The organism is Halomicrococcus pelagicus (genome assembly GCF_051917725.1).
Classification (GTDB): domain Archaea; phylum Halobacteriota; class Halobacteria; order Halobacteriales; family Haladaptataceae; genus Halomicrococcus.
Genome location: NZ_JBQBLX010000005.1, coordinates 219,283 through 273,480 on the forward strand (window position 1 = coordinate 219,283; position 54,198 = coordinate 273,480).

At 67.7% G+C, this 54,198-nt stretch carries 54 protein-coding genes and 2 tRNA genes (2 of these 56 cut by a window edge); 30 read left to right on the plus strand and 26 right to left on the minus strand.

The window, feature by feature from the left end; all coding sequences use genetic code 11:
• A protein-coding gene (locus ACTF4R_RS15090; RefSeq protein WP_440008716.1) for a J domain-containing protein crosses the window boundary here: on the minus strand, nt 1-223 show its 5' end (the start). Its footprint begins 344 nt before the window's first position; only the first 223 of its 567 coding nucleotides appear in the window; its start codon is at nt 221-223; the stop codon falls past the left edge of the window.
• 176 nt (nt 224-399) lie between these two features.
• On the opposite strand from ACTF4R_RS15090, the gene ACTF4R_RS15095 reads away from it, so the two are divergent.
• The 4 genes from ACTF4R_RS15095 (at nt 400) to ACTF4R_RS15110 (ending at nt 4,365) form a co-directional block, all read left to right on the plus strand.
• Nucleotides 400-1,290, plus strand: a complete 891-nt coding sequence (locus ACTF4R_RS15095) for a cytochrome c oxidase subunit 3 (protein ID WP_440008717.1) — start codon at nt 400-402, stop codon at nt 1,288-1,290.
• 157 nt (nt 1,291-1,447) lie between these two features.
• The gene (gene coxB, locus ACTF4R_RS15100) at nt 1,448-2,209 is read left to right on the plus strand and encodes a cytochrome c oxidase subunit II (RefSeq protein ID WP_440008718.1); all 762 of its coding nucleotides are present in this window, start codon (nt 1,448-1,450) and stop codon (nt 2,207-2,209) included.
• A 90-nt stretch (nt 2,210-2,299) separates the two neighbouring features.
• Nucleotides 2,300-3,700 (plus strand): heme o synthase, encoded by a 1,401-nt coding sequence (gene cyoE / locus ACTF4R_RS15105; protein WP_440008719.1) that lies wholly within the window; start codon nt 2,300-2,302, stop codon nt 3,698-3,700.
• 2 nt (nt 3,701-3,702) lie between these two features.
• Nucleotides 3,703-4,365: a DUF7546 family protein gene (locus ACTF4R_RS15110; RefSeq protein ID WP_440008720.1), complete on the plus strand. Its 663-nt coding sequence runs from the start codon at nt 3,703-3,705 to the stop codon at nt 4,363-4,365.
• A gap of 24 nt (nt 4,366-4,389) precedes the next feature.
• Here ACTF4R_RS15110 and ACTF4R_RS15115 read toward each other — a convergent pair whose 3' ends face one another.
• Complete coding sequence (locus ACTF4R_RS15115) at nt 4,390-5,544, minus strand: phosphotransferase (protein WP_440008721.1); 1,155 nt, start codon at nt 5,542-5,544, stop codon at nt 4,390-4,392.
• 235 nt (nt 5,545-5,779) lie between these two features.
• Between ACTF4R_RS15115 and ACTF4R_RS15120 the strand changes: the two genes are divergently transcribed.
• Together ACTF4R_RS15120 and ACTF4R_RS15125 are read left to right on the plus strand one after the other, a co-directional pair.
• A complete protein-coding gene (locus tag ACTF4R_RS15120) occupies nt 5,780-6,718 on the plus strand; it encodes an ABC transporter ATP-binding protein (protein WP_440008722.1) in 939 nt (312 codons plus the stop codon).
• Nucleotides 6,715-7,467: an ABC transporter permease gene (locus tag ACTF4R_RS15125; RefSeq protein WP_440008723.1), complete on the plus strand. Its 753-nt coding sequence runs from the start codon at nt 6,715-6,717 to the stop codon at nt 7,465-7,467. Before ACTF4R_RS15120 ends, ACTF4R_RS15125 begins: the two co-directional genes overlap by 4 nt.
• A gap of 117 nt (nt 7,468-7,584) precedes the next feature.
• On the opposite strand, the gene ACTF4R_RS15130 is transcribed toward ACTF4R_RS15125, so the two are convergent.
• The 5 genes from ACTF4R_RS15130 to ACTF4R_RS15150 form a co-directional block, all read right to left on the minus strand.
• Nucleotides 7,585-8,634, minus strand: coding sequence for an ABC transporter permease (locus tag ACTF4R_RS15130; protein ID WP_440008724.1), 1,050 nt, complete (start codon nt 8,632-8,634; stop codon nt 7,585-7,587).
• Nucleotides 8,627-9,799, minus strand: coding sequence for an ABC transporter permease (locus ACTF4R_RS15135; RefSeq protein ID WP_440008725.1), 1,173 nt, complete (start codon nt 9,797-9,799; stop codon nt 8,627-8,629). The genes ACTF4R_RS15130 and ACTF4R_RS15135 overlap by 8 nt, the downstream gene beginning before the upstream one ends.
• Nucleotides 9,796-11,379 carry an ABC transporter ATP-binding protein gene (locus ACTF4R_RS15140; RefSeq protein ID WP_440008726.1) on the minus strand — a complete coding sequence of 528 codons (1,584 nt, stop codon included), beginning with the start codon at nt 11,377-11,379 and terminating at the stop codon, nt 9,796-9,798. Before ACTF4R_RS15140 ends, ACTF4R_RS15135 begins: the two co-directional genes overlap by 4 nt.
• A 145-nt stretch (nt 11,380-11,524) precedes the next feature.
• Nucleotides 11,525-12,613 carry a BMP family lipoprotein gene (locus ACTF4R_RS15145; protein WP_440008727.1) on the minus strand — a complete coding sequence of 363 codons (1,089 nt, stop codon included), beginning with the start codon at nt 12,611-12,613 and terminating at the stop codon, nt 11,525-11,527.
• A 92-nt stretch (nt 12,614-12,705) separates the two neighbouring features.
• On the minus strand, nt 12,706-14,064 hold the full coding sequence (locus ACTF4R_RS15150) for a phosphohexomutase domain-containing protein (protein WP_440008728.1): 1,359 nt from the start codon (nt 14,062-14,064) through the stop codon (nt 12,706-12,708).
• Nucleotides 14,065-14,156: 92 nt separating this feature from the next.
• On the opposite strand from ACTF4R_RS15150, the gene ACTF4R_RS15155 reads away from it, so the two are divergent.
• On the plus strand, nt 14,157-14,288 hold the full coding sequence (locus ACTF4R_RS15155; RefSeq protein WP_440008729.1) for a hypothetical protein: 132 nt from the start codon (nt 14,157-14,159) through the stop codon (nt 14,286-14,288).
• A gap of 153 nt (nt 14,289-14,441) precedes the next feature.
• On the opposite strand, the gene ACTF4R_RS15160 is transcribed toward ACTF4R_RS15155, so the two are convergent.
• Complete coding sequence (locus ACTF4R_RS15160) at nt 14,442-14,915, minus strand: DUF5793 family protein (RefSeq protein ID WP_113277417.1); 474 nt, start codon at nt 14,913-14,915, stop codon at nt 14,442-14,444.
• 272 nt (nt 14,916-15,187) lie between these two features.
• On the opposite strand from ACTF4R_RS15160, the gene hisF reads away from it, so the two are divergent.
• Nucleotides 15,188-16,003: an imidazole glycerol phosphate synthase subunit HisF gene (hisF, locus tag ACTF4R_RS15165; protein WP_440008730.1), complete on the plus strand. Its 816-nt coding sequence runs from the start codon at nt 15,188-15,190 to the stop codon at nt 16,001-16,003.
• Between the two features lie 103 nt (nt 16,004-16,106).
• On the opposite strand, the gene ACTF4R_RS15170 is transcribed toward hisF, so the two are convergent.
• The 4 genes from ACTF4R_RS15170 to ACTF4R_RS15185 all read right to left on the minus strand — a co-directional run bounded on the left by ACTF4R_RS15170 (nt 16,107) and on the right by ACTF4R_RS15185 (nt 21,410).
• Nucleotides 16,107-17,144 (minus strand): lysylphosphatidylglycerol synthase transmembrane domain-containing protein, encoded by a 1,038-nt coding sequence (locus tag ACTF4R_RS15170; protein WP_440008731.1) that lies wholly within the window; start codon nt 17,142-17,144, stop codon nt 16,107-16,109.
• A 156-nt stretch (nt 17,145-17,300) separates the two neighbouring features.
• Entirely contained in the window at nt 17,301-17,582 is a 282-nt protein-coding gene (locus tag ACTF4R_RS15175) for a DNA-directed RNA polymerase subunit L (RefSeq protein ID WP_113277420.1), read from the minus strand.
• Between the two features lie 67 nt (nt 17,583-17,649).
• Nucleotides 17,650-19,764, minus strand: a complete 2,115-nt coding sequence (locus ACTF4R_RS15180; RefSeq protein WP_440008732.1) for a type II secretion system F family protein — start codon at nt 19,762-19,764, stop codon at nt 17,650-17,652.
• Nucleotides 19,764-21,410 (minus strand): type II/IV secretion system ATPase subunit, encoded by a 1,647-nt coding sequence (locus ACTF4R_RS15185; RefSeq protein WP_440008733.1) that lies wholly within the window; start codon nt 21,408-21,410, stop codon nt 19,764-19,766. Before ACTF4R_RS15185 ends, ACTF4R_RS15180 begins: the two co-directional genes overlap by 1 nt.
• A 176-nt stretch (nt 21,411-21,586) precedes the next feature.
• On the opposite strand from ACTF4R_RS15185, the gene ACTF4R_RS15190 reads away from it, so the two are divergent.
• Entirely contained in the window at nt 21,587-22,846 is a 1,260-nt protein-coding gene (locus ACTF4R_RS15190; RefSeq protein ID WP_440008734.1) for an arylsulfotransferase family protein, read from the plus strand.
• A gap of 56 nt (nt 22,847-22,902) precedes the next feature.
• Nucleotides 22,903-23,502 (plus strand): hypothetical protein, encoded by a 600-nt coding sequence (locus ACTF4R_RS15195; protein WP_440008735.1) that lies wholly within the window; start codon nt 22,903-22,905, stop codon nt 23,500-23,502.
• Between the two features lie 27 nt (nt 23,503-23,529).
• On the opposite strand, the gene ACTF4R_RS15200 is transcribed toward ACTF4R_RS15195, so the two are convergent.
• The 5 genes from ACTF4R_RS15200 to ACTF4R_RS15220 all read right to left on the minus strand — a co-directional run bounded on the left by ACTF4R_RS15200 (nt 23,530) and on the right by ACTF4R_RS15220 (nt 30,074).
• Entirely contained in the window at nt 23,530-24,585 is a 1,056-nt protein-coding gene (locus tag ACTF4R_RS15200) for an ArsA family ATPase (protein WP_440008736.1), read from the minus strand.
• A 115-nt stretch (nt 24,586-24,700) separates the two neighbouring features.
• Entirely contained in the window at nt 24,701-26,065 is a 1,365-nt protein-coding gene (thiD, locus tag ACTF4R_RS15205; RefSeq protein WP_440008737.1) for a bifunctional hydroxymethylpyrimidine kinase/phosphomethylpyrimidine kinase, read from the minus strand.
• Nucleotides 26,062-27,117 (minus strand): AIR synthase family protein, encoded by a 1,056-nt coding sequence (locus ACTF4R_RS15210; RefSeq protein WP_440008738.1) that lies wholly within the window; start codon nt 27,115-27,117, stop codon nt 26,062-26,064. The genes thiD and ACTF4R_RS15210 overlap by 4 nt, the downstream gene beginning before the upstream one ends.
• Before the next feature lie 150 nt (nt 27,118-27,267).
• The gene (locus ACTF4R_RS15215) at nt 27,268-28,662 is read right to left on the minus strand and encodes a GntP family permease (protein ID WP_440008739.1); all 1,395 of its coding nucleotides are present in this window, start codon (nt 28,660-28,662) and stop codon (nt 27,268-27,270) included.
• 311 nt (nt 28,663-28,973) lie between these two features.
• A complete protein-coding gene (locus tag ACTF4R_RS15220) occupies nt 28,974-30,074 on the minus strand; it encodes an AIR synthase family protein (protein ID WP_440008740.1) in 1,101 nt (366 codons plus the stop codon).
• A 122-nt stretch (nt 30,075-30,196) separates the two neighbouring features.
• On the opposite strand from ACTF4R_RS15220, the gene ACTF4R_RS15225 reads away from it, so the two are divergent.
• The 9 genes from ACTF4R_RS15225 to ACTF4R_RS15265 all read left to right on the plus strand — a co-directional run bounded on the left by ACTF4R_RS15225 (nt 30,197) and on the right by ACTF4R_RS15265 (nt 38,250).
• The gene (locus tag ACTF4R_RS15225; RefSeq protein WP_440008741.1) at nt 30,197-30,970 is read left to right on the plus strand and encodes an NAD-dependent epimerase/dehydratase family protein; all 774 of its coding nucleotides are present in this window, start codon (nt 30,197-30,199) and stop codon (nt 30,968-30,970) included.
• A gap of 57 nt (nt 30,971-31,027) precedes the next feature.
• Nucleotides 31,028-31,534 carry an LUD domain-containing protein gene (locus ACTF4R_RS15230; RefSeq protein WP_440008742.1) on the plus strand — a complete coding sequence of 169 codons (507 nt, stop codon included), beginning with the start codon at nt 31,028-31,030 and terminating at the stop codon, nt 31,532-31,534.
• Entirely contained in the window at nt 31,531-33,747 is a 2,217-nt protein-coding gene (locus tag ACTF4R_RS15235; protein ID WP_440008743.1) for an LUD domain-containing protein, read from the plus strand. Before ACTF4R_RS15230 ends, ACTF4R_RS15235 begins: the two co-directional genes overlap by 4 nt.
• A gap of 154 nt (nt 33,748-33,901) precedes the next feature.
• Nucleotides 33,902-34,645 carry a hypothetical protein gene (locus ACTF4R_RS15240; protein WP_440008744.1) on the plus strand — a complete coding sequence of 248 codons (744 nt, stop codon included), beginning with the start codon at nt 33,902-33,904 and terminating at the stop codon, nt 34,643-34,645.
• A 32-nt stretch (nt 34,646-34,677) separates the two neighbouring features.
• Nucleotides 34,678-34,863 carry a DUF7333 family protein gene (locus tag ACTF4R_RS15245; RefSeq protein ID WP_113277432.1) on the plus strand — a complete coding sequence of 62 codons (186 nt, stop codon included), beginning with the start codon at nt 34,678-34,680 and terminating at the stop codon, nt 34,861-34,863.
• 87 nt (nt 34,864-34,950) lie between these two features.
• Entirely contained in the window at nt 34,951-35,604 is a 654-nt protein-coding gene (locus tag ACTF4R_RS15250) for a class I SAM-dependent methyltransferase (RefSeq protein ID WP_440008745.1), read from the plus strand.
• A 61-nt stretch (nt 35,605-35,665) separates the two neighbouring features.
• Nucleotides 35,666-35,736, plus strand: a tRNA-Gly gene (locus tag ACTF4R_RS15255).
• A 275-nt stretch (nt 35,737-36,011) separates the two neighbouring features.
• Nucleotides 36,012-37,262 carry an MgtC/SapB family protein gene (locus ACTF4R_RS15260; protein ID WP_440008746.1) on the plus strand — a complete coding sequence of 417 codons (1,251 nt, stop codon included), beginning with the start codon at nt 36,012-36,014 and terminating at the stop codon, nt 37,260-37,262.
• A 124-nt stretch (nt 37,263-37,386) separates the two neighbouring features.
• Nucleotides 37,387-38,250, plus strand: a complete 864-nt coding sequence (locus ACTF4R_RS15265; RefSeq protein WP_440008747.1) for a mechanosensitive ion channel family protein — start codon at nt 37,387-37,389, stop codon at nt 38,248-38,250.
• Nucleotides 38,251-38,260: 10 nt separating this feature from the next.
• Here ACTF4R_RS15265 and ACTF4R_RS15270 read toward each other — a convergent pair whose 3' ends face one another.
• Entirely contained in the window at nt 38,261-40,510 is a 2,250-nt protein-coding gene (locus ACTF4R_RS15270; protein ID WP_440008748.1) for a DUF2298 domain-containing protein, read from the minus strand.
• A 142-nt stretch (nt 40,511-40,652) separates the two neighbouring features.
• On the opposite strand from ACTF4R_RS15270, the gene ACTF4R_RS15275 reads away from it, so the two are divergent.
• From ACTF4R_RS15275 to ACTF4R_RS15325, 11 genes are all read left to right on the plus strand, one after another.
• A tRNA-Met gene (locus tag ACTF4R_RS15275) sits at nt 40,653-40,727 on the plus strand.
• Nucleotides 40,728-40,897: 170 nt separating this feature from the next.
• Nucleotides 40,898-41,590, plus strand: a complete 693-nt coding sequence (locus ACTF4R_RS15280; RefSeq protein ID WP_440008749.1) for a type 1 glutamine amidotransferase domain-containing protein — start codon at nt 40,898-40,900, stop codon at nt 41,588-41,590.
• Between the two features lie 112 nt (nt 41,591-41,702).
• Nucleotides 41,703-41,978 (plus strand): hypothetical protein, encoded by a 276-nt coding sequence (locus ACTF4R_RS15285; protein ID WP_440008750.1) that lies wholly within the window; start codon nt 41,703-41,705, stop codon nt 41,976-41,978.
• 139 nt (nt 41,979-42,117) lie between these two features.
• Entirely contained in the window at nt 42,118-44,175 is a 2,058-nt protein-coding gene (locus tag ACTF4R_RS15290) for an ABC transporter substrate-binding protein (RefSeq protein WP_440008751.1), read from the plus strand.
• Nucleotides 44,176-44,338: 163 nt separating this feature from the next.
• Nucleotides 44,339-45,328: an ABC transporter permease gene (locus tag ACTF4R_RS15295; RefSeq protein WP_433628148.1), complete on the plus strand. Its 990-nt coding sequence runs from the start codon at nt 44,339-44,341 to the stop codon at nt 45,326-45,328.
• Nucleotides 45,329-46,276 (plus strand): ABC transporter permease, encoded by a 948-nt coding sequence (locus tag ACTF4R_RS15300; protein ID WP_440008752.1) that lies wholly within the window; start codon nt 45,329-45,331, stop codon nt 46,274-46,276.
• 2 nt (nt 46,277-46,278) lie between these two features.
• Nucleotides 46,279-47,427, plus strand: coding sequence for an ABC transporter ATP-binding protein (locus tag ACTF4R_RS15305; protein ID WP_440008753.1), 1,149 nt, complete (start codon nt 46,279-46,281; stop codon nt 47,425-47,427).
• Nucleotides 47,400-48,773 carry an ABC transporter ATP-binding protein gene (locus ACTF4R_RS15310; RefSeq protein ID WP_440008754.1) on the plus strand — a complete coding sequence of 458 codons (1,374 nt, stop codon included), beginning with the start codon at nt 47,400-47,402 and terminating at the stop codon, nt 48,771-48,773. Before ACTF4R_RS15305 ends, ACTF4R_RS15310 begins: the two co-directional genes overlap by 28 nt.
• Nucleotides 48,774-48,985: 212 nt before the next feature.
• The gene (locus ACTF4R_RS15315; RefSeq protein WP_440008755.1) at nt 48,986-49,480 is read left to right on the plus strand and encodes a hypothetical protein; all 495 of its coding nucleotides are present in this window, start codon (nt 48,986-48,988) and stop codon (nt 49,478-49,480) included.
• Nucleotides 49,477-49,920, plus strand: a complete 444-nt coding sequence (locus ACTF4R_RS15320; protein ID WP_440008756.1) for a hypothetical protein — start codon at nt 49,477-49,479, stop codon at nt 49,918-49,920. Before ACTF4R_RS15315 ends, ACTF4R_RS15320 begins: the two co-directional genes overlap by 4 nt.
• 40 nt (nt 49,921-49,960) lie before the next feature.
• A complete protein-coding gene (locus ACTF4R_RS15325; RefSeq protein WP_433628134.1) occupies nt 49,961-50,218 on the plus strand; it encodes a hypothetical protein in 258 nt (85 codons plus the stop codon).
• On the opposite strand, the gene ACTF4R_RS15330 is transcribed toward ACTF4R_RS15325, so the two are convergent.
• From ACTF4R_RS15330 to rpsB, 8 genes are all read right to left on the minus strand, one after another.
• Nucleotides 50,215-50,427, minus strand: a complete 213-nt coding sequence (locus tag ACTF4R_RS15330; RefSeq protein WP_440008757.1) for a hypothetical protein — start codon at nt 50,425-50,427, stop codon at nt 50,215-50,217. The two genes, ACTF4R_RS15325 and ACTF4R_RS15330, sit on opposite strands and share 4 nt — an antisense overlap.
• Before the next feature lie 8 nt (nt 50,428-50,435).
• Entirely contained in the window at nt 50,436-50,963 is a 528-nt protein-coding gene (locus ACTF4R_RS15335; protein ID WP_440008758.1) for a hypothetical protein, read from the minus strand.
• A gap of 1 nt (nt 50,964) precedes the next feature.
• Nucleotides 50,965-51,216, minus strand: coding sequence for a hypothetical protein (locus tag ACTF4R_RS15340; protein WP_440008759.1), 252 nt, complete (start codon nt 51,214-51,216; stop codon nt 50,965-50,967).
• An 82-nt stretch (nt 51,217-51,298) separates the two neighbouring features.
• Nucleotides 51,299-51,616 carry a hypothetical protein gene (locus tag ACTF4R_RS15345; RefSeq protein WP_440008760.1) on the minus strand — a complete coding sequence of 106 codons (318 nt, stop codon included), beginning with the start codon at nt 51,614-51,616 and terminating at the stop codon, nt 51,299-51,301.
• A gap of 3 nt (nt 51,617-51,619) precedes the next feature.
• Entirely contained in the window at nt 51,620-52,186 is a 567-nt protein-coding gene (hpt, locus tag ACTF4R_RS15350) for a hypoxanthine/guanine phosphoribosyltransferase (protein ID WP_433628121.1), read from the minus strand.
• Nucleotides 52,187-52,267: 81 nt separating this feature from the next.
• Entirely contained in the window at nt 52,268-53,002 is a 735-nt protein-coding gene (locus ACTF4R_RS15355) for an isopentenyl phosphate kinase (RefSeq protein ID WP_440008761.1), read from the minus strand.
• Nucleotides 52,999-53,988: a mevalonate kinase gene (mvk, locus tag ACTF4R_RS15360; protein WP_440008762.1), complete on the minus strand. Its 990-nt coding sequence runs from the start codon at nt 53,986-53,988 to the stop codon at nt 52,999-53,001. The genes ACTF4R_RS15355 and mvk overlap by 4 nt, the downstream gene beginning before the upstream one ends.
• Before the next feature lie 103 nt (nt 53,989-54,091).
• On the minus strand, nt 54,092-54,198 hold the end of the coding sequence (rpsB, locus tag ACTF4R_RS15365; RefSeq protein WP_433628113.1) for a 30S ribosomal protein S2. It continues 682 nt past the right edge of the window; only the last 107 of its 789 coding nucleotides appear in the window; the start codon falls outside the window, past its right edge; its stop codon occupies nt 54,092-54,094.

The following is a 54,198-nucleotide window of genomic DNA, read 5'->3' on the forward strand; positions in this document are numbered from 1 at the left end:
AGGCGACGTGTTGCCCCTCGACGAAGTGGTCCTCTGCGAACTCCTCGCCGATGCTCCGGAGGTACTGGCGAATCTCGACGCGCCGCTTGCTCTCGCCGAGGACGTAGGACGCCTTGCTCGCCTCCGGGGTCGGAAACAGGCGAGCGCCGACGAGGAAGATGCCGGCGATGACGACCGCCGTCGCGACGGACAGCAAGAGGCCGAGGACCAGCCAGTCGGCCATGATGTGCCGTAAGTGTCCCACGATTATCAAACTCCCGCCGGGACGACGAACGGGCACTGAGCGCCCGTTCGCCCACGACGGACGCCGTCCACAGGGTCGGTGCGCCGACGGGGTCCCGGGGGCGGCCCCGGAGGCTTTTGGGTGCATTTTTAGTGGTCGGACAGTAACGTCCGGGTATGACAGTAGCGGACGACTCGAACGAGGAGCACGGCCATCACCTGCCGGCCGTCGAAGATTGGCCGAGGGGTTTCGGCGAGGCGTCGTGGTGGCCGTTCATCACCGCGTTCGGCGCAGCCGGATTCTACGTCGGTGCCGCGCTGTACGTGCTCGCCCAGGGCGACCAGCCGCTCGTCGGACCGATGATCGGGCCGTCGGTGTTCATCGCCAGCGCCCTCGTCTTCCTCGTCGGGCTGTACGGCTGGGTGTACCACGCCTTCGTCAAACACTTCTGGTCGCGCGACCCTAACGAGAGTAGCGCGAACGCGCTCCGGTGGGGGATGGTCACGTTCCTCGGGTCCGAGATAGCGACGTTCGGTGCGGGGTTCGTCTACTACTTCTTCATCCGGACGAACACGTGGCCCCCGGCGGGCGACGAACTGCCCGAACTGCTGCCGATGGGCGGTATCTCGGAGATGCTGGGGTCGCTCGTGCTCATCAACACCACCATCCTGGTCATCAGCAGTGGGACGCTCCACTGGGCGCACGTCGAACTCCGGAAGAACAACCACCAGCGCTTCATCGCCGGGGTCGCAGCGACGCTCCTGCTCGGCCTGATATTCATCGGCGGGCAGGTGCTAGAGTACTACGAGTTCATCGTCCACCACGGCTTCACGTTCACCGGCGGCGTGTACAACAGCGCCTTCTTCGGGCTGACCGGCCTGCACGGTCTGCACGTCAGTCTCGGCGCGGTGCTCATCGGCATCGTCTTCATCCGTGCGCTGTACGGGCAGTACTCCGCCGATCGGCACGTCTCCGTGACGACCGTCTCGATGTACTGGCACTTCGTGGACGCCGTCTGGATATTCCTCGTCGTCGTGCTGTACGCCGGCGCGGAACTGCACGCCTGATTCGCCGTCACCTTTCTCGCGCTCTCGCCGTCGACCAGCCTCGCGCTCGCCCACCTCTCCGATAGCGGTCCGTTCGACGCCGTTTTCGGCTTCCGAGACGGAGGTCGCGGGACAAGACAGCACATATTTATGGGCTACTTCCTAACGGCTAGGTAGCATGGATTCCAAGCGGCCAGCGTTCGTCGCGCTACTGGGTGCAGCGCTGCTCGCGCTCGCCGTCGACCCCGCGCTCGCGCAGGGGTACGACTCGGCGACCGAGGACCTGATTCGGACGCTGAACACCCAGCTTCTGTACGCGGCGATCCCCATCACGGTGCTCGTCGAGGGTATCCTCATCTACACGGTGTGGAAGTACCGGAACAACGAGGATCCGCTCCCGACGAAGGAGAACCGGCGGCTCGAGATCACCTGGACCGTGGCCACGGCCATCGTCCTGCTGTTCGTCGGCTACGCGTCGTACGGCGTGATGGCAGACCCGTACGTCACGACGACGCAGCAGGACGTGGAGAGCATGTCCGACGACGCCGTCGAAATCGAGGTCATCGGCCAGCGCTACAACTGGAAGTACACCTACTCCGATCAGAACATCACGAACCGCACCACGAACGTCGTCGTGCCGGCGAACACGAACATATACTTCAAAGTCACGTCGACCGACTGGATACACGCGTTCCACGTCCCCGAACTCGGGCTGAAACAGGACGCCCTCCCGAACCAGCACAACACCATCAAGACGAAGATAAACGAGCAGGGGACCTACCAGGTCTACTGTGCGGAGTACTGCGGCTCCGGCCACTCCGCGATGCTGAGCGAGATCAAGGTCGTCTCACAGCAGGAGTACCAGCAGTTCCTGAAGGAGAACGGCGGCGGTAGCGCCGGCGGCAACAGTAGTTCGAACAACTCGACGGCGTCTGCCTGACGCGGTCGCTTCCTCTCGACTCCCTTTTCGGACCGACGCTCGCCCGGAAGCGGTTGGTCTAAGTGCCGCGGGTCGAAAGTACCGATAACGGTGTCATTCGACAGTTCATCGACCGGTTTCGAGCGCGCGCTCGCGGCGACAGCGGTCGGCGTCTACCTGCTGGTGGTCGTCGGTGCGACCACGGCGCTGACGAACGCCGCGACCGCGTGTCCGACGTGGCCGGCGTGCAACGGAAGGTGGGTCGTCCCCTTGGACGACCCGCAACTGGCGGTCGCGTGGGGTCACCGCGTCGTCGCGCTCGCGGTGGGGCTGTTGCTCACCGGGACCGCGGTTCTCTCGCTGCGGCGCGACGTCCGGCGTCGCGTGCGCGAGGCGCTCGCGTTCGCCGCGGTCCTCTACCCGGCGCAGGTCGTCCTCGGCGCGCTCGCGGCGACGACGACGACGCCCGCGTGGTTCGCCGGCGTCCACCTCGCTGCGGGGATGGCCATCTTCGTCGGCGTCGTGCTCGCGCTCGCGTGGACGCTCGAACCGGAGACCAAGGACGGTCCGGTCGAGATGGGCGTCGTCGGCCCGGACGGGCCGACCGACTCGCCGCCCGTCCGCTCCGCGCCCGACGGCCTCGCCGAGCGCGCGAAACGGACCGGCTTCGCCTACTTCCGTCTGATGAAACCGCGGCTGATGTGGCTACTCTGTCTCGTCGCCTCCGCCGGTATGGCGCTGGCGGCGGGGCCGAACCTGCGCGTCGGGACGGTCGTCGCCACGCTGACCGGCGGCGTCCTCTCCATCGGGGCGAGCGGGACGTTCAACCACGTCCTCGAACGCGACAAGGACAAGAAGATGAACCGGACCGCCGACCGCCCCGCCGCCACCGACCAGATTCCGATTCGGAACGCGGTGGCGTTCGGTCTGCTGCTGGCCGCGCTCTCGCTCGCGGTCTTCCTCTCGGTGAACCTGCTCGTCGCCGCGCTCGGACTGACCGCCATCGTCTTCTACAGCGTGGTCTACACGCTGCTGCTGAAGCCGAACACGGTCCAGAACACGGTCATCGGCGGGTTCGCCGGGTCGCTGCCCGCACTCATCGGTTGGGCCGCGGTCACGGACGGCGTGGGACTGCCGGCGCTGGTGCTCGCCGGCGTCATCTTCCTCTGGACGCCCGCCCACTTCTACAACCTCGCGCTGGCGTACAAGGACGACTACGCCCGCGGGGGCTTCCCGATGATGCCCGTCGTGCGGGGCGAGGCCGAAACCCGGAAGCACGTCCTGCTGTACCTGGGTGCGACGCTGCTGGCGTCTAGCGTGCTCGTCGCCGTGACGAACCTCGGCTGGCTGTACGCGGCGACGAGCGTCGCGTTCGGCGCGGTCTTCCTCTGGACGGTCGTCCGCCTCCACCGCGAACGGGACCGGGCGGCGGCGTTCCGCTCGTTCCACGCCTCCAACGCCTATCTCGGTGCGGTCCTGATCGCCGTCGTCGTCGACGCCATCGCACTGTGACCATGAGCACGAAGATAGCTCGCTTCAGACCGAACGGCACGTCGCTTGCGGTGGGAGTAGCGGTGTTGAACGCCGAGTTCCTGTTGCTCGCGCTCTACCTGGTCATGTCGAACCGCACCGGGGGCGAGATACGCTACCTGCTCTACCCGTTCGTCTGGATGAACGTCGCCGGCTACGCCGTCCTGAAGACGAAGCCGGTCGCCGAGACCGACCGCCAGCGCTACCTCGCGGCGGCGGTCGGCGTCGCCTACTTCCTCGTCCTCGGGTACTTCGGCGGGCTGTACGGCCCCGGCATGGACATGGCCGGGATACCGGCCGGCGGTGCGAGCGTCGCGTGGCTGCCTCCGGGCTGGGGGCCGGCGCTGCTGTACCACGGCGAGTGGCTCCGCCTCTCGCTGCTCCCGTTCAAGGTCGTCGGCTACCTCGGGCTGGCGTATCTCGTCTACGCGACCGTGCTCGACGCCGCGAGTTCGGCCCTCTCGGGCGTCCTCGGGCTGTTCTCCTGCGTGAGCTGTGCGTGGCCGGTCGTCGCCACCCTGATGACCGGCGTCGCCGGCGCGGGGTCGGGACTGGCGGCGACCGTCGCGTCCGGGTCCTACGACATCTCGACCGCCGTGTTCGTCGTCACCGTCGCCCTCCTGTACTGGCGGCCGACGGTGCGGTGACGCCAGCGGGACGACCGACGCCGACTACGTCACGCCGACGTCGTCCAGGAAGGACCGGTGCTCGTCGGCGCGTGCGTCCACCGCTCTCTCGGGCCGACCGGCCATCTCCTCGCGGAGGTTCCGCATCAACCGCACCCGGGCGAGTACGCGGTACGTCCGGCGTCGCTCCTCGAACCCCTCGTCGCGAGCGAGCGCGTTCGTCGTCTCGTAGCCGGCGTACAGCCGTTCGCGACATCTCGCCCGCTCGTCGGCGTCCAGTTCGGGCCAGTCGACGAGGAGGGCCTCGGTGACCGCGAGTTCGTACCGGGCGGTGGTCGCCACCGGCGACTCCCAGTCGAGGACGGCGGCAGTCACGTCCCCGCCCTCGCTCACCGTCGCGTCTCCACTCTCACCCACCGTCGCGTCTCCGTCCCCGTTCGCGTCCGTCGTCGCGTCCAGTCGGTCGTCCCGCTCCTCGCCCTCGGTCACTGCGGGGTCCAGCAGGAGGTTCCCGAGCCGGTAGTCGTTGTGCGTGACGACCGGTTCGAAGGAGTGGGGTGACGCGGCGAGGCGGTCGGCGGCGTCCTCGAAGTACGACGTCAACGCCGGAACCAGGTCCGCGAACCGGCCGTCTTCGAGCCGCTCGACCTGCATCGCCGCCCACTCGCCGAACATCGACGGCCAGTCCTCGAACGCGCGGGCGACCGCCAGTCCGCCGTCGCCGGACCGGAGCGCCCCGAACTCCTCGACCGCTACCGCTCCGTGGAGGTCGCCGAGGTTCCGACCGGCCTCGAAGCAGACGCGCTCGAACGCGCCCGGAGCGAGGCGGGTGGGCGACGCCTCGACGTTGCGGCCGTCGACGCCCTCGGTGACGAAGAAGGGGTCGCCGACCGTCTCGCCCGGGTCGCTGCCGAGCACGGCCGGGACCGGAATCTCCGTCCGCTCGGCGACCAGCGAGAGCAGGTGCGACTCCGCGCGGAAGCCGTCGTCGCCGAACCGCGTGCCGACCTTCAGCACGACCGTTCGCGTCTCCCCTCCCGGCTCCGCGACGGTGACGAACCGGACCGCGTTCTTGCCGTGGTCGGCCGGTTCGACGGCACGAACCGTCGCCTCCGGGAGTACCGTCTCGACCGCGCGTCGAGCGTCGTCCTCCGACAGCGAGTCGTCCGTGGCGTCGTCGGCGCGGGATTCGTCGGTCACGTGCTCGTCGTGGACGGCCGCCGTGAAAGGCGTTCGGCGAACCGGAGTTCTGTTAGATGTCCAACCGTTCCCTCCGCCGACGGGGAGCGACGAGCGGAGTCCCGCTGGAGACCCGTCGCGCCGCACCGTCCGTCCGACCGGCGAGGGAGGCGTCGGCGGTCCGACCGCCGGGCGTCCTCGACCGGCCCCTCGCCGAATCGAACCCCTTACCTGCCGACGACGGCAACCGTCCGGTATGGCAGACGCACTCGTCGCCGAGGAGGTCCGCAAGTCCTACGGCGACGTCACGGCGCTCGACGGCGTCTCCCTCTCGGTCGGCACGGGCGAGGTGTTCTCGCTCATCGGGCCGAACGGCGCGGGAAAGACCACGCTCGTCCGGGCGCTCACGGGGACGACGACGCCCGACGACGGCCGCGTCCGGATTCACGGCGACGCGCCCGCCGAGGCGGACCGCTCGCGGGTCGGCCTGCTCCCGCAGTCGTTCGACCCGCCGGGCAGGCTGACGGCGCGCGAACTGCTCTCCTACTACGCCGGACTGTACGACGACGCCCGCGACGTGGACGCCGTGCTGGGGGAGGTCGGCCTCGCCGCCGCCGCCGGCACGTGGTACGAGAAGCTCTCCGGCGGCCAGCAGCGCCGGGTCTGCGTCGGCGCGACGCTCGTCAACGACCCCGACGTGCTCTTCCTCGACGAACCGACGACCGGCATCGACCCGGCCGGGCGACGCTCGCTCTGGTCGCTCGTCGACGAACTGGCCGAGAGCGGGACGACAGTCTTCCTGACCACCCACTCCATGGCGGAGGCCGAACGCCTCGCCGACCGCGTGGGCCTGCTCGCCGACGGCGACCTCGTGGCCGTCGGCTCCCCCGAGGCGCTGGTCGCCGAACACGGCGGTCGGAGCCGCCTCGTCGTCGAGACCGACGCCGCCCCGTCCGCGGTCGACGACCGGTTCGCCGTCGAGGCGACCGACGCCGGCCTCGTCTTCGACGGCGTCGGCCCCGCCGAGATCGGCGACGTGGTCGGACTGCTGAACGACCGCGGGGTGACCTACGAGGCGCTGACGTGGACCGAACCGGACCTCGAAGACGTCTACCTGCGACTGACGGGCGAGTCGCTGGGGGCGGACGCGACGCCGACGGCCGGTCGACCGGTTCCGGCGGGAGGTGACCGATGACGACCGTCGGGCGCGTCGTCGCCGAGGGCGGCGCGGCGTGGCGGTCGTTCGTCCGTCGCCGGACGGCCGTCTTCTTCACGTTCTTCTTCCCCGTCATCCTCATCCTCATCTTCGGCGTGCTCGTCCGGACGGGCGGCGGGGGCGGCGGCCTCTTCTCGAAGCCGGCGGGCTACTACGTCCCGGGTTATCTCGCCGTCGTCGTGTTGTTCACGCCGCTGTCGCGCGTCGGCCACACCGTCGCCCGTCACCGCGAGTCGAACCGGTTCGAGAAGTTGGCGACGACGCCGCTGAGCCGCGCGGAGTGGCTGCTGGCGCACGCGCTCGTCAACGTGGTCATCATCGGTCTCGCGGGACTCATCATCCTCGGACTGGTCGCGGTGCTCACCCCCGCGGACGTCGCCCTCGCCGCGCTCCCGACGGTCGCCGTCTTCGTCGCGGTGGCCGTGGCGCTGTTCTGCGGCTTCGGCGCGCTACTCGGCAGTCTCGCCGACTCGCAGGACGGCGTCGTCGCCGCGAGCAACGGCGTCGCGCTCCCGCTGCTCTTCCTCTCGGAGACGTTCGTCCCGCCGTCGATGCTGCCGGCGTGGTTCCGGCCCGCGATGAACCTCTCGCCGCTGACCTACTTCGCGCGCGGCGTCCGGGACGTGACGTACGCCGGCGCGGGAGCGGGCGCGGACCTGCTCGTGCTCGCGGTGCTCGCGGTGGCCTTCTTCGTCGCCGGCGCGTACGCCATCCCCCGCACGGACTAGTCGTCTGTACTCCGTCGCCCGTCCTCCACCGGTCGGAGGAACCTGGGACGACAGGAGTTCGACCGGGCAAACGTCGAAGACAGAAGCGGTGACGTCGGCGCTCGGTCGCTACCTCGATTACTCCTCGCCGGACTCGTAGTGGTCGCCGGCCGCGTCCGGAGTGCGGGTGCGGCCGACCAGCGCGAGGACGACGATGACGATGACGTACGGCACGAGGCGAATCAGGGTCTGGGAGATGGAGAACCCGAGCGTCTGGAGCCGTATCTCCAGCGCCGAGAGCGCCGCAAAGAGCAGCGACGCGCCGAACGCGCCCACCGGGTTGTAGTTCCCGAACAGGTACGCGGTGATGCCGATCCACCCGCGTCCGTCGACCATCGTCGCGCCGCTACCGATGAACTGGCCGAGCGACAGCGACAGTCCGGCCCCGCCGATGCCGGCTAGGACGCCCGACAGCAGGACGCTCGCGTAGCGCACCTTGCGCACGTCCACGCCGGCGGTGTCGAGCGCCCGCGGGTTCTCGCCGCTGGCGCGGACCCACCGGCCGAACGGGGTGTTCCGGAGGACGTACCACGAGAGCGGGACGGCCGCCAGGAGCATGTACACCGTCGGGTTGGCGTTGAAGAACACTGGACCGACCACCGGAATCTCGGCGAGTCCGGGGACGACCCAGTTCGACAGCGTCGGCACCGTGCTGCTGGTGGTGCTCCCCCAGAGGACCCGGGTGGCGAACGGCGCGAACCCGAGCGCGATGAGCCACACCGCCAGCCCCGCGATGACCTGGTCGGCTTTCAGGTCGATGGTGACGACCGCGAACAGGAGCGCGAGCAGCGTGCTCGCGGCGACCGCCGCCAGGAAGCCGAGCCAGGCGGCCGTCGCCGGCGAGGCGAGCGAGGACGACCAGCCGCTGACGGCGATGCCGGTGAACGCGGAGATGATGAGCAGCCCCTCCAGACCGATGTTGATGACGCCGCTGCGCTCGGCGAAGATACCGCCCAGCGCCGCGAAGGCTATCGGGACGGTGACCCGGAGCGACGCCTGGAGGTAGCCGACGTCGACGACGCCGATGACGGCCGCGGTCGGACTCGCCGGGAAGAACACCTCGACGACGAGCGCGCCGGCGACGGCCAGCGCGGCGAACGCGGCGAGCAGGACGTGTTTCCTACGCATCGTCACCACCCCCCGAGTCGGCCTCGGCGCCGTCCGATTCGCCGCCGTCGGTGGCGACGGGGTCGCGGTCCGCGACGCCCGCCCAGCCGCCGAGCATGCGGAAGAACTCCGGCATGGCGACGAACAGGATGATGAGACCGCGGAGCACGCCGATGAGTTCCGGCGGGACGTCCGTCTCGAAGCCGACCGTGAGCCCTCCGCTCTTCAGCACGCCGAAAAGCAGCGCCGCCGGGACGACGCCGAGCGGGTTGTTGCCGGCGAGGATGGAGACGGTGATGCCGTCGAAGCCGAGCGACGGCGGGGCGATGTACCGCCCCTCGACCATCAGCACGTAGACGGCACCGGCGAGTCCGCCGATGGCACCCGAGAGCGTCATGCTCGCAACCGTCATCCGCTCGGCGTCGACGCCGGCGTAGGACGCCGCCGCCGGCTGGAGCCCGCTGGTCCGCAGTTCGTAGCCGAAGGACGTGTTCTTGAACATGTAGTAGACGCCGAGCGCGAGCGCGAGCGTCGCCACGAACACGAGCAGCGAGAAGCTCGAACTCGGGTGGAACAGAATCGGCTGCAGTTTCGCGTACCCGGGCACGTTCTCGGTGGCGACCGTCGAACTCACCCGGAAGTAGTTGTTGACCAGGTAGAACGCTATCCCGGTGGCGATGAAGTTGAGCATGATGGTGGTGATGACCTCGTTGGCGTCGGCGTACGCCTTCAGCGCGCCGGGAATCGCCCCGTACGCACCGCCGACGACCGCACCGACGAGCAGGCCGAGCGGGATCAGGACGAGACCGCCGACGAGGCCGCCCGGGACCAGCGGCGCGACGGCGAGCACGGTCAGTGCGGTCGCCAGCGCGCCGAGCACGAGCTGGCCCTGCGTTCCGATGTTGAAGAGGCCGGCCCGGAACGACACCGCGACGGCAAGGCCGGTGAGCAACAGCAGCGTCATCTGCTGGAGCGTGAGCGCGACGTTGAACGGCGTGCCGACCGCGCCGTAGAACAGGTAGTAGTACACGAACATCGGGTCGTACCCGGACGCCAGGAGCAGGAGTGCGCCGACCAGTAGCGACGCGAACAGCGCCGTCACGCTCAGTGCGAGTCGCTCCAGGACCGACGCGCCGACCAGGCGTTCCAGTCCGGCCGTCGCCCTCGCCCGCAACCCGTCGCTCATCGGCGCTCACCTCCGGCGGGCGTACCGCCGTCGGCCGCGCGCGCGGCCATCCGGGGGACCGACGCGGGTTCCTCGCCGGCCATCAGCATCCCCAGTTGCTCCTCGGTGACCGACTCGGGGTCGACCACGTCGGCGACCTCCCCGCCGTGGAGGACGCCCAGGCGGTCCGAGAGCGTCCGGACCTCGTCGAGCTTCGACGAGACGAGGAGGACGGCCTTGCCCTGCTGGCGGAGTTCCAGCAGGCGGTCGTGGATGAACTCGATGCTACCGATGTCCACGCCGCGAGTCGGATGGGAGGCGACGACCAGCGAGGGGTCGCGGCGGAACTCCCGGCCGACGACGAACTTCTGCTGGTTCCCGCCGGACAGCGAGTGCGCCTCGGCGTCCACGTTCCGCGGACGTACGTCGTACTCCTCGACGAGGTCGTCGACGTGGTCGCGGGTCGTCTCCCAGTCGATTCGGTCGTTTTCGGCGTACGGCTCGGTGTGCTGGTTGCCGAGCAGGCTGTTCTCGACGAGGTCGAACTCCATGACCAGCCCCTCGTCCTGGCGGTCCTCGGGGATGTACGCCATCCCGCGCTCGATGTGCTCGCGGCGCGAGCGGGCGGTTACGTCCTCCCCGTCGAAGACGACGTGCCCCCCGTCCGGTGACTGCATCCCGGTGATGGCCTCGACCAGTTCGGTCTGGCCGTTGCCGTCCACGCCCGCGATTCCGAACACTTCGCCCTCGCGAACGTCGAAGCTCACGTCCGAGACGCGCTCGTGTCCCGTCTCGTCGGTGACGGTGAGGTCCTCGACGGAGAGGACGACGTCGCCGGGCGTGCGCTCCTCTTTGTCCGCTTCGAGGATGACCTCGCGACCGACCATCAGTTCGGCGAGGTTCTCCCGGGTCGCGTCGGCGGCGGCCACGCTGCCGACGTTCTCGCCGTCCCGGAGGACGGTTATCTCGTCGGCCGCGTGCATCGCCTCGCCGAGCTTGTGGGTGATGAAGATTATCGTCTTGCCCTGGTCGGTCAGTTCCTCGAGGACGGCGAACAGGTCCTCGACCTCCTGGGGCGTGAGCACTGCCGTCGGTTCGTCGAGAATCAGTACGTCTGCGCCACGGTACAGCGCCTTCAGTATCTCGACGCGCTGCTGAACGCCGACGCCGACGTCCTCGACCTTGGCGTCGGGAGACACGTCGAAGCCGTAGCGCTCGCTCAGTTCGACGACCTGTTCGCGGGCCCGGTCGTGGTCGACCGCCAGCCCGCCCCACTTCCGTGGTTCGTTGCCGAGGACGATGTTCTCCGTGACGGTCATCGTGTCCACGAGCATGAAGTGCTGGTGGATCATTCCGATGCCGGCGTCGATGGCGTCCCGGGGCGATTCGAACGTGCGCGGTTCGCCGTCCACCCGGACCGTCCCCTCGGTGGGCCGGTAGAGCCCGTAGAGGACGTTCATCAGGGTGGTCTTCCCCGCGCCGTTCTCGCCGAGCAGTGCGTGGACGGTACCGCGTTCGACGACGAGGTCGACGTCGTCGTTGGCGACGACTCCGGGGAACCGCTTCGTGATTCCGTCTAGATGTACGGTAGGAGTGTTCATTGGATCAGGACGACGCGGTCCTCGCCGGTCGGCGCAGCGCGCCCGACTCGGCCGCCGTCTCCCGGCGTCGGCGAGTCAGTGGCAGGGGCGACGCGTGCCGACGATGGTCGCACTGCCGACCGCGAGTCCGCGTCGAAATCGCTTGTCAGACGTTCTTCGGGTCCGTCGGGACCGAGATGTCGCCGTCGATGATGGCCTGCTTCGACTTCTTCAGTTGCGAGTTAATCTGTTTCGGAATCTCGCCGCTGTACTTCTGTCCGATGACGGCCTCGACGCCGTCCTTCTCCAGGCCGAGGGCGTGCGTCGTCCCGCCATCGAAGTTGTCGTTGGCGACCCGCTTGACCGAGTTGTACACGGCCGTGTCCACGTGTTTGACCATGCTGGCGACGATCCAGTTCGCGTAGGAACTGGCGCTCTGGGACTGGTCGGAGTCGACGCCGATGGCGTAGCGACTCTCCTGCTTGGCCGCCTTGAACACGCCGTTGCCGGTCCCGCCGGCGGCGTGGTAGACGATGTCCGCGCCCTCGTTGTACATCGAGAGTGCTATCTCCTTGCCGCGCTGGACGTCGCTCCAGGAGCCGGCGTACGCCGACTTGACCGAGATGCCGTCGTCGGCGTGCTTCGCGCCGGCCTTGAAACCGGCCTCGAACTTCTTGATGAGCGGGTTCTTCTTCCCGCCGACGAAGCCGACCATCTTGTCGCCGTTCGTCGACCCGCCGCCCTTGCTGAAGTCGGTGGTCGTGAGCAGGCCGGCCAGGTGACCGACCTGGAACGACCCCTCGTGTTCCTTGAACACGTAGCTGGAGACGTTGTCCCGCTTGACCTCGCCGTCGACCAGCATGAAGTTCTGCTTCGAGAAGTTCTTCGACGTCTTCTTCAGCGCGTCCGTCTGTACGAACCCGATGCAGCAGACGAGGTCGTACTTGGGGTCCTTCGACGACGCGAACTTTCGCTGGAGCGCCTGGAACTCGCTCGCTCCGCCCGGTTCGACCTCGTCGTAGGCGACGCTCATCTCCTCTTTGGCCTTCTTGACGCCGTTGAACGCCATCTCGTTGAACGAGTCGTCGCCCTTGCCGCCGAGGGCGTACACCATCCCGACGTTCGTCTTGTCGCTACCGCCGCCGCCGTTCCCGCCGCCCCCGCCGGGGCTGCTGAGACAGCCCGCGAGACCGCCGATGCCCAGTGCGCCACCCGTTTTTACCAGTCGCCGCCTCTGTTTGTCAACGTCCGTCATCTGTTCGTTATTCAGTTCGATTGTTCCTGATAAACGCTCCGCTTCGCGTTCAGAACATCGAAAATACGGACATTCGACTTGGCGGGCCGCATCTATCGAACCTCCGATATCGCGGCGTCGACGGCGTCCCTCGTTTTCGCGACGAGGGCGTCCACGTCGTCGCTCTCGGCGTAGATGCGGACGTAGGGTTCGGTCCCGCTCGGTCGGACGAGCACCCACGAACCGTCCGGCCGTTCCGCCCGGACGCCGTACTCGGTGTCGGCCGACGCGTCCGGGAACGTCTCGGGAATCGCCGTCTCCAGTCGTGCCATGGCCGCCGTCTTCGCGTCGTCCGGACAGGGGACGCTCACCTTCCGGTAGGGGCGTTCGCTCACCGCTTCCCGGAGCGACGCGACGCCGTCGGCCGCCGCGACCAGACGCGCGAGTACCGCCGCGCTCGCGACGCCGTCTATCCAGCCGCCGAACTGCGTGTGGACGTGCTTCCACGGTTCCGCCGCGAAGACGACGTCCGTGTCCTCGCCGCCCGCGTTCCGCGCCGAAGCGATGCCCTCGTGGAGCGCGCCGAGGCGCACTCGCTCGACTCGCCCGCCGGCCGCGCGGACGCGCTCGTCGATGCGCGCGGAGGCGTTCGGCGTGGTCACCACCACGGGGTCGTCCGCGTCGCTGGCCGCCACGTAGTGTTCCGAGAGAATCGCGACGACCGTGTCCTCGTGGACGATAGCGCCGTCGCCGTCCACCAGTACGATGCGGTCGGCGTCGCCGTCGTGTGCGAGTCCGAACGCGAAGTCGCCGCTCCGGGTGAACTCCTGCAGGTCGGTCAGCGTCTCCGGGGTCGGTTTGCTCTCACGGCCGGGGAAGTGGCCGTCGACGTTGGCGTTCAGCGTGACCACCTTCGCGCCGAGCGCCCGGAGCACCTGCGGCGTGGCGACGCTCGCCATCCCGTTACCGCAGTCGACCGCGACGCGAACGCCGTCCAGCGGCGCGCCGTGCCGGCGGGCGTACGCGACGACGGCCTCGAGGTAGTCGTCGAGCACGCTCTCGCGGTCACACTCGCCCCATTCGTCCCACGCGACCGGCCCGGGGTCGTCCGCGACCCGCTCTTCGACCGAGCGCTCCGCCTCGCGGTCGTACTCCTCGCCGTCGACGAACAGTTTGATGCCGTTGTCGGTCGGCGGGTTGTGACTCGCGGTCAGCATCACGCCCCGTCGCCCCTGCGAGGCGAACGCGAGCGCCGGCGTCGGGAGCTGCCCGGCGCGACGGACGTCAGCCCCCGCGCTCTCCAGGCCCGCCTCCATCGCGGCGGCGAGCGCCGCTCCCGTCTCGCGCCCGTCCCGGGCCAGCACGAACTCCGCGCCCGACTCCCCCGCGGCGCGTCCGACGGCGAGTGCGAGTTCGGGTGTCACTCGCTCGACAGCGTCTCCGCGGATACCCGCGGTTCCGAAGAGGTCCATGTTCGAGAGTTCTACCCGGGACACTTAGGTCCCCTCGATTCTTCGCCGACCATCTCACAAAAGATAAGCCCCGGTCCTGCGTAGGCGGGAGTATGAGCCTGCCAAGCCTGACGACACCACAAGGCGCGTTCGACTACCTGATCGGCCTCATCATCTTCCTCTCCGGAGTCATCACCCTGTACATGGTCGCCATCACGTTCGGCGTCATCAATCCGCTGTTCTGAGAGCGACTGCGACGGGTCGTGCCGCGTCGAATCGCCGCACTTCGTTGAAACTACCGCTCGACAGTACGTTCCTCGGTGAGACGACGTCGACTCGCGAACTTCCGTGCCGACGCCTCGAAGTGAGAAGAGCGAACGATGGAGCGTGCTGTCCGCTCAGAGTTCGACGCCGCTGGGGATGAGACTGTGCTGGCGGAGGAGGTTCCCTTCGTCGTTGTAGACGAGGAACGTACTCTTGTCGTACTCGACCTCGTCGTCGCCGTTGATGGCGATTTCGACGTGATAGCGGCCGTCCGTGTCGCTCGTCTTCTGTCCGTAGGTGCGGGCGGCACGGATGAACTTGAGGACGTCCTCGGCCTCCTCGTTCAGTTCGAGGATGAAATCGCCCGTCGTCCGGTTCGTGACGCTGACCACTCCGGTCGCGTCCGGTTCGTCCACGCTCTCCTGGAGACGAAAGGTGACGTCGGTCTCGTCAGCGGTGAGCAAGTCGCCGTCGGGACCGGAGAGGCGCTCGCGAAGGGTCGAGGACGGCCCCTCGAAATCGATGATTACCGTCGGCTTGCTGGGGGAACCGTCCTCGTCGACCCAATCGATGTTTTCGACGTCCAGTGTGAAGTAGTCGCGCCTCATTCCGTGCTACCGTCTACGTTCTCGCGTGTCATGAACGTAACGCCACGGTACGAGACGAGAGACTTTTCCGACCGGGTCCTCCGGGCCGACGACGTATCATCGAACTGTCGTCTCGCGGTTCCGGCGACCCCGGCGCGCGGGGTCCGGAACCACCGTCGAACTCACCGCGGAACGGACCGTCCTCGCGTCGGGCCGACACGTCCAGGCGTCGCGGCAAGCGTCCGTCCAATCAGACGGCTTTTGACGACAGGTCACCAAGGTTCAGTCACCGAATGACCCTCACGAAGCGCATCATCCCGTGCATCGACGTGGACGTGGACGAGAACGGCGACGCGGCGGTGTACACGGGCGTCAACTTCGAAAACCTCCGGCACACGGGCGACCCCGTGGAGATGGCCCGCGAGTACAACGAGGCGGGGGCAGACGAGTTCGTCTTCCTCGACATCACGGCCAGCGCCGAGGGTCGGGAGACGATGCTCGACACCGTCTCGGCGGTTGCGGACGAGGTGTTCATCCCCCTGACGGTCGGCGGCGGCATTCGAACGCGCGAGGACATCAAGGAGACGCTGCGGGCCGGCGCGGACAAGGTCTCCATCAACACCGGCGCGCTGGAACGCCCCGAACTCATCACGGAAGGCGCGGCGGCGTTCGGCAGCCAGTGCATCGTCATCAGCATCGACGCCAAACGCCGCTTCGGCGAGGGCGGCGAACACTACGTCCAGGTCGACGGCGAGTCCTGCTGGTTCGAGTGCACCGTCAAGGGCGGCCGCGAGGGGACCGGGGTCGACGTGGTCGAGTGGGCGCAGGAGGCCGAGCGCCGCGGTGCGGGGGAACTGTTCGTCAACTCCATCGACGCCGACGGCACCGAGGAGGGCTACGACGTCCCGCTGACGAAGGCGGTCTGCGACGCCGTCTCGACGCCGGTCATCGCCTCCTCCGGCTGTGGCGGCCCCGAGGACATGCACGAGGTGTTCACCGACGCGGGCGCGGACGCCGCGCTCGCGGCCTCCATCTTCCACTTCGACGAGTACTCCATCCGCGAGGTCAAGGAGTACCTCGACGAGCAGGGACTGCCCATCCGGCTGTAACCCTTCGACCGGTAACTGAAGCCAAAATTTCGAACGACTCTGGATTTTTCGTACGTCCGATGTAGACGAGCGGTGACGTTCCGTCGAAACCGGGCGTTCGCTCTCAGGCGCGATACGTTTCGTACAGCGCCGCGAGTCCGCCGGCGGCGAGCACGAACCAGTAGCTCGCGACGCGGTAGACGAGCGCGATGACGCCCGCAGTGCCCCAGGAGACGGCGGTTCCGCCGGCAGTCAGGGCGACGATCAGCGCCACGATGGCGAACTCGACGCCGCCGAGACCACCCGGGGTCGGGGTGAGTCCGGCGATGGTGCTCGCGGGAACGACGAAGAAGACGACGAAGGGGTCCAGGTGAACCCCGAACGTGAGGCCGGCGAAGTACAGCGGGAGCGCGAAGAAGAGCCAGCCGAGGAACGCGTACGGGAGCGTCCGCTTGACGGCGTCCGGGTGGGTCGCTATCTCCTCGACGCCCTGGAAGAACTCCCGGACGCGGCCGCGAATCGAGGTCACCTCGACGCGGGAGGTGCGGGCCGCGACGGGCGAGACGACCGTGACGACGAGCGTCTCGACGAACCCCTGGTTGCGCCAGCCGGCGTACACGAGCGCCGGGACGAGGATTGCCATCCCGGCCAGCCCCCAGACGAGGTACCGCGCCTGGCCGGTGATGTCGCTCCGGAACGCGAGCGCGAGGCCGCCGATGGCGGCGAACGCGAAGAAGGGGACGAGGTTCAGGAGTTCGGCCATCAGCACGCCCGCCAGACTCTCCTCGTAGGTCGCCCGGTCGTCCGTCGAGAGCACGAACGCGACGAACGGGCTGCCGCCCGCCTTCCCGAACGGCGTCACGTAGTCGCCGAACGTCGCCGCGAAGTAGGTGACGACGAGCGACCGCAGCGGGATGTCGATGCCGAACACCGAGAGGATGACGTCCCAGGCCTTCGACCAGAAGACGAGGCTGACGACCGTCGAGGCGCAGGCGACGACGACCCACTTCGGGTCCGCGTCGGCGAGCGCGGCCTGGAGTTCGCTCCAGCCGATGACGCGCCCGAACAGGTACAGTATCGCGCCGGCGACGGCGAACCCGACGAGTACCTTCGCGACTGTGCTACGGTCGACCCCCTCGCTACGTTTCTCGGTCGTTGACATGGCTCGTTCGCGCGAAACGGCAGTGGTGGTTCGTCGTTGCAGACCCTGGTAGCCGATAACTGGTAGCAGGTCGCCGGTTCGGCACACCGACCGTTCGTCTTGCGAGGGGTACGTCCCGCTGACTGTTGTGTCTGCTGGCGGGCGTCGGCGAGAGAATCAGGCCGCGGTCGCGAACGCGTCGCGGAAGTTGGACGTCTTCTCCTTGACGCGACCGACGGCGGCTTCGAGCGCGTCGAGGGGGTCGTCGCCGTCCGTCTTGACCGTGAGGATGGGGTCGGTCTGGCCGCCCGACTGCTCGGGGTTCACGTCGTAGGTCGCGGCCGCGACGCTCTCGGTCTCCAGGAGCGCGCCCTTCAGCACGTTCATGAACGTGTGGTCCTCGCCCCCGATCTCTATCTCGAGTTCGGTATCCGTCTTGTCGATGACCCGCAGTTCCATACCCCCGGATTCGCCACTCTCGCGTTTCAATCTTGCGAAGCGTACGTTTTCGCGACGCGTCGACTCATCACGGCAGTGCCAGGAAGACGACGTAGGCGACGGTCACGAGAACGGCGGCGTGTTTCGCGCCGTCGCGGACGCTCCCCTCGCCCATCTTCCCGGCGACCACGCCCGAGAACAGCCCCTGTATCAGTGCAGTGTGGAAGAAGACGAGGGTGTAAGCGTCGACGGACACCGACGAGACGCCGCCGGTGCCGGGGACGGCGGCCGAAACGCTTCCCCCGGTTTCGGTCTGCGGGACCTGCTCCAGCGCCGGGATGAGGATGCTGTTCAGCGCCGCGACGATTATCAGGAAGACGAGGAAGGCGAGGTAGACGATGACGAGGTAGGTCAGCATCTCCTGGCGGCGCTGTCGGCGCAGTCGCCGGGTCGCCTGGGCGTCGTCGGCGGCGATGCGGAGCACGCGACCGATGTCGTCGCTGGCGTGCATCGCGTTCGTCACGAGCGTGACGATTCGCGTGATGGTGGGGCTGTCGATGCGGTCTTCGAAGCGGTAGAGCGCGGTCGCGGCGTCCGTCCCCCACTCGATGTCGCGCCACGTTCGCCGTATCTCCGCGTCGAGCACGCCGAGGTCGCTGTCTGCCACCTGCTCGATGCTCTCGACGACCGTCATCCCGGCCTCGTTGACGCTGGCGAGGCGGTCGAGCAGGTCCGGGGCCGCCGCCTCGATGGACATCAGTCGCCGTCGCCGCAGTTCCCGGACGACGGCGAACGTCGCGAGCACGAACAGCGCTGCCTGGACGACGGCGTCGTCGACGGCGCGGGGGGTGGCGGTGCCGGCCGCGACGGCGGGGCCGACGCGCACGACCAGCGAGACGACCGCCAGCGGCACCGTCGCGTACAGGACGACGACCGGGTCGGCGAGCACGGTCCGGACGGGGTTCTCCAGCCCCGACCGGAGGTCCCGGAAGCGGTCGTACAGCGCCAGTCGTTCGGCGTTGGCGAGACGGTCGTCCCGGGACGCGCTCGCCGCGACGCCGCCGTCGCCGAGCACGGACCGGGTCGCGTCGGGGTCGCTGACCCGCCGGACGTCGGCGATGGTCGGGTCGTCGACGTCGCGGTCCCGTCCCCCGGCGGTGAGAGACTCGGTGATGCTGTCGAGGTAGACGACGAAGCCGACGTTGCCCAGCGGGACGAGCAGGTACGTCATCAGGTGCAGGAACTCCAGCGTCTCGGCGATGCCCATCAGGCCGACGATGACCAGCAGGGTGACGAGTAGCAGGGGACCGACGACGAACAGCGAGACGTACCCCTCCGCCAGCGTCGCGAGCAGTTCGAGGAACGCCTCCTGTTCCGCCTCCGCGTCCTCCTGGTACCGCTCGTACTGGTCGTGGAGGTACGAGGGGAGGCTCTGGCCGCTCTGGAGAACGCTCGTGAGGTTCTCGGCGAGATCCTCGAACTTCTCGCTGGGCGACTGCTGGGCCATCTGCTGGATGGCGGTCAGCATGTCCAGTCCGAACAGGTCCATCGCCTTCACCGCGACTTCGACCTCCTCGGCCGCCTCGCCGTAGACCGCCCGGTTTCGCGCCAGCGTCCGCAGTATCTCCGGAAACGCCATCCCGCTCCGGGAGAGGGCGTAGACGAACGCGACCGTCCGCGCGAGGCTCGCGTCTATCCGGCGCTCCCGGGCGTCCGCGCGGTGGGACAGCGTCGCCCACCGCAGCCAGTAGGTGAGCCCGCCGGCGGCGAGGCCGAGCGTCGCGCTGCTGAACAGGAGGGTGACGAACAGCTCCGACATCGACAGCGTCGGTACGGCGTGGAGGTTCGCGAGGAAGCCGAGCCGCGAGGGCAGGGTCTCCCGGAGCGTCGCCGACGAGACGGAGAGGACCGCGAGCACGAGACCGACGAGGTAGACCCCGACGACGCTGCCGGCGACGGCGGCCAGCCCGGCGTACACCCACGTCTTCGAAGCGTACAGCCGGTAGGTCTCGCCGACGTGCGCGGCCCGGAGGAGGCGCCGTCGACGGGCCTGCCGCCGGCCGCTCTCGCGGACGTACCGGCCGAACACCGACAGGGAGACGCGCGTGACGACCCGGTTCGCCCTCGTGCTGACCGGCGACAGCGCGACCGGCGCGAGCAGCGCCAGCGCACACAGGAGCGGCAGGAAGTTCAGCAGGGACATCAGTCGAACTCCGAGACGGTCGACTCGATGTCGTCGGACACCCGCTCGACGACGCGCTCGGGGTCGGCGTAGTACTCGTTGACCATCGCGGTGAACCGGCGGTAGTCGGTGACGTCGTTCTCCCGGAGGTACTGGAGGACGAGCTTGCGGTCCCGCAACTCTTCGAGCAGTTCCGACCGCGACCAGCCGTGACTCTCCCGAATCTCGTCGAGCACCTCGCTGTCGCGCTTGCGGAACGTGTCCTCGCCGGGGTTCCACGAGAACGTCGTCGAGTAGTCCAGGTCGCCCGTCCGCTGGTCGATGCCCTCTATCTCGGCGATCACCTTGTTCCGGCGCACCCGCTCGTCGCCGACGTGGGTGAGCGTCTGGATGGAGAGGATGTCGAGGCTCTGTATCATCGCCCGCGGCACGTTGATGGGGTCGTTCTCCAGGCGGTTGATGACCGTCTGCACGCTGTCCGCGTGCATGGTCGAGTACGTCGTGTGACCGGTGTTCATCGCCTGGAACAGCGTCATCGCCTCCTCGCCGCGCACCTCGCCGACGGCGATGTACTCGGGGCGGTGGCGCAGCGCCGACCGCAGCAGGTCGTACATCGTGATGTCCGCGCCATCGTCGAGGCGGTCCCGGGTGACCGACGAGAGCCAGTTGTCGTGATAGAGGGTCAGCTCGCGGGTGTCCTCGATGGTGAGTATCTTCGAGCGCGGCGGGACGAACATCGAGATGGCGTTCAGGGACGTGGTCTTGCCGGACGCCGTCCCGCCGGCGAAGATGAGCGACTTGTTGTTCTCGATGGCGAGCCAGAGGTACGCCATCTGGTCGAGCGAGAAGGTGCCGTAGTCGACGAGGTCGACCGGCGTGAACGGTTCGTCGGCGTACTTCCGGATGGTGAACGCCGACCCGCGCGGCGTGACCTCCCGGCCGAGCGCGAGTTCCGCCCGGGAACCGTCGGGCAGCGTCGCCTCGACGACGGGTTCGCCGACGCTGACGTGCTGGCCGGACCGCTGGGCGAGCCGCACGACGAGGTTGTCGAGTTCGTCCTCGCCGTAGACGACGTTCGTCTCCACGTCGTCGTACTCGTCGTGGTAGACGAAGATGGGCAGGTCGTACCCGTCGCAGGAGACGTCCTCGATGCGCGGGTCGCACATCAGCGGGTCGAGTTTCCCGTACCCGCGGAAGGCCCGGTAGAGGTAGTAGAACAGCCGGTAGAACGTCGCCATGTCGACCTCCACGCCGTACACCTCGAGCAGTTCGCGCAGCTCGTCTTTCAGCACTCCCTCGGGCGGTTCGTCGCCCATCTCGCGGCGGTAGATGAGCGACTGGCGGATGTCGGCGAACAGCTTGTCGAGCAGTTCGCTCTCCAGTTCGTCGAGTTCCGGCTCGACGACGTAGTAGAGGTGTTGGTTCGCCGACGGGTCGTAGTTGACCGAGACGAAGGCGAAGGGGGCGTTCACCCAGTAGCGGTCCACCTCGCGGTAGTCCGACAGCCCCGTGAAGCTGATGAGCGAGCCGTGCTCGTCGGGGTCGTAGTTCTCGACCGATATCGTCGACCCCCGGAGCATCTCGGCGGCGCGGCTGAGCGTCCGCCGGAACTCCCGGATGCGGATAGAGACGTCGTCGGCTAGCTCGTCTATCTGGAGACTCGACATGGGTCGTGTCGTCGTACCGCCGCGGTGCGCCCGGCCGCCGGTCCTCCGGCCGCGACGGCGTTCCTCGTCCCGGCAATTGCAGTCAGGATACTTAAATCAATGGCTGGACAGTTTCACGGAGCGCGGTCGGCCCCGACCGGCACGGTTTAGTTCGGCCCCGCCGTCGATTTTCGCAGATGCTCTCCGGTCTCGACGTCTCCCGCAGGTCCCTCGGAGCGGCGCTGATGACCGGCTCGGTCCTCGTCGTCGCGGTCGCGCTCGTCGCCAGCGCGGCCCTGGCCCCTCCCATCGCGTCCACGCCGGCGTCGAACGGTTCGGCGACGACGCTGGTCGGCGTCCAGTCCACGACGACCGACGGCCGACTCGCCGCGCTCGGCCCCCGGGGCGGGGAACGCTGGTCGTACGCCAACGCCGCGAGCTACCACGACGTGACGCCGCTCCCGAACGGCACCGTGCTGGCGACGTTCGTCGCCCACGACGACCGGCCCTGCGGCCCCTACGAGGCGCCCTGCTCGCGGACCGGCGTTCGCATCGTCGACCCGAAGCCGGAACCGCACGTCGTCTTCGAGTGGGCGTTCCCCGTCCGGACCAGCAAGAACAGCGAGGTCCACGACGCCGAACTGCTGCCGTCCGGCGAACTGCTCGTCGCGGACATGGACCGCGAGCGCGTGTTCACGGTCGCACCGAACGGCACCGTCACGTGGCAGTGGTCGGCGAGTTCGTTCTACGACGCGCCGCCCGACCCCACGAAGACCGACTGGCTCCACATCAACGACGTGGACCGCCTGGCGGAGGGCCGATACCTCGTCAGCGTCAGGAACGCGAACCAGCTGGTAATCGTCGAGCGCGGCGAGGGCGTCGTCGACGTCATCAACGAGGACGGCGACCCGCGCGTGCTGAACAAGCAGCACAACCCCCAGATGCTCGGATCGGACGCCGTCCTGGTCGCGGACAGCGAGAACGACCGCGTGGTCGAACTACACGAGCGGAACGGCGAGTGGGAGGTCGCCTGGCAGGTCGACTCGGCGGGCGGCGTCCGGTTCGACTGGCCGCGGGACGCCGACCGCCTGCCGAACGGCAACACGCTCGTCACCGACAGCCGGAACAACCGGGTCGTGGAGCTGAACGCCTCCGGCGACGTGGTCTGGAGCGCGCGCGTGCCGACGGTCCCCTACGAGGCCGACCGACCGCCCGGCGAGTACCCCGCAGGCGACCCCTACGAGAGCGACGGCGCGACCGGCGTCGGCGCGGAGGGTGCCGGCTCCGCCGGAGGCCCGCTCGGAAGCGGCGACCTCCCCGTGTTCTCCTACCTCGTCGACAGCGCGCGCCACGTCGTCGCGCTCCCGTACTGGCTCTCGGGGTGGCACCTCGCGCTCGGGTCGGGAGCCTCCGTGGCGTTTCTCGCGGGACTGGTGCTGTTCGTCCGGAGCGAGTGACCGGGCGGCCGCCCGGTCCCGGTAACCTGATGGTCCCGGGGTTTCCTGTCCGAACTATGACTGGCGGCAGCGACGCGGGTGCCGGAGACGACCCCGACGGAGAGGACGAGAGCGACGTTCACGACGGGGCTGACTGTGGAGAGGGCGACCACGACGCGGGCGTCGAGGAGAGCGGTCACGCCGAGGAGGACGGCCACGGCGACGACGAGGACGCCGGAGGCCACGGCGCGCTCCCGCCGGAGGACCTCCGGTATCCGGAGTTCGTCTTCGAGTCGGGCGACGTCGCGTCGGACGGAGCGTTCGACCTCCGGCGGGACCTCGACCGGGAGGAGATGGCGGACTGGCTCGAGGACCTCGCGGGCGGACTGGCCAGCCACGACGTGGCGGTCGAGTCGCCGGACGGGTACGTCACGTTCGGCGTCGGTGCCGGGGACGTGGCGATGTCGTTCGACCCGGGCGAGGACGTCGGCGAACTGTCGGTAACGTTCTCCCTCCGCGCGAAGCCGATGTTCGTGGCGGACGACCCCGACGGTCGGAAGGTCGGCGCGCGCGGCGGTCGCGGGTTCGTCCCAGTCGAGATGCTGACGGGCGAGCGCGAGACGTACCGCTGTTACAACTGGATAGACGACCCCGACGCCGAGGGTGACGAGGACTGACCGGGGAGCCGGCGTCGAAGGTGCGACCTACTCCAGGCAGGCGGCGACGACGCGCAGCATGGCTTCGCCGCGGACCTCCTCGGCGAAGAGGGGGACGCGCTTGATGTCGTGGCCGCGGAACACGTCCTGGGCCTCCCGGAGGGCGGACTGCTGGACCTCCCAGCGCTGCTGGCAGAACTCGCAGGCGTCGAGGTTCGGGGTGACGAACTGGTCGGAGTCGACGGCCGGCGTCACGTCCGCGAGGTCCTCCATCACCTTGTTGACGACGACGGTGCCGACCGGGATGTCGAACTCCGAGAGCTGTGCGAGCAGGCGCTTCGACTCGAAGACGCTCATCTCCTCGGGGACCATCACGACCCGGAAGTCGGTCTTGCCGGGGTCGCGCAGGGTGGCTCGCAGGCGTTCGATGCGCTCGCGGAGCACGTCGAGGTCGTCGACGCCCTCCTCGGCACCGTCGTCGTCGCCGCCGAACACGCCCTTCACGCCGTCCATCATGCCCTGGAAGCGCTGGCGAAGGGTGGCGATGCGACCGACCATCGTGTCCATGATTTCGGGGAGTTCGAGCAACCGGAGGGTGTGGCCCGTCGGCGCGGTGTCGACGACGACGCGGTCGAAGCGGTCGTCGTCCAGGAACTCCAGCAGCTTCTGCATCGCCGCGGCCTCGTCGGCGCCCGGCATCGCGCCGCCGAGCAGCGACGACATCGGCCCCTCTCCGTCCTCGCCGAGCATGGCTCCGAGGCCGCCCAGCGGGTTCTCGCCGCCCTGGCCGAAGACGCCTGCCTGCGCCTCCAGTTCGGCGTCGGGGTCTATCTCGGACCCGAACAGCGGGACGTCCCCGCGGATGCGGGTCGGCTCCGCCGGCACGTCGGTCTCGAAGGTGTCGGACAGCGAGTGGGCGGGGTCGGTCGAGACGACCAGCGTCGCCGTGCCGTCTCGGGCGCTCGCCAGCGCCGTCGCGGCCGCCATCGTCGTCTTCCCCACGCCGCCTTTGCCGCCGTAGAGGACGTACTCCGGCGCGTCGACGCCCGTCGGAACCGCCGCCTCGTCGATGCTCTCGACAGTCTCCACGTCCAGTTCGGTCATGCCCCTGGGTTGCCGACGGGCGCTTGTGTACCCGTCGGTCCCGCGTTACGCGGTCGCCGTCGATGACGGGTTCCACCGCCGCCGACGGTGAACGACCGCATCGCGCCGGGAGCCGTCACCGTTCGAGCGCGTCGAGCACGGCGAAAGTGCGGTCGCGGAGCGTCGCTCCGTCCGCGGCGAGCAGTTTCACGATGGCCTCCTTGCCGACCTCCCCCCGGTCGACGACGGCGGCGGGCGTCTCGCCCGCGGACTCGAACGCCCGCTTCGCACCCCACTGCATCGTACTGCCTTCCTCGGCCTTCACGCTCTCCGGTTCGGCCGCCCGGTCGAACTCCGCGACCGGACCGTCGAGCGCCGCGAGGGCGTCCTCCACGCTCCCGTCGAACCGGCAGTTCACCGCGAACCGGAGGGCCGGGTCGAACTCGCGTGTGGCGAGCAGGAAGCGCGCGACGTGGCTCGACGCGCCGAAGCGCACGCCCCGGTTCGGCTGGGCACCCGACATGGTGCGGGTGATGCGTCCCTCGACGGCGGCCGTCTCGCCGACGCGCTCCGCGTAGGTGGTCGCGCCGACGACGTTCATCCCGACCTCCGGGACGAGGGGGCTCACGTCGCGCTCGACGAACGACCGGACGACGGACTCGACGGCCTCCTGGGTCGGCTGGCGGTCCGCCCGCTCCCGGAGCGCGACCAGGTGGTGGACCGCGCCCGGCCCCTCCCCCACGTCCAGCGAGTAGCGCACCGCCCGCTCCATGAACGCCGTGCTCGCTTCCACCGCGTCCCGGAGGTCGTCGCCCCAGGCGAGTCGGGCCGCGACGGCGCTGGCGAGCGTGCACCCCGACCCGTGAGTCGCCTCGGTGTCGATCCGGGGATGCTCGAAGGTCACCGCGTCGTCGCCGGCCACGAGCACGTCCCGGACCGTCTCGCCGCCGACGTGGCCGCCCTTCACGAGCGCGGCGTCCGCACCCATCTCGACCAGTTTCTCGCCGGCCTCCCGGGCGCTCTCCACGTCGGTGGGTTCGACGCCCGTCAGCACCGCGGCCTCGTCGGCGTTCGGCGTCACGAGCGCGGCGCGGGCGACCAGGTCCTCGTAGGCCTCCTCGCCGTCGGGGCTGAGCAGGCGGTCCCCGGACGCCGCGACCATCACGGGGTCGACGACGACCGGCGCGTCCAGTCCGGCGACCCGCTCCGCCACCGCCTCGACGACCGGTGCTTCCGCGAGCATCCCCGTCTTTGCGGCGCGCACGTCGAAGTCGTCGGTGACCGCGTCGTACTGCGCCTCGATCTCCTCGACGGGGAGCGTGAACGCGCGCTCGACGCCCCGGGTGTTCTGGGCGGTGACGCTGGTGACGACGCTGGTCCCGAACGCGCCGTGGGCCTCCATCGTCTTCAGGTCGGCCTGGACGCCCGCGCCCCCGCCGGAGTCGCTGCCGGCGACGGTCAGCGCGACCGGGCGTTCGACCGGCGCTGCCTCGCGGGTCATGCGTCCAGCCTCCCCATGTACTCCTCGAACGTCCCCCAGAACGGGTCCTCCTCGGGGTGTTCGACGCGGTCGCCGTCGACGTAGACGCCCTCGCCCTCGCCGACCTCGCCCACGTCGGCGGCCGGAATCCCGGCCTCGGACAGCGCCGCCAGCACGTCGGACGCGTCCTCCGGCGCGACCGTGGCGAGGAGGGTACCTTCGCTGATGGCCGACCACGGGTCCACGTCGAAGAACTCGCAGGCTTCGCGCACCCCCGGCTGCACCGGAATCGCGTCGCGGTCCACGTCGAGACGGACGCCTGCGGCGCGGGCCATCTCGACGAGCGCGCCGTGGACGCCCCCCTCCGTCGCGTCGTGCATCGCCGACACCTCGCCCGCCCGGGCCGCCACGAGCGCGTCCTCGACCGGGCTCATGTCGTAGAACCGCTCCTGGGCCGCCTCGACGGTCGCTTCCGGGAGGTCCAGCAGTTCCTCGAACTGGATGGAGAGCAGTCCGGTCGTCTCGATGGCCGGTCCCTTCGTGATAAGGAGGCGGTTACCGGGGCGAGCGCCGTCCGGCCGCACGACGTCGTCGAGGTCTCCCACGGCCATCGCGGTCGCGCCGCCCACCATCGGGTACGTACAGCCAGCGTAGCGGGCGGTGTGACCCGTGACGACGCTCACGCCGAGGTCGCGGGCCTCCGCGTCGAAGGTCTCCCAGACGGTGGCGAACTCCTCGTCGGTTATCTCCGGCGGCAGGTTGAGGTCCACCGCGAGATGGGTGGGTGCCAGGCCGCTGACCGCCACGTCGCTCATCAGTATGTGGAACGCGAACCACGCCGCACGTTCGAACCCCAGCGACGGCATGACGAACACGGGGTCGGACGCCAGCACGAGCGCCTGCCGGTCCGCGTCGGCGCCGTCGGACTCGCCCCGACCGGCCGCCCCGAGGTCGATGACGCCGAAGTCGACGCCGTGTTGCGGGCCCAGCGCCACGTCCGCGCGCTCGGCCCCGAGGTTCGGGTAGATGTACTCCTCGAAGAACTCGCGGTCCACCTTGCCCAGGTCGCTCATACCCGGAGGTACAATCGAGTGGTATTTGTCGATGTTGGTCGCGGGACGGCGAGAACGGACTCGGCCGTCGGCGGACCGACGAACCGTCCTCACGAAAAAGGACCGCTCTTCGCCCCTGCGAACAGGGGGGCTCGTTCTTGCCGATACCTATTAGATTGTTTTCATTATGGTCGCGAGGGTCATCGTAACGGTGATGCCCGTGACGGAGATGATGGTCGTCAGGGCGGTCCACGTCATCAGCGTCTCCTCCTGGGTCAGACCGCCGATCTCCTTGACCAGCCAGAAACCGCTGTCGTTGTACCACGAGAAGATGTTACCGCCCGCGCCGATCGCCATCACCATGAACGCCGGGTGGACGGACAGTTCCGGCACCTGCGGCGCCATGATGCCGGCGGTGGTGAGCATGGCGGCCGTCGCCGACCCCTGGGCGATGCGGACGATGGCGGCGATCAACCACGCGCTGAGCAGGAGCGGGATACCGACCTGCGCCATCGCTCCGGTGATGTAGTCGCCGATACCGGAGGCGGCGAGTAGCGCACCGAACGCGCCGCCGGCCGCGGTGATCGCCGCGATGTTGCCGCCGCTCTTCAGGGCCTCGGTCATCTCCTCGGTCCACTCCTCCTGCGTCATGTCGTTGTGCTGGTAGAACGTCCACGCGGCCGCCAGTGCGGCGATGGTCAGCGCGACGTTCTTGTCGCCGATGAAGGCGACGTACGGCCTGAGCGCCGACAGCGCCGGGACGACTTCCTGGAAGGTGTCGACGACGGTGAAGGAGGCGACCAGCACGACGGCGAGGATGACTGGTGCCGCGGATTCGAGGACGCCGGGCAGGTTGCTCGTGTCGCGGTCCGCGACCTCCTCCAGTTCCTCGGTGGACGTGGCCATCGCGTCGCGAAGTGGAATGTCCAACCGACGGTTCAGCCAGCGTCCGTACACGATACCGGCCACGAGCGCCGCCGGGATAGCCGTCGCGACACCGAGCAGGATGGTCATGCCGAGGTTGACGCCGATCTCGTCGGCGACGGCGAGCGGCCCGGGCGTCGGTGGCACGAACACGTGCGTCGTCGCCGCACCTGCGCCGACGACGACGATGAAGAGCGTGTAGTCGCGACCGACGCGTGCCCGCATCGAGCGCGCCAGCGGTGCCATCAGGTAGAAGACGCTGTCGAAGAACACCGGAATCGACAGCACGGAACTGCTCCCCCACAACGCGTAATCGGAGTTGCCCTTGCCGAGGATGTTCTGGAACCAGCGGACGATCCGTTGCGCCGCGCCACTTTCGAGCATTCCCTTCCCGATGACCGCGGCCATCAGAATCGGTATCCCGATGCCGGCCATCCCTTCGCCGAACGCCGTCGCGACCTCATCTGCGGCCTGCGACGCGCCGAAATCCGGCACGAACACCGTATTTATCGCTCCGACGAAGAACGCCGAGATTATCAATCCGACGAACGCCGGCAGGTCCAACACGACCAGTAGCAGTATCACTACCGCCAGTGCGAGTACGAACGTCACCAGCGGACTGTGTGCGAATTCGATTGCCATTGTTTTACAAACGCCTACCCCAGGCTTACCAAGATAGGGCTTAAATATTTAATGTTTATTCGTGGTTTCTACTATGATTATCCGATATAGTACGGTGAAAGACGATGATATAAATATCCATTAAAGTATCTTGTCTAGTATGTTTCAACGGTCGAGTGCCTCCAACGCGGGTTACATAACTGCGGGTCCGCCAGTTCGTACGGAGGTCGGCGAAAGAAGTGTTCGTGCGGAGTTCGGTGAGAAGAGACGGGATACGGGCGAGTGTCGAACGCTCGAACGGACGGCGACGGTCGGAGCGACCGCCGTGCGTCTCACTCCCGGCGTGACATGAACTCGGCGAAGACTTCCCAGGAGGGGTCGACTTCGGGGTGTTCGACGCGGTCGCCGTCGACGTAGACGCCCTCGCCCTCGCCGACCTCGCCCACGTCGGCGGCCGGAATCCCGGCCTCGGACAGCGCCGCCAGCACGTCGGCCGCGTCATCCGGCGCGACCGTCGCCAGCAGCGTCCCCTCGCTCGTCGACGCCCAGGGGTCGATGTCGAAGAACTCGCAGGCTTCGAGCACTCCGGGGAGGACGGGAATCGCGTCGCGGTCGACGTCGAGGCGCACGCCCGCGGCGCGGGCCATCTCGACGAGCGCGCCGTGGACGCCGCCCTCCGTCGCGTCGTGCATCGCCGACACCTCGCCCGCCGCGGCGGCGACCAGAGCGTCCTCGACCGGGCTCATGTCGTAGAACCGCTCCTTCGCGGTCTCGACGGTCTCCGCGGGAAGGTCGACCTGGTCCTCGAACAGGGTGACCATGAACCCCGCCGCCTCGACCGCCGGTCCCTTCGTGACCAGGACGCGGTCGCCGGGGCGAGCGCCGTCCGGCCGCACGACGTCGTCCGCGTCGCCGACCGCGAGCGTCGTCGCACCGCCGACCCAGGGATACCGACAGTCGGCGTAGCGGGCGGTGTGGCCCGTGACGACGCTCACGTCGAACCGCCGGAGTTCCCGGTCGAAGGTCTCCCAGACGGTGGCGAACTCCTCGTCGGTTATCTCCGGCGGCAGGTTGAAGTCCACCGCGAGATGGGTGGGTGCCAGGCCGCTGACCGCCACGTCGCTCAGGACGACGTGGACCGCGAACCAGGCCGCGCGCTCGAAGCCGAGGCCGGGGGTCAGCGAGAGCGGGTCGGTCGCCAGCGCGACGACCGGTCCGCCCGGGTCGGTGGCACCGTCCGACTCGGACCGAGCGGCCGCCCCGAGATCGCTGACGCCGCCAGACTCGGTCTGACGAGCCATCGCCCCGAGGTCGATGACGCCGAAGTCGACGCCGTGCTGGGGCCCCAGCGCCACGTCCGCGCGCTCGGCCCCGAGGTTCGGGTAGATGTACTCCTCGAAGAACTCGCGGTCCACCTTGCCCAGGTCGGCCATACCCGGGGTATCTCCGGGGCGTACTAAGCGGTGGTGGTTCCGCCCGGTCCTGGGAGGTATCGACCTTCCGTCGGCCGGGCCCGGCCACGAACTATACGGCCCGAGAGCGTTCACACCCACCCATGACGAGGATAGCAGTCACCGGCGCGGCAGGCAACGTCGGACGGCAGGCGCTCCGGGCACTCGACGACCACGAGGTGACGCCACTGGTCCACCACGAACAGGAGGACATCGACGGCGTCGTCACCGACGTGACCGACTACGAGTCGCTCGCGGACGCGTTCGCCGGCCACGACGTCGTCGTCCACCTCGCGGCGAACCCATCGCCAGAGGCCGACTGGAGCAGCGTCGTCGACGTGAACATCGAGGGCACGCACAACGTCTACGAGGCGGCCCGGGGGCAGGACGTCGACCGCGTGGTCTTCGCCTCCTCGAACCACGCGGTCGGGATGTACAACGCCGACGACCCGATGGAGACCGAGTCGATGACCACCGGGGTCGCCGCCCCCGTCGACCCCGACGACCCGCCACGCGCCGACTCCTTCTACGGCGTGAGCAAGGTGACCGGCGAGGCCGTCGGCAACCTGTACGCCGACCGTCACGGCATCGAGGTCGTGAACCTCCGCATCGGTTGGCTGTTGGACGAGGAGGAACTCGCCGAGGAGCAGGACGCCGACCCCGGCCACGCCCGGTTCGCGCGGGCGATGTGGCTCAGCCCCCGGGACTGCCGGAACGTCGTCGAGGCCGCCGCGACCGCCGACCTCCCCGAGACGAGCGTCACCGCCCACGCCATCTCGCGCAACCACGACCGATTCCTCGCCCTGTCGTGGACCGAGCAGGCGCTGGGCTACCGACCGCGCGACGACGCCAGCGAAGTGCTCGCCGACGACTCCTGAGCGCCGGGCGACTGCCGCCGGCGAAACAACGATGTGGTACGAATACGCAGGGAAAGCATGGACACTGAAGTCGTCGCCGAGTTCGAGTCGTCGCTCCGTCGACTCGACGTCGGTCGGACGAAGACCACGACCGACGGGTTCGACGACGCGCTGGCGGACGTCGTCTCCCGACCGGCGGTCGGCGCGCCGCTCCCGTTCGACGGCGTCTCGCTGCCGGACGAAGTGACCGTCTCTCCGACGCCCGCCGAACTGGAGGCGTCCGCGACGGGCGTCACCGCGGCGAGTTTCGCCATCGCCTCGTACGGGAGCGTCGTCATCCGGGCCACGCCGGAGGGGACGGAACCGGTGAGCCTCTTCCCGGACCGGCACGTCGCCGTGGTCCGCGAGAGCGACATCGTGCCGGGGATGACCGAGGCGTTCGAGCGACTCGGCGAGGAGATCCGGGCCGGGCGGGACAGTGCCGTCATCGCCACGGGGCCGAGCGCGACCGCCGACATGGGCTCGCTCGTCCGCGGTGCACACGGGCCGAAGGACGTCCAGGTCGTCGTCCTCACCGACCGATGAGTTCGGAATCGCGCGAAGTCAAGGCGGAGAAGATTCGCCGCCTCATGGCGGCGGAGGGCGACGCCGTCGGCGAGAACACCCGCGGGTTCAACCAGGGTCGCTACGAGGCGGTCGCCCGCCTCGACGACTACGAGGAGCTGAAAGACGAGGCGCGCGCCATCAAGGAGGACGCCATCGAGCGCCTGCCCGACCTCGTCGAGCAACTGCGCGAGACCGTCGAGGCGAACGGTGGAACCGTGTACCTCGCCGACGACGCGGCGGACGCGAACCGGTACATCGCCGACCTCGCCGCGGAACAGGACGCCGACACCGTCGTCAAGAGCAAGTCGATGACCACCGAGGAGATCGAGGTCAACGACAGCCTCGAAGCGACGGGGGTGGACGTCGTCGAGACGGACCTCGGGGAGTGGGTGCTCCAGGTCGCCGACGACGCCCCCTCTCATCTCGTCGCGCCGGCCATCCACAAGTCCCGGGAGGGCATCGCGGAACTGTTCAACGAGCAGTTCGACCCGGAGGAGCCGCTGGAGACGGCGGAAGAGCTGACGGCGTTCGCCCGCGAGCGACTCGGCGAACGAATCGAGGACGCCGACGTGGGGATGACGGGCGCGAACTTCGTCACGGCCGACACGGGGACCGTCGCACTGGTCACCAGCGAGGGGAACGCGCGCAAGTCCACCGTCGTCCCGGACACCCACGTCGCAGTCGCGGGCGTCGAGAAGGTAGTTCCGAGCGTCGAGGACCTCCAGCCGTTCGTCGAACTCGTCGGTCGCTCGGGGACGGGGCAGGACATCACCTCGTACATCTCCCTGTTCACGCCGCCGGTCGACTCGCCGACCGTCGACTTCGACGACCGCGACGAACCCGGGTTCGGCCACGGCGACGACGACGGCGCGGCCGACCGCGAGTTCCACCTCGTGCTCGTCGACAACGGTCGGATGGACATGCGCGAGGACGACCAGCTCCGGGAGACGCTGTACTGTATCCGGTGTTCCGCCTGCGCGAACTCGTGTGCGAACTTCCAGCACGTCGGCGGTCACGCGTTCGGCGGCGAGACGTACACCGGCGGCATCGCCACCGGCTGGGAGGCCGGCGTCGAGGGGCTGGACACCGCCGCCGAGTTCAACGACCTCTGTACGGGCTGTTCGCGGTGCGTGAACGCCTGCCCGGTGAAGATAGACATCCCCTGGATAAACACCGTCGTCCGGGACCGGGTCAACCGCGGCGAGGACGGCGAACTGGACTGGCTGGTCGAAGGGTTGACGCCGGACGAGGAACCCGGCGGCGTCGACCTCCAGAAGCGCCTGTTCGGCAACTTCGAGACGCTGGCGGAACTGGGCAGCGCGTTCGCCCCCGTCTCGAACTGGCTGGCCGATTCCGGGCCGGCCCGCGCCCTGCTGGAGCGCGCCGCGGGCGTCGACCGGCGGCGCGACCTCCCCCGGTTCCGGCGCGAGACCCTCGTGGACTGGTTCGAGGGGCGCGACGCCGAGGTGCGGGACCCGACCCGCGAGGCCGTCCTCTACCCCGACGTCTACACGAATCACGTCCAGGTCGAACGCGGGAAAGCCGCCGTTAGGGCGCTCGAAGCGCTCGACGTTCGGGTCAGGATTCCCGACGTGCGTTCCAGCGGGCGTGCCCCGCTCTCGCAGGGGATGATAGCGACCGCCGAGGAGCACGCCCACGACGTGTACGCCGCCCTCGCGGAACACGTCGACGCGGGCCGCGACGTCGTCGTCGTCGAACCGAGCGACCTCGCCATGTTCGACCGCGAGTACGAGAAGTTCCTCCCCGAGCGCTCCTACGAACGCCTCTCGGGCAACAGCTACGAGGTCGTGGAGTACGTCTTCGGCCTGCTGGACGAGGGAGCCGACCCCGGAGCGCTCTCGTCCGGCGACGGCGAGGAGGTCGCGTACCACAGCCACTGCCAGCAGCGGACGATGGGCCTGGACGCCCACACCGTCGCCGTGCTCGAAGACCTGGGATACGACGTGCTCCTCTCGGAGGTCGAGTGTTGCGGCATGGCCGGGAGCTTCGGCTACAAGCAGGAGTACTACGAGCTGAGCATGGACGTCGGCGACGACCTCCGCGAGCAGTTCACGACCCCCGACGCCAGCGGCCGAATCGTCGTCGCGAGCGGAACGTCCTGTCTCGAACAGCTCGACGCCCTGCTCCGGCGACCGACGCGCCATCCGGTCGAACTCGTCGCTCCGGAGTGACGGCCGTGTCAGCGCCCGACGAGGAAGCGGCACGGACGTTTTCGAACTGTCCGCGACCCCGCGGAGGCGGCTATCCTCTCGAGGGCATCCCGTTATCGTCGAACCGCGATACCAAGGGGAACATTCATATCACCCCCTCGACTGGAATCAGAGTATGGCACGCGGGACGAGTCAGGGAGGCCTCGTGGACGCGATCCGATACGACCTGCGTCGACTGCACGACGGGTGGATGGCGCTGTACTTTCCCCGACAGCGGACGGGCGAGCACTCGGTCCTCGGCAAGTGGACGCCACAGAGCACGGCCGGGACGGTCGCCTACCGCTCGCTGGGGGCACTCGGCGCGCTGGTCGTCGGCCTGCTGTACCCGTTCGTCCTCTTCGGGTTCGCGATACGCTACCAGACCCGGCGCATCGACCGCACCGCGGCGAGCCTCGGCGTCCTCGGCGTCGTCGTCCTCTCGCTGGTCGTCTGGGGCGCTCTGACCGCCGTCGCGTGGCGGCGCTTCTCCGACGCAGGGGTCATCGCCGTCGCCGCGTCCGGGGGCGTCGCAACCGTCGCGGCGGCGCTGGCCTACCTCACCAGTCGGTTCGGCGGTCGGTTCACGACCGTGCTCTTCGCGTACCCGTTCGGCATGACGGCCATCTTCCTCCCGCCGGTCGTCGCCGCGCTGTACTCGCCGGCCCTCTCGGTGGTCGTCTTCCCGAACAGCGAGTCCATCGCGGTGTGGCTCCTCGACAACGTCCTCACGTACCGGAACGTCGACGAGTATCTTCGGTCGCGTTACGACCTCGAAGGACTGGCGTACGTGGGCATGTGGTTCGGTATCGCCGTCCCGGTCGGCTGGGTCGTCGGCCTCTTCGTCTCGCTGGCGAATCTCGTCCGCCCGAAATCGGAGTAACCCTTAATCTGGTTCCGTCCTACCCTCCCCGCATGGAGTTCGACATCGCAACGACGGCGGTCGGCTTTCTCGTCCTGTTCGGTATCATCGCGGTCGGGACGTTGATGAGTCCGATGACGACCAGTACGGTGATGATGGTGCTCGGCGGCCTGGCCGTGTTCGGCGTCCTGACCCTGCTGCTCGGCGTGAAACACGGCGAGTACCGTGCGGCGCGCTGACCCACCGGTCGCCGACCCCGACGCCCGTACTCGAACCGCCTCCGCGCTCCGACATCTCTTTGCCTCCGGACGCGCGAGTACCGCCCGATGCCGGACCGCGACGCCCGCGACACCCGCGACGTACGCGAGACGTACGACCGCATCGCGGACCACTTCGCGAAGACGCGCGAGTACCCCTGGCCGGAGGTCGAGTCCTTTCTCGCCGACCGTGACGCCGACGTGGCGCTCGACGTCGGCTGTGCGAACGGACGCCACGCCGAACTGCTGGCCAAGCGCGCCGGGCGCGTCGTCGGTCTCGACGTGAGCCGCGAGTTACTGGCGGAGGCGCGGGCGCGCGCCACCGACCGGGCGTTCGACCTCGAGTTGGTACAGGGGGACGCTGCGGCGCTCCCCCTCGCCGACGCCGCGGTCGGGCTGGCGGTGTACGTCGCGACGCTCCACCACCTGCCGACTCGCGAGGCTCGCGTCGCCAGCCTGGACGAACTCGCGCGGGTGCTCGGCCCCGGCGGCGCGGCGCTCGTCAGCGCCTGGAGCACGGCCCACGACCGCTTCGACCGCGAGGAGGGGTTCGACACCCGGGTCGACTGGACGCTCCCCGGCGGCGAGACGGTCCCCCGGTTCTACCACATCTACTCGCCGGACGAGTTCCGGGCGGACGTGGACGCCAGCGCGCTGGTCCCCGCCGAGGTGTTCGTCTCCAGCGGGAACTGCTACGCCGTCGTCCGCGCCGAGAAACAGTAACACCCTTAAGCCGGGGACCGCAACGTCGGAGTGCGAATCGGGCGACCGAAGTGAGCGAACCGCGCCGATGGTCTAGTGGTAGGACCTGAGCCTTCCAAGCTCATGGCCCGGGTTCAAATCCCGGTCGGCGCACTTCTGCGACGAACGGACGTGAGGAGCGAGCGCCTCGGACGGATTCGAACCCTGCCAGTCCCAACGCGAGCGAAGCGAGTGTCCGTCCGGCTCCGGTCCGGATTCCGGTCGGCGCGTTCTGCGAGAACCCCGTTCGTAGTTCTGGTGCTCGGTTCCACGCGACGGATTGCCGCACGCTACCGTTCACCGTCGGAGCGAAGGAACGGCAGATTCTCGAAGGCCACGGGGTTCCACGACCGAAGGTTGACAACCGAGAACGGGGAAGTCTGGACGAGATGGTTGGCCCGGCCACCGATTCGCTACTCGCGCTCGTCTTCCGCGTCTTCGTTGCGTTCGGTATCGGTGCGCTCGTCGGGCTAGAGCGAGAACAGAGCGAATCGGGCGGCACGTTCGCTGGAAGTCGTACGTTCCCGCTGTTCGGTCTCTTCGGTGCACTCGTCCAGGCGTTCTTCCCGGCGATGCTACCCGTCGCACTGATCGCCCTCACTATCCCGCTGACCGTCGCGTACGGAGGGAAAATCCTGGTCGAACGCGACATCGGACTCACGACGCTGACTGCAGCCCTCCTCACCGTCCTCCTCGGTGCGTTGACGACCCATTCGGAGCGCGGGACCGTACTCGCTATCGTCGTCGGCGGCGTCGTCACGATCCTCCTCTCCGCCAAGCGGACCATTCACGGGTTCGTCGGCCGAATCGACGAGGACGAACGACGTGCGTCCATCAAATTCATCCTCGTCGTGGTAGTCGTCCTCCCGCTCCTGCCCGACAGGGAACTCGACGCCCTGTACGGGCTCAACCCGCAGTTCGTCTGGCTCATGGTGGTGTTCGTCACCGGGCTGAGTTTCGTCGCCTACGCCTCGAGTCGCGTCGTCGGGGCCAGGCGAGGAATCGCCCTGACCGGCGTACTGGGCGGGTTCGTCTCGTCGACGGCGACCACGGTCTCGATGGCCGAACGGGCGACGGAAGACCCACCGCTCTACGAGATTTGTACGTTCTCGACGGTCGTCGCTTCGACCGTGATGTTTCCGCGAGCGCTCGTCGAGATAGCCGTCGTCAATCCAGCACTGTTGCCCTACGCCGTCGTCCCGCTCGGGGCGATGACGGTCACGGGAGCACTCGCCGCCGGCGTCGTGTACTGGCGGTCGACCAGGGAGGACGAGGTCGAAGCCGACATCAGGAATCCGTTCCGGCTACGACCGGCGCTGTTCTTCGGTGCCGTCTTCGCCGTGGTCCTCCTCGTGTCCGAGTCCGCCAACTCGCGGTTAGGTGCGTCGGGCGTGTACGCGACGGCATTCGTCTCCGGTCTCGCCGACGTGGACGCGATCACGCTCACGCTGAGCACGCTCGCAGCCGACGGCGCGATTCCTCCGGAGGTCGCGACGACCGGTATCGTCATCGGTGCCATCGCGAACACCCTCGTGAAGGTCGGGCTCGCGTGGCTTCTGGGGACGCGACGACTCGGGCGACTGGTGACGGCAGGACTCGGAATCGTCTCGGTCGTCGGCGTGGTGTTCGTCGCGATGTGAGCGGCGGTCGAACGTCGTGACCCTCCGCGTGACAACGTTCGACGCTTCGGCACTGTCGATTCGCGTCGCGTCGACGTTCGGGCACAGCCTTCACTACGGTACGGCCAGTAGCAATCGGACCACGATGCCCGTTCAGGAATTTTTCGACGAGTTGTTCGTCGACTCGGCGCGCCTCCTTCGCTCGGCGCTCAAGTTCGGAATCGGCTTCCTGGTCGTGTACGTCGTCGGCCGGGTGGTCGTCCGACCTGCCGTCGAGCGAGTGCTGGCGCTCCGGAAGATCGAACCGACGCTTGAACGGGCGCTACAGAAGGTCGTGGGACTGGCGGTCGTCCTCCTCGCGGTCGTCGTCGGACTGGCGTTCGCCGGGTTCACTCGATTCCTGAGCGCGTCGGCGACGATAGTCGCGGCGGTCACGCTCGCGGTCGGCATCGCGGCCCAGGACCTGATAGGGAACCTGGTCAGCGGCGTGTTCATCGTCGGCGACAACCGGTTCAACATCGGCGACTGGATAGAGTGGGACGACAGGGCGGGAACCATCGACGACATCGGGTTCCGAACCACGCAGATTCGAACCGCCGACAACGGCATCGTCACCGTCCCCAACTCCGAACTGACCTCGACGGCGGTGACGAACACCGTCCTCGCGGACAGGCGTCGACTCACCTACTCCGTCGAAATCGGCTACGGCGACGACATCGAAGCGGCGAGCGAAATCCTGCACGACTGCGCCGACGAGCGCTCCGCCGTTCTCGCGGACCCCGCACCCGAGATACGGCTGACGAACCTCGGGGACTCGGGCATCGAACTGACGGCCATCTTCTGGATTTCCGACCCGGACGAAACGGACATTCTCGAACTCCGCTCGGAGTACGGCCGCGACGTCAAAGAGCGGTTCGACGCCGCGGGCGTGGAACTGAGCCCGCCGTCCCAGCACGACCTCTCCGGACGGGTACAGGTAGACGACGCGTCGTCGGAGTACGGACGGTAGTATCCGCGGCTCACCCGCGGTCGCCGGCGTCCTCGATGGCCGACTGGTTCACCGCGTAGATGCGGACCGCGTCGAAGTGGCCGACCTTCCGGACGTGGGGGTACTTCTCGAAGTTGGTGTCCCCGTACCGGTCGCGCTCGCGGGGGCCGAGGTAGACGTAGCGCACGTCGTAGCGGTCGAGCAGACGCTTGCGCGTCTCCCAGCCGGCGGTGTACATCAGCTCCACGTCTCGCTTGCGCTCGCGATAGGCGTCCCGGCCGCGATAGATGCCTTCCTGGTACCAGCCGACGACCGTCGGGAGTCCGGTCAGCGAGGCGACGGGGCTCCCCCACTGGTAGGGTTTGCCCGGCGCGGAGACGACGTGCGGTCGCCCCTCGCGCGCGTCCATCCACGCGATGGCCTCCGCCTCGGTGGGGTGGTGCGTCCAGACGAACGCCTTCCCGTCGAGCGTCGGGTCGTCGGCGCGGTTGCGCTCCGAGCCGACGTGCTGGCCGAGGGCGAACGCGCCGTACACCGAGGTGGTGAGCAGGAGGACGACCGCGAGCACCGCACTGACCTGCCGGCGGGACACCGGGACGGCGGGGACCGACCACTTCGGCCCGCGGGCGGAGAGGAGGCGGGCGAGCGCGATTCCGGCGGCGGTCCCCCAGAGCACCCACACCTGCATGTACACCTTGAACACCGTGTTGAACCGGCTCGCGACGGCGTTGTCCTTCACGTAGACGAACTCGACGAGGAGCACCAGCCCCGCGCCGCCGACGATCAGGACCGTCTCGAAGTCGAGGTCGGCCCCGGAACGCAACAGCGCCCACCCGCCGACGAGCAGTGGACCGACGAGGACGACGGCGGCGACGTTCCCCTGCCAGCCGACCGCGAGGAGCGCGGCGCCCGCGACGCCGACCGCCGTGGCCCGCTCCGTCACGGGACGTTTCGCGTGCGAGCCGAGATACAGCGCGAACACGGCGAGGAACGCGCCGTGGACGACGAGCAGTCCCACGAAGCTGCTCCGGTCCGGCAGGAACCCGATGCCGCGGGAACTCGCCGCACCCAGCAGGATGTTCACCACGAACGGACCCGCCCAGACGAGCGCCAGCGCACCGACGACAGCGGTGACTGCCGCGGCGCTCGCGGTCCGGTCGAGTTCCCGCCCCAGCTGGTCGTCCGACTCCCGTGCGGAACGGCCCGGGACGAGCGTTCGCGGATGTCCGTCCGCGAACGTCAGCGCGAGCCACGTGACGCCGAGCGTCGTCGGAAAGCTCCAGAAGCTGATGGTGGCGACGAGACCGCACGCGACGGGGAGCGCCCCGAAGACGAGCGCCCGCCGACGGCGGCGGTTCTCGGGCGGCGTCCGGTAGACCGCGCACGCCAGCGCGGCGACGACGAGCAGGAACGGCTGGCTCGTCATGTGAGCGTGGAGGTCGCCGTTGACGTACGCGAACAGCGGAAACTCGTTGATGGTGCCGGGGATGACGCGGCTGGCGTCCCAGTAGTGAAACTCCCTCGGGGCGAGCGCGAGCGGTTCGTCCATCTCCAGCGCGCCGGCGACGGAGGCAGCCAGCGATTCGGGGAGGACGTTCGCGACGAGTCGGGTCACCGTGAACAGGTTGCTGGCGAACGCGACGAAGAACGCGGCGAGGCCGCCCGCGAGCCGAGGAGACGCACCGCGACGGTCGGCGACGGCACCGGCGAGGCCGTAGACCGTCACGACGAGCATCCCGTAGAACCCCGCCAGCGCGAGGTTGAAGGCGAATCGCGGGGCCGTCGCGGTCAGCTTCGTGAGCACCGTCGCCATGAGGATACCGCCGTAGTAGTACAGGACCGGTTCGCCGGCCCACCACATGTCCTCCGGCGGGAGCGCCGGCGCGCGCATGAGCGACTTCATCAGTCCGAAATCGAGGAACTTCTCGCCGCCGCCGGGGACGATGCCCGGGTCGACGGCCCGCACCGCGACGAGGAAGAGAAACGCCAGCGTGAACACGGCCATCGACTCGGCGTAGGCTCCGACGTCGAGGTCGTAGTCGCGTGCGAGGAACACCGACACGGCGGCGAAGACGGCGACCGCGACGGCGACGGTCAGCGTGGTGAACGCGACCTGTCCGAGCCAGTAGGTGAGAAGCGTCACGAAGCCCAGCGCGACGGGGAGCGCGTAGGTCGCCCCCCGGCCGGGGAAGCGAGCGAAGAGCGCGGCAGCGACCGGCAGTCCGACGAACGCGAGGACGTAGTAGGCCGCCAGCCACAGAGCGACGAGCGCGTACTCCATTCTGTTGGGCGTGGAGCGCCCGAGCGGTAAACGTCTTTGGGTCGTGAAACGTTACAGCGAAGTGACGAGCGGACAGGGAGATGAACTCCCACGCGGTCTTCGAATCACAACCCTTAACTGCAAAACCGCGCTACGGTGTAGTAGCGGGATGGGATAGCCAGGAGATTCCGGCGGGCTCATAACCCGCAGATCGGTAGTTCAAATCTACCTCCCGCTACTCCTGCCGCGAACGTTTTCACGCTCTCGAAACTTCCCCGTTACTCGTTCCTGTGTATCGGCTCGGACCCTCGTTACCCGTTCTCGTCCGGCGGTTCGGTCGGTACCCGGTTGCGAGCGACGCGACTGTGGCCACGCGCCTTATTGACTGTGGGGGAGTAGCCGGAAGCGATGACATCCGTACTGTTCGTCGTGAGCGAGGAAGGGTACTGGGGAGAGGAGTGCGTCGACCCGCTGGAGACGCTGTCCGAGGAGGACGTCGACGTAACGGTGGCGACGCCCACCGGGGAGAAGCCGGTTCTCGACGAACGCTCCGTCGACCCCGACAGCGTCGGCGAGGAGACGGCCGAGCGGGTCCGCGACGTTCACGAGAACGACCAGCGGTTGCAGAACCCGACACAGATCGCGAGGACGTCCGCGGACATGTACGACGCGGTCGTGTTCCCCGGCGGCCACGGCACGGTGTGGGACATCAACCAGGACCGTCACGCCCGTCGACTGCTCCGGAACGTCGTCGAGGGCGACGACGGCAAGGCGCTCGTCATCTGTCACGCCGTCGGTCTGCTCGCGTTCGCCCGCGATAGCGACGGCGAGTTCCTGGTCGACGACCGCGACGTCACGGGGTTCCCCAACGAGTGGGAAGCGGACATCGTCGACGAGAACGACATGATGCCCGACGGGCGAAAGCTCCCGTACTACGTCGAAGACGAGGTGAAGGCGGCGGGCGGGAACTGGGACGCGGAACTCGACGCCGACACGAGCGTGCGGATGGACGGCGACCTCCTGACGGGGCGGGGTCCGGAGTCGTCGCACGATGCAGCGGTGACGCTGCTCGAAGCGCTCGGCGTTCAGACGCCCGCGTAGACCCGGGACGCCGCCCGGACCTCCGTCGAATCGCGGACGAGGGCGGCCGTCGTCGGAGGGAAGCGTTTGATTTATTCGATTGGTCCTCTCACGGACGAGAGAGGTATCCACAGTGCTAGGAACTCGCGGCGTGCTCGCGATACTGGCCGGCATCGTAATGACGTTCGGCGTCGTCGCGCTACGCACCGGACGAAAACCGCTCGGACTGTGGCTGTTGACGGCAGGATTCGGGACTGCGAGCCTGTGGTCGGGGTTGAGCATCTTCTGGGCGAGAGACAACGCGAGCATGCTGTCCGCCGAGTCGCACCTCATGCTGGGAACGATGGCGGGCGCTGGGACCATCTACTACGGCGTCCTGGCTCGGGAAGCGGTTAGCGAAAGCGAATAACGCTTCTTACGAGAGGACGGCTCGTTTCGAGTACGCGCTCGAAATTGGTCTATATCTACTCTCGCCTTCTATGAACTCACAAAAATAAAAACCTTCTGTCAATCAGTAGTTTTAAATACATCTTGGCCAAGTCTTTGGTATGCCACGGCGACGCAATGGAAGTGGTGCAGACGACAGCCGACGGAAGTTCCTGAAAGCGAGCGGTGCTGGTGCGGTGGCGCTCTCGCTCGCTGGTTGTTCCGGCAACAACAATAACAACAACGACAACGACGGGACTGACGGTACCAGTGACGGCCCGGGCGGGACCGAGACGACGGAAGTGTCCGGGTACGACATCGGTCCGGACCAGATCGAGGCCGGCGGTACGCTTCGGTACGGGATGGCCACGCCGCCGGACAGCCCGAACTACATGCTCGCAGGCAGCGTGTACTCCGCGGTCGCCCTGGACCCGATCTACGACTTCGGTCTGACCCAGGACCCGGTCACCTTCGAGTACAAGCCGGGCGTGTTCACCGACTGGACGGCGAAGAACACCGACTCGGAGAACCCGGACATCTACGCCAACGTTCGGAAGGACGGCCTGGAGTGGAACGACGGCGAGAAGTGGAAGCCGATAGAGGACACCCTGTTCTCCTACCAGTTCCAGCTCGACAATCAGCCGGGCGAGTGGTCCGTCTGGAACTACTTCAACAAGGTCGAAGAGGCCAGCAACGACTGGGACCTCCACATCAAGATGGCCGGGAAGATCGGAACGTGGGAGTCCTCCATCCTCGCCGGCGCCCCCATCATCCCGAAGCACATCTGGTCGAACGTCGACTACCAGAAGTACAACCCGGTCGAAGAACAGGACGAGGGTCCCGTCGGGACCGGTCCGGCCAAACTGGTCAAGTACAAGCCGGACACGGCGATGCAGCTCGAGACGCGACGTGACTACGTGGAGAACACGTACGCCCTCAACAGCCTCGAATGGAAGAAGAACCACGACGCGGTCATCCACGGAGGTCCCTTCCTCGACAAGGTGAACTTCAAGGTGTACGGCGGGAAGACCCCGATGACCCAGGCCTACCTGAACGGTGAGATCGACACCCACTACGGGAGCCTCAGCGTGGAGAAGATACCCCAGGCCCGGAACAAGTCCGGTATGGGTCTCGTGAAAGGGTTCGACAGCGGGTTCACCTACCTCGGGTACAACTGCCGCCGCCAGCCGCTCGACGACGTGGCGCTCCGCCAGGCGATGGCGTTCCTCTTCGACGACAAGTTCTGGGTGCAGAAACAGAAGAACAACTTCGTCATCAAGGGCGACTACGCCCAGGCGCCCGGGTACAAGGCCGTCCGGCCGGAATCGGTCTGGGACGGCAAACTGCTCGAAGCTCCCGAGACGGAGGCGTTCAACTTCCGCAGAAAGCAGGGCAAAGAGCCCGACGTGCAGGGCATCCGGAACTTCCTGACGAACGGAAACGTCATCAGCGGGTCCGGCGACTACGTCGGACAGCAGTTCCCCGGCACGTTCTCGGGCGTCGAGGCGAGCAGGTCGAGCGCCAAACACAACTACAGCTTCGGCTCGCCCCAGACCCAGGTCATCAGGGACCAGCAGGGAGCCGACAAGGAGATTCGCGTGAACGGCCAGACCATCCCGGAGATGATGGACGGCGACGCGATTACCGTCCTCATCGACCCGCCGGGCGACAAGCCCAAGGAGGCGAAGGCCATCAACCAGTGGGTCACGAACCTCAAGAAGGTCGGTATTCCGGCCAAGACCAAGCCGATCGCCTTCAACACGATGAAGGCGAAGGCGTACGTTCAGGAGGACTTCGACATCTACCCGATGGGCTGGGGCGGCACCAGTCCGCTCGGGACGTCGATGCGCGTGTTCTTCCACTCGGAGAACGCGGGCGGCGACACGGACAAGACCGCCTACAACTCCACCGGCTACGGCGTCTCCGGCGGCAGCGCCGACGACCTGCTCGACTCCGCGCAGAAGGAGATGGAACCGAAAAAGCGCAACAAGAAGTGGGCGAAGGCCATCGAGAAGGTCTACCTGGACCAGCCGTACATGGTCTGGGACTACGCGAAGTACCGCTGGCCGATGAACACCCAGAAGTTCGACGGCTACATCGAGGGCATCGTCGACCCCGGCTACGCGACCTGGAGTGACCAGCTCAACAACATCTACCTGAAGAAGAACGTGAAGAAGTAACGTCGCCGTCTCCGCTCGGCGCTCGTCTTTTTTCGCCCGGCTGCGGCTGGTGACACTGCGTGAGAATCACTACATTGATAACGAATGTGTACCATGCACGGCATGGACACTCAAAAGTAAGCGATATGGAAATCAAGACAATGGAACTAATCGACGCCGAACCATGACACGCATTAGCGCACGGTATCTAGGAAAGCGGCTGGTCGTCTCCTACCTGACCCTGCTCGTGATCATGACGATCCTGTTCGTGCTCATCAGGAGCATGCCGGGGTCGATAATCACGAACATGATTACGCCGGAGATGGAACCCGCCCAGATCGACCGGCTACGGGAGCAGTGGGGACTCAACGAACCACTGTGGCGCCAGTACATCGAGTTCATGATAAACTACCAGACCGGGGACTTCGGACGGTCGCACATCTACAAGCAGTCGGTCTGGAGCGTCATCGTCCGGCGGTTCCCGCGGACGATTATCCTGTTCGGCGCGGGGTTCGTCATCGCGTACACCGTCGGTCCGCTCGTGGGCATGTATCTCGGCTGGTGGCGCGGGACCTTCAAGGACAAGAGCGTCTTCGCTACCGGTCTGACGATGTACTCCATGCCGGCGTTCTGGATCGCGTGGCTGTTCATCTGGCTGTTCAAGTTCGAACTGGGGTGGCTCAAGAGCACGTACATGCTCGACCAGTTCCCCAACTTCGAGTGGACGGCGGTAACAGCGATGACGAACATCTTGCACCACATCGCGTTACCGCTCTTGAGCATCTCGTTCGTCGGCTGGGTCGGCGCGATGCTGATCATGCGACCGTCGATGAACAACGTCACCAGCCAGGATTACGTGTTCCTGGCGCAGGCGAAAGGGCTCAGCGAACGGACGGTGATGATGAAACACGCGGCTCGGAACGCTCTCATTCCGGTAACGACGCAGGCCATCGTCGGTCTGGCGTTCCTCATCGACGGCAGCGTCCTCATCGAACAGGTCTTCAGCTGGCCCGGTATCGGACAGCTGATCGTCAGTGCCGTCTTCCGGCAGGACTACGCCGTCGCACAGGCGGCGTTCTTCATGCTGGCCGTGCTCATCGTCGCGGCCCGCCTGCTGACCGACATCGTGTACACGTATCTGGATCCGCGGATCAAGTTCGGGGAGGAATCATAGATGTCAACGCAATCCGAGCAGGCTTCGAGCTTCAGTTCGATAAAGGAACGCTGGGAACCGCGCATAGAACGATTCCGCCGAGGATGGGACCGGTACACCCGTCACAAGATGGGCGTCATCGGGCTGGCCATCATGGTGATGTACATCCTCTGGGCGCTGTTCCCGTCCGTCTTCGCCCCCCACCGGACCGAGTGGCAGGCGTACATCGGGTACACCAACGGATACATGCCGTCCGACGCAGTGCTGCCCCACCCGCCGGCGTTCGGGGACCCGTTCTTCGCTCCGCTCGGGACGAACGAGGCCGGACAGGGGGTCTTCACGCTCATCGTGTACGCCACCAAGGACGCGCTGTACATCGGGTTCGCGGCGGGTCTGCTCTCCAGTCTGGTCGGCGTCCCGCTCGGACTCATCAGCGGATTCTACGGCGACACCTGGATCGACGAGGCGATCCAGCGCATCGTCGACGTGATGTACGGCATGCCGTTCCTGCCGTTCCTCATCGTCCTCGTCGCCATCCGGGGCATCAGTACGACCAACATCATCCTCGGCATCGCCATCACCTCCTGGCTGAACAACTGCATCCTCATCCGCGGAGAGACGCTCTCGCTGAAGGAACGGGCCTACGTCGAGTCCGCGCAGGTCGCGGGCGCGAGCGACACGCGCATCGTGTTCAGACACATCATGCCGAACGTCGTGCCGCTGGCGTTCGTCTACCTCGCCCAGGACGCGGCAGCGGCGATCATCGCGCAGGCGTCGCTGGCGTATCTCGGACTTGCCGATTTCACCAAGATCTCCTGGGGTACCATGATCGAGAGCGTCAAGGCACACAACATGATCTACTCCGCGCCGTGGTGGCTCATCCCGCCGGGGCTGGCGATTACGGCCCTCGCAGCGGCGTTCTACTTCATCGGGTTCTCTATCGAGGACGTCGTCAATCCACAGGACTAACCATGACACTGCTAGAGGTAAACGACCTTCACGTTCGGTACGACGCGGGCGAAAAACAGGTCCACGCCGTCGACGGCGTCGAGTTCGGCGTCGATTACGGCGAGACGTACGGTCTCGTCGGCGAGTCGGGGTGTGGAAAGACCACGCTGGCGAAATCGCTGATGCATCTCCTCGACTCGAACGGGTACGTCGAGAGCGGCGAGATCTGGTTCGACGCGACGCTTCCGCAGTGGGAGAACGACCGCGGCGAACCGCGTCAGGAGATAATCGACGGCGACCGGTATCCGGTGCGCGAGGACGGGATGACCGACCTCGCCAAACTCGACGACCAGCAGATACGCGACCTCCGGTGGCGGAACATCGCGTTAATTCCCCAGAGCGCGATGAACGCCCTCAACCCGGTGTACAAGGTCGGCGACCAGATCGTCGAAGCCATCCTGCGACACGAACCGGAGACGACGCGCGAGGAGGCCGACGCCCGGGCGCGCGACCTGCTCGAACGGGTCGGCATCGAACCCGAGCGCGCGGACGACTACGCCCACCAGTTCAGCGGCGGCATGAAACAGCGGGCCGTCATCGCCATGTCGATGGCGTGCAATCCGGACCTGCTCATCGCTGACGAGCCGACGACCGCGCTGGACGTCATCATCCAGGACCGCATCCTCGAAGAACTCGAGGAACTGCAGGAGGAGTTCGGCGTCTCCATCCTCGTCGTCAGCCACGACATCAGCGTCATGGCCGAAATCTGTGACAAACTCGCCGTGATGTACGGGGGGAAAATAATGGAGAGCGGTCCGAAGGAGGCGGTGCTGGAAGAGACCGCGAACCCCTACACGCTGGGGTTGAAGAACTCCTTCCCGACGGTGGCACAGGCGGACCAGGACCTCATCTCGATTCCGGGGACGCCGCCGACGCTGCTCGACCCGAGCGACGGCTGCCGGTTCGCGAACCGGTGTCCGTTCGTCGTCGACGAGTGCCACACGGCCCATCCACCGATGTACGACGTCGAGCGGGCCGAAGCCGGAAGACGCAGCGAATCGGACGAAGTACGCGCGCATCGCTCGGCCTGCTACCGGGTCGACGAACTCGACGAGATGCGAACTGACGCAGGAAAGGAGGAAACATGGGAACGAGTGACTCAGAGCCACTGATAGAAGTCGAGAACGTTTCGAAGCTGTTCGGCCTGTCCCAGGGCGTCGTCGACCAACTGCTCGGTCGCGAGCCGAATCCCGTCCGGGCGGTCGAGGACGTCGACCTCACCATCAACGAGGGAGACATCATGGGCATCGCCGGCGAGTCCGGGTGTGGGAAGACCACCCTCGGCAAACTGCTGGTGAAACTGTACGAACCCACGAAGGGGTCGGTGCGGTTCGACGGTCGGGACATCACGGAGCTGTCGAGCGAGGACGAGAAGGTGTTCCGCCAGCGGGTCCAGATGATATTCCAGGACCCCTTCGAGAGCCTGAACCCGCGGATGACGGTGTTCCAGTCGGTGGTCGAACCGCTGAAGATCAACGACATGGGCGACTCCTACCAGGGCCGCCGGGAGCGCGTCATCGAGGTGCTCAACGACGTGGGGCTCGCGCCGGCGGAGGCGTACTTGAACGAGTTCCCGAAGGAGCTGTCGGGCGGCGAGCGACAGCGGGTCGCCATCGCCCGGGCGCTCGTCGTCAACCCGGACTTCGTCGTCTGCGACGAACCGGTCTCGATGCTCGACGTGTCCATCCGGGCGGGCGTGCTGAACCTGATGAAGGAACTCCAGGACGAGTACGGCCTGACCTACGTGTTCATCAGCCACGACCTCTCGCTCATCCGGTACATGTGCAACCGGACGGCCATCATGTACCTCGGCGACATCATCGAGCAGGGACCGACCGACGACGTGGTGACGAACCCGAAACACCCCTACACGGAGGCGCTGTTCGACGCCGTCCCGGAGGTCGACGCGTACGCGGAGCGCCAGCGGGCGAACGTCACCGGGGAGGTCCCCGACCCGCGGAACCCGCCGAGTGGCTGTCGGTTCCATCCGCGGTGTGCGAAGATAATCCCGCCGGACGACTGGACCGGGAGCCAGGAGGCGTTCCGCCGCGCGTTCCAGTTCAAGCGCAAGGTCCAGACCGGACAGCTCACGGTCGAGGACGTCGACCCCGACCCCGAGACGGCCGACCAGCGGACGGTCGTCGACGAGTTGCTCTCACACGGTCTCGCGCTGGAGGTCCCCGAGGAACACCGCGTCGCGACGGAGACGTCGACGACCATCGACGTGGACAGCCTCGAACTCCCCCGACAGGCCGAGAACGCGGTCCGGTCGGCTGCCCGCGACCTCGTCGAGGGGAACGACGAGGACGCAGAACAGCAGCTCGACCGCGAGTTCCAGACGATCTGCGAACAGGAACACCCGGACCTCCGAGAGGCGGGCACCCAGCGCACCGCCTGCCACCTCTACGGTGAGTCCGCGTCGAGCGCCGAGCGCGTAGCCCCCGACCCGTCCGACTGACGGCTTCCCGGAATTTTTCGGCGGACGAAACGTGGGAACGCCGCGCGCTCGACGGAGTTTCTCCCGACGCCCGTTGTCGCCGCTGCCAGGTTCGACCCGACGGTCCCGAACTCGACGGCGACGGGAGCGGACTCTCCACTCGCCGGTTGCGGCGGACGAATCGCCCGAAGGAAAGCCTTACCTTGTTGATAGACAAACGTTGGCTCGACCCTATGTCAGCGAGCACTGCCCGTTCGGTCCTCCGCCCCGAGCGACCTCTCCTCGTTTTCGTCTTCGTCCTCGTGAGCCTCGTCACGGTCTGGTTGTTCGTGCCGACCATGCTGGGCCACGCAGCGGTGACGAACGCGGACAACGTCGACGTGACCGCGACCGACGCTCGGGTCACCGACGACGGTCGGACGCTCGCCGTCGCGTTCCAGATTCACAATCCGACCCACCGCGCTATCAGCGTCTCGGCCGCCCTGGTGCACGTCTACGACGGCGACGCGCGCGTCTCCGACGGAACGACGACGCCGTTCCAGCGGACGGTCGTTCCCGCCGGCGAAACGAGGACCGTCACCCTCGGAATCGGCATTCGGGACGGGTACGAAGAGCGCGTCCGGCAGGGTACCGACGACCGCGGATTCCGGTACAGCGGTAAGCTCCGCGGAACCATCGCCGACCGAACGGTAGACGTAGACGTCGACAGTGGCGGGGGGAAACGATGACAGAGAGCGCGACCGAGTGGTCTGGAGAGCACACCGGTCGGCGGTCCTGGAGCGTCGCCGCCAGCCTGCTGAAAGGCGTCGGGACGGGCCTCGTCGCCGGGATGTCGTCGTTCGTCTACAACATGTCCGACCTGATGGCCGTGAGCGTCGACCCGACGCTGCTTCTCGTCATCACGATGCTGTCCGGCGTGTTCGCCCATCTCCTGTCGAAGACCTTGCGCGAGAGCATCCGCATCGGCCTCGTCGGCTACTTCTCCGGCGGAGCCACCATCGTCGCGGCGTGGATCACCCCCCTGTGGATGGCGCCGTACTCGTCGGGCGCCCGTGAGATACTGCTCCCGAAACTCGCCGGCGAGGCCGTGACTGCAGCGTTCCTCGTCTTCACCGCGACGTTCTTCGGGGCGTACCTCGCCGCGGTCACCGTCGAAGCGTACCTGTGAGACCGTGAACGTTTTATCTCGGTCCTGCTAAGCTTCCCTCGTGGCGAAAGACACTCCCCGGCGCGAGCGGTCGGTTCGCGAGCGCGGCACGTACGCGAATCACGGCGACGACCCGACGCTCGCCAGTTACGTCTCTTCGCTGTTCTACGTCCTCTCGGTCCCGACGTTGATTCTGGCGGCGTACGGCGGACACTGGTACGGCCTCTACGGAGAGACGACCATCGTCCCCGTGTTCGGCGGCCTGCTCGTCGCGAGCATCGCGGCGGCGTTCGTGGTGATGCACCTGCTCACGCGCTAAAAGGAGCTACTGCGGAGCGTGGCGTAGAAGACGACGAACATCGCCGCGACGAGGAGCACGAACTCCAGCCGCGTCGGCGATCCCGTTCCGCCCTGGAGGAACATCGCGAGGCTTCCGCCCCCGAAGAGGACGGCGACGACGAACAGTATCACGGTTCGGGTCGACTCGTCTGCGAGCCACTCGTACAGTCGCCGACGGAAATCCTCCATGCTGGAACTCAGTACAGAACCTCTTCCCAGACGCACTCGACGGGGTCGACCGCGAGCCGCTGGGCGAGGGCGAACGTCGTCAGCGCCAGTTTCGCGTCGGCGGTGAACGACGCGTCCTCGTCGCGCCACTCGGCGACGCTCGCGCCGAGGCGGACGTGCGTGTCGTAGACGGTCATGAGCCACTCGTCGGGAATCTCTGCCTGGTCGCCCCGGTGGGTGGCTCGCAGGAGGTATTTGAACGTGTCGTCGGTTCGCCAGCTGATGTCCCCGCCGGCTTCGTACTCCGGGAACTGGGGCGTTCCGAAAAGCTGGACGAGTCGGTACAGCGCGACCCCGATGTTTTCGCTCTCGCTGGCGTCGGGCCGGCCGCTCAACTGGGCGACGACGTTCAGGTCCTCGCGCTCGCGGACGTCGTCTTCGACGAGCACCTCACCGTCCGCGCGGCGGGACCGGATCTCCTCACGCGCCACCGGTTCGACGACGATATCCTGGAGCGCGTCCCGGTCGGGAGCGTCGGGGTGGTTCCGTACGTCCATGTCAGTAGGCGAAGTGGTTGAATCCGCGCCAGCCGACGTAGCCGACGAGCAGCGAGAGAAGGCCAGTTCCGATGACGATGAAGGACTCGGTCGGGGTAATCGCTGACTTCGGCAGCGCGTTCATGTCGAAGTACAGCGTGATGCCGAACATCACGAAGATGTAACCGACGACGATACCCAGAATCGCGACGATTATCGACGCGAACCCTATTGGACCCCGTAGCCGTTTCGGAACGGAGTTTCGAAGCGCCATGGTTTGTGGTACAATGGTGCAAGCTTAAAACTTCTGCAACGTTCCCCGGACGACGGTCGCAGACCGACCGTCGGCAGCGGTCTCACTCCTCGTCTCGTCGCTGCAGGTTGTCGAGACCCTCGTCGTCCAGCGGCGACATCCGCTCGTCGAACTCCGCCTCGGACCCGCCGGACTCGTCCCGGCCGGAGAAGTGCTCCTCGACGAACGCGTCGTTGTGCGCCTTGAGTCGATAGCCGACCCCGATGAGCGCGAGACCGGGGAAAAACCGGAGGACGGCTCCGGGCGACGTGACGCCGTACTGCTGCGTGACGATGGACCCGTGGAGCGCGTCGCCGACGAGAAGCGCGCCGGCGACGAGCGTCGTCGTCGAGAGCATCGCCAGGAACTGTCTCGACAGCATCGTTCAGCCGTCGCCCTGGTCGTCCACGATGACGACCTCGCCGTCGACCACGTCGACGTTGACGAGCGTCTTCACGTCGTAGTCGGAGTCGTCGAGTTCGTTCTCGCCGACCTTCTTGATGACGGCGACGATGTCGACCACGTCGGCACCGATGTACTCCAGTGCCTCGGTGACGGCCTTCATCGTCCCGCCGGTGCTGAGCACGTCGTCGAGCACGAGCACGCGGTCGCCCTCGTTGACGTTGTTGATGTACATCTCGTTCTCGGAGTAGCCGGTCTGCTGGGAGAGCGCCACCTCGCCCTCCAGTCCGTACTTTCGCTTGCGGATGACGACCAGCGGGATGTCGGTCATCAGCGAGACGGCGGTGGAGATGTGGATGCCCATCGCCGCGGGCGTCACTATCTTGTCGACGTTCTCCAGGTCGACCTTGCGGATGATCTTGATGACTATCTCGCGCAGGAGACTGGGTTCGAGAACGGGGATTCCGTCGCTGATAGGATGGACGAAGTAGTGGTAGCCGTCTTTCTCGATGATGGGAGCTTCGAGCAGGGACTGCTTCAGTTGGTCCATGTTGGGGGTATTCGACCCACAGGAAAAAGATGCCGGTATCGCGATTCACCCACCGTCGCCGGCGTCGCCCCCCTCGACCGGTCAGCCCTCGACGCGCGTCCCCGGCGACTCGCCCGAGAGGAACGCGCCGAGGTCGTCCGGGCCGAATATCGCGGCCGGCGTCTCCAGCGCGAGCAGCGCCCGTACCTTCCCGGCCATGCCGCCGGTCACGTCCGTCGCGTCGCTGTCGCCGAGCACGTCGGCGACCTCGTCGTAGTCGTCGATGCTCGGGACGACGGCGTCGTTCGCGTCGAGCACGCCAGGCACCGTCGAGCAGAACCCGACGCGGTCGGCGTCGAGCCGTCGGGCGAGCGAGACGGAGAGTTCGTCGCCGCTGACGACGGTGACTCCCTCGCCCGCGTGGGCGACCACGTCGCCGTGGAGCACGGGAACGAACCCCTCGTCGAGCATCGTCGCGACCTGTCCGGTGGGGAGCGTAAGCGTCCCGTCGGCATCGCGGTGGGCCGCCGAGAAGGGATGCACCGGCACCGCCGGCACCCCTCGGTCGTGCAGGCGCGCGAGCACGAACTCGTTCAGCGTCTTCATCGCGCCGTGGACGTCGACCACGGCCCCGGCGTCGCTGCTCCCCTCGGTCTTCGAGACGCCGTGCTGGCTGGCGTGGTGGTGGCCGAAGCTTCCGCCGCCGTGGACGACGACGAGGTCGGCGAGGTCGGCGTCCGCGATGGCGTCCGCCGCGCGGTCCAGCGCCTCGCCGTCCAGAGTGTCCGCCCGGTCCTTCTCGGTGATGACGCTGCCGCCGAGCTTGAGGACGTTCATGGTTCCTCCGCGCGCACGCCCTCCGTGTCGAGTTCGGCGCGGAACGCCTCCTCGCAGCCGGGCGTGAACTGCAGCGCCGTCTTCGTCTCGTCCGTCGGGTCGAGCGCGACGATGCAGCCGCCGCCGCCCGCCCCCGTCAGCTTCGCGCCGAGCGCGCCGGCGTCGCGGGCCGCCCAGACCATGTTGTCCAGCGAGCGCGACGAGACGCCGAGCGCCTCAAGCAGGCCGTGGTTGAAGCTCATCAGGCGACCGAGCTCCTCGAGGTCGCCGTCCGCGAGCACGTCCTCGCCGCGGCGCACGACGTCGCCGATGCTCTCGACCGTGTCGGCGGCGAAGTCGTACTCCTCGCGGAGCGCGCGCACGCCGGCGACGAGTTCGCCGGTGTCGCCCGCGCCACCGTCGAAGCCGACGACGATGGGAAGGTCGGGAGCCTCGATGGCCCGGCAGTCGTCGCCCTCGACGCGGACCGCGCCGCCCGTCGCGGAGCAGAACGTGTCGGCGCGGGACGCCTCGCCGTCCTGGACCGCGAGCTCCGCCCGGTAGGCGCGGTCGGCCAACTCCGTCGCGGGAAGCTCCACGCCGAGTTCGCGCGTCGCCGCGTCGATGCCGGCGACGGTCACCGCCGCCGAGGAGCCGAGTCCCGCGCCGAGCGGGATGGCGCTCTCGATGGTGATGTCGAAGCCGGCGTCGGGAGCGTCGGCCGCCTCTCGCGCCTGCGAGACCGCGGCGTCGACGTACCCCACTCCCGCCCGCACCAGCGACTCCGACGCGTCCACGTCCGGCGTCGCGTCGGCGTCGCTACTGTACTCGACCGTGAAGCCGTCGAGACTCAGGTCCTCGGCGTGGACGCGCAGTCGGTCGTCGTCGCGCTGTTCGACCGACACCGTCGCCCGGCGTTCGATGGCACAGGGGACCGCTGGCTCGCCGTAGACGACGGCGTGTTCCCCGAAGAGGTACACCTTCCCCGGGGCGCTGGAGACTGTCATGTCCTACTCTCGGTGAGCCGGGGGTATCACTTTTTTCGAACGACTCGCGGTCGACTACCGTCTCGCCGGCGTGAGAAAATCGAAAACAGCCCGAATACAGGCGTTAAATTCCGCTCTCGAAGTCGTCGAGCGAGTAGGCGGGTTCGGCTCCGCGGCGGTCGAGCGTCTCGTTGGCCAGCAGCCAGTAGACGACCGACAGCGCCTTGCGCC

Excerpts from the sequence above, each read along its gene's own strand:
- ACTF4R_RS15095 (WP_440008717.1), top strand. The coding sequence starts at position 400 with ATGACAGTAGCGGACGACTCGAACGAGGAGCACGGCCATCACCTGCCG.
- coxB (WP_440008718.1), top strand. The coding sequence starts at position 1,448 with ATGGATTCCAAGCGGCCAGCGTTCGTCGCGCTACTGGGTGCAGCGCTG.
- ACTF4R_RS15110 (WP_440008720.1), top strand. The coding sequence starts at position 3,703 with ATGAGCACGAAGATAGCTCGCTTCAGACCGAACGGCACGTCGCTTGCG.
- ACTF4R_RS15120 (WP_440008722.1), top strand. The coding sequence starts at position 5,780 with ATGGCAGACGCACTCGTCGCCGAGGAGGTCCGCAAGTCCTACGGCGAC.
- ACTF4R_RS15125 (WP_440008723.1), top strand. The coding sequence starts at position 6,715 with ATGACGACCGTCGGGCGCGTCGTCGCCGAGGGCGGCGCGGCGTGGCGG.
- ACTF4R_RS15130 (WP_440008724.1), bottom strand. The coding sequence starts at position 8,634 with ATGCGTAGGAAACACGTCCTGCTCGCCGCGTTCGCCGCGCTGGCCGTC.
- ACTF4R_RS15135 (WP_440008725.1), bottom strand. The coding sequence starts at position 9,799 with ATGAGCGACGGGTTGCGGGCGAGGGCGACGGCCGGACTGGAACGCCTG.
- ACTF4R_RS15140 (WP_440008726.1), bottom strand. The coding sequence starts at position 11,379 with ATGAACACTCCTACCGTACATCTAGACGGAATCACGAAGCGGTTCCCC.
- ACTF4R_RS15145 (WP_440008727.1), bottom strand. The coding sequence starts at position 12,613 with ATGACGGACGTTGACAAACAGAGGCGGCGACTGGTAAAAACGGGTGGC.
- ACTF4R_RS15150 (WP_440008728.1), bottom strand. The coding sequence starts at position 14,064 with ATGGACCTCTTCGGAACCGCGGGTATCCGCGGAGACGCTGTCGAGCGA.
- ACTF4R_RS15155 (WP_440008729.1), top strand. The coding sequence starts at position 14,157 with ATGAGCCTGCCAAGCCTGACGACACCACAAGGCGCGTTCGACTACCTG.
- ACTF4R_RS15160 (WP_113277417.1), bottom strand. The coding sequence starts at position 14,915 with ATGAGGCGCGACTACTTCACACTGGACGTCGAAAACATCGATTGGGTC.
- hisF (WP_440008730.1), top strand. The coding sequence starts at position 15,188 with ATGACCCTCACGAAGCGCATCATCCCGTGCATCGACGTGGACGTGGAC.
- ACTF4R_RS15170 (WP_440008731.1), bottom strand. The coding sequence starts at position 17,144 with ATGTCAACGACCGAGAAACGTAGCGAGGGGGTCGACCGTAGCACAGTC.
- ACTF4R_RS15175 (WP_113277420.1), bottom strand. The coding sequence starts at position 17,582 with ATGGAACTGCGGGTCATCGACAAGACGGATACCGAACTCGAGATAGAG.
- ACTF4R_RS15180 (WP_440008732.1), bottom strand. The coding sequence starts at position 19,764 with ATGTCCCTGCTGAACTTCCTGCCGCTCCTGTGTGCGCTGGCGCTGCTC.
- ACTF4R_RS15185 (WP_440008733.1), bottom strand. The coding sequence starts at position 21,410 with ATGTCGAGTCTCCAGATAGACGAGCTAGCCGACGACGTCTCTATCCGC.
- ACTF4R_RS15190 (WP_440008734.1), top strand. The coding sequence starts at position 21,587 with ATGCTCTCCGGTCTCGACGTCTCCCGCAGGTCCCTCGGAGCGGCGCTG.
- ACTF4R_RS15195 (WP_440008735.1), top strand. The coding sequence starts at position 22,903 with ATGACTGGCGGCAGCGACGCGGGTGCCGGAGACGACCCCGACGGAGAG.
- ACTF4R_RS15200 (WP_440008736.1), bottom strand. The coding sequence starts at position 24,585 with ATGACCGAACTGGACGTGGAGACTGTCGAGAGCATCGACGAGGCGGCG.
- thiD (WP_440008737.1), bottom strand. The coding sequence starts at position 26,065 with ATGACCCGCGAGGCAGCGCCGGTCGAACGCCCGGTCGCGCTGACCGTC.
- ACTF4R_RS15210 (WP_440008738.1), bottom strand. The coding sequence starts at position 27,117 with ATGAGCGACCTGGGCAAGGTGGACCGCGAGTTCTTCGAGGAGTACATC.
- ACTF4R_RS15215 (WP_440008739.1), bottom strand. The coding sequence starts at position 28,662 with ATGGCAATCGAATTCGCACACAGTCCGCTGGTGACGTTCGTACTCGCA.
- ACTF4R_RS15220 (WP_440008740.1), bottom strand. The coding sequence starts at position 30,074 with ATGGCCGACCTGGGCAAGGTGGACCGCGAGTTCTTCGAGGAGTACATC.
- ACTF4R_RS15225 (WP_440008741.1), top strand. The coding sequence starts at position 30,197 with ATGACGAGGATAGCAGTCACCGGCGCGGCAGGCAACGTCGGACGGCAG.
- ACTF4R_RS15230 (WP_440008742.1), top strand. The coding sequence starts at position 31,028 with ATGGACACTGAAGTCGTCGCCGAGTTCGAGTCGTCGCTCCGTCGACTC.
- ACTF4R_RS15235 (WP_440008743.1), top strand. The coding sequence starts at position 31,531 with ATGAGTTCGGAATCGCGCGAAGTCAAGGCGGAGAAGATTCGCCGCCTC.
- ACTF4R_RS15240 (WP_440008744.1), top strand. The coding sequence starts at position 33,902 with ATGGCACGCGGGACGAGTCAGGGAGGCCTCGTGGACGCGATCCGATAC.
- ACTF4R_RS15245 (WP_113277432.1), top strand. The coding sequence starts at position 34,678 with ATGGAGTTCGACATCGCAACGACGGCGGTCGGCTTTCTCGTCCTGTTC.
- ACTF4R_RS15250 (WP_440008745.1), top strand. The coding sequence starts at position 34,951 with ATGCCGGACCGCGACGCCCGCGACACCCGCGACGTACGCGAGACGTAC.
- ACTF4R_RS15260 (WP_440008746.1), top strand. The coding sequence starts at position 36,012 with ATGGTTGGCCCGGCCACCGATTCGCTACTCGCGCTCGTCTTCCGCGTC.
- ACTF4R_RS15265 (WP_440008747.1), top strand. The coding sequence starts at position 37,387 with ATGCCCGTTCAGGAATTTTTCGACGAGTTGTTCGTCGACTCGGCGCGC.
- ACTF4R_RS15270 (WP_440008748.1), bottom strand. The coding sequence starts at position 40,510 with ATGGAGTACGCGCTCGTCGCTCTGTGGCTGGCGGCCTACTACGTCCTC.
- ACTF4R_RS15280 (WP_440008749.1), top strand. The coding sequence starts at position 40,898 with ATGACATCCGTACTGTTCGTCGTGAGCGAGGAAGGGTACTGGGGAGAG.
- ACTF4R_RS15290 (WP_440008751.1), top strand. The coding sequence starts at position 42,118 with ATGCCACGGCGACGCAATGGAAGTGGTGCAGACGACAGCCGACGGAAG.
- ACTF4R_RS15295 (WP_433628148.1), top strand. The coding sequence starts at position 44,339 with ATGACACGCATTAGCGCACGGTATCTAGGAAAGCGGCTGGTCGTCTCC.
- ACTF4R_RS15300 (WP_440008752.1), top strand. The coding sequence starts at position 45,329 with ATGTCAACGCAATCCGAGCAGGCTTCGAGCTTCAGTTCGATAAAGGAA.
- ACTF4R_RS15305 (WP_440008753.1), top strand. The coding sequence starts at position 46,279 with ATGACACTGCTAGAGGTAAACGACCTTCACGTTCGGTACGACGCGGGC.
- ACTF4R_RS15310 (WP_440008754.1), top strand. The coding sequence starts at position 47,400 with ATGGGAACGAGTGACTCAGAGCCACTGATAGAAGTCGAGAACGTTTCG.
- ACTF4R_RS15315 (WP_440008755.1), top strand. The coding sequence starts at position 48,986 with ATGTCAGCGAGCACTGCCCGTTCGGTCCTCCGCCCCGAGCGACCTCTC.
- ACTF4R_RS15320 (WP_440008756.1), top strand. The coding sequence starts at position 49,477 with ATGACAGAGAGCGCGACCGAGTGGTCTGGAGAGCACACCGGTCGGCGG.
- ACTF4R_RS15330 (WP_440008757.1), bottom strand. The coding sequence starts at position 50,427 with ATGGAGGATTTCCGTCGGCGACTGTACGAGTGGCTCGCAGACGAGTCG.
- ACTF4R_RS15335 (WP_440008758.1), bottom strand. The coding sequence starts at position 50,963 with ATGGACGTACGGAACCACCCCGACGCTCCCGACCGGGACGCGCTCCAG.
- ACTF4R_RS15340 (WP_440008759.1), bottom strand. The coding sequence starts at position 51,216 with ATGGCGCTTCGAAACTCCGTTCCGAAACGGCTACGGGGTCCAATAGGG.
- ACTF4R_RS15345 (WP_440008760.1), bottom strand. The coding sequence starts at position 51,616 with ATGCTGTCGAGACAGTTCCTGGCGATGCTCTCGACGACGACGCTCGTC.
- hpt (WP_433628121.1), bottom strand. The coding sequence starts at position 52,186 with ATGGACCAACTGAAGCAGTCCCTGCTCGAAGCTCCCATCATCGAGAAA.
- ACTF4R_RS15355 (WP_440008761.1), bottom strand. The coding sequence starts at position 53,002 with ATGAACGTCCTCAAGCTCGGCGGCAGCGTCATCACCGAGAAGGACCGG.
- mvk (WP_440008762.1), bottom strand. The coding sequence starts at position 53,988 with ATGACAGTCTCCAGCGCCCCGGGGAAGGTGTACCTCTTCGGGGAACAC.